Below are 53433 nucleotides of genomic sequence, written 5' to 3'. Positions count from 1 at the left end.
ATCGAGCGCGCGCGCCCAGTCCGGAAGATCTGTCATGAACCCATTGTGTTCTGCCGATGGCGCTCGGGATCATACGGCTCGAAAAACGACTCGCCGACCACGAACATGCCGCGCTGTGGCAACCAGAAGTCTCCCAGTCTCGCTTGATGATCGAGCGGTCCAGGCGGCCCGATGTCGACGCCGTCGACCATGGCACGGCTGTCGTCGACGGTCCACAGCATCCGTGGATTGGCGCGGAACCATTGGCCGTTCGACACCGTCCCGGTGAGGCCGACCTTTCCGGCGCGCAGCACTGGTCCCGCCGCCTTCGACATCGCGGACAGCACCTTCTCGCTCCGCCACCAGGCCGCAGGCATGAGACGGCCGATCCCGGTCATCGCCGCGGTGGCAACCGAGCGTCCGAGTTCGAGTTCCCACACGATCTTGTGCCGAATCTCCACGGTGAAAGCGCGCGGACCGGTCCACTGGACTGAAATGTCCTCCACCCGTGCGTCTTCGAGTTCCGAACCGAAGTAGCGCGCGCAACTCGAGCTGGGTGGGACGCTGCTGTAGATCACCCAGTTCCCGGCCGGGTCGCGATGCCACACCGAGTCGTACCCTTCCCCGACCGAGCTCGCCGGGAAGTGCCGGAACGCGAGGTAGTGCCCGCTGGCGAACGGCAGGCCCATCACCCCGTACCCCGCGAAACGCTCCTCGTTCAGACCGGCGGGAAGCGGCGTGTCGCGTTGGGCGATCGATCGTGGGCTGTCCGTCATCACGGCCTCCTCGGCTGTGCCCTGTCCGTTCATCATACTTTCGCTGTCGGGTACCCGAGGGTGGGTGAACGCCATCCCTCGGGTGCGTTGAATGGATGGACGGTAACCCCCAGAGTCGTAGGTGTTCGGAAGCCGGGAGCTCCAATTCCGGTACTCGACAACGACATCAGGCTACGCATCACTCGGTTGTGGGGCAGCTTGTAGCTCACGCCTGTAGCGATCCGGCCGCTTTCCTGCGCCGTACCAGTCTGCGCCGGAACCGCGTCCAGTTGGTCCTCTCCCAGATGCTCGGCGGCGTCCGTTCCGGGTCCATCAGTTCACTCTCGGCCAGCGGGCTGTCCTCACCCTCGACGGTGTCCGGCTCGAACGGCATCAGCGTCCGGCCGTCGCCGCGCAGCGCCTCGACGGTGGCCAACAACGAACCCTTCTCGGTGAGAAGGTCGTCGAAGGTGTCCGACGCGACGTCGAGGTGCTCGCACAACAGCTGACGCCGTATTCCGACGATGGTGTCGCGGAGTCGGTCGCCGTTCGCGGTGTCTGCCGTCACCTCGACCGCCAGGTCGCACTCCGAGTCGAAACCCATCGACCGGTTGTTGAGGTTCGACGAGCCGACCCGCAGAAGGCGGTCGTCCATCACCAGAATTTTGGCGTGCACGTAAATGGGGTTTCCGCCCGCGGTGACGGGGTAGTACACCCCGAGCTTGCCGCCGGCGTCGGCGTCCCACAACAGGTGCAGCAGTCGTCGGCGGGCCCCGTCCATGGCCAGCCGCTCGAGCCACCCGTCGGCGTTGCGGGGCAGCACCAGGATGATCTCCGGGCCGTCCGGTTCACGCAGTCGCGTGGCGATCGCCTCCGCGATGGTGCGCGACGCCAGGTACTGACTTTCGATGTACAGCGACCGTGCCGCGCCCGCGATCGCCGCCAGATAGAGAGCCTCGATCTCGCGAACCTCCCCCCGATCGGCGAGTTCGGGCAGAGTACGGGCGATGCCGACGTCGACGGAATGCATCGTCGGCTCCAGCCCGTCCGGCCAGGGTGTCGTGTGCGCGGTGTCGTCGAGCGCCGGAAGTTCCTTGCCGGTGGCGGTCTTCCATCGGGCGCGGGCCTGTTCGCTGACAGCTTTGGCGGCGTCACCGTCCACCGCGGTGGTCGCGTCGTGCCACGGCCCGTAGCGGTTGCCGTTCGGCTGGGTGCGGTAGTGGTTGTCGTCCCGGTGATCGGAGGTGTCCCAGCGGTCCACGGTCATGTCGATACCGCCGCAGAACGCGAGCGTGTCGTCGATCACGACAATCTTCTGGTGATGAGCGGACCCGACCGGGTGAGCTCCGTCGATCTCGAAATGCAACCGGCGATCCGTCACCCAGTTCACCATGAACACCGGGGTCATACCGCGCCCGATCGCCGCGAAGGCCCCGATGTTCCACTTCAGCAGATAGATCTCCAGATCGGGACGCTTCCGGGTCAGCCAGACGAGGAATCGTCCCAGCCGATTCGGGCCCTCGAGCGTCTTCTCGTCCGGCTCGAACTTGATCCGCGTGTCGAAGTCCCAGCCGATCAGGATGATGCGGTGCCGGGCCTGGAGCATTGCAGATTTGGCGTGGCGGAAGTAGTCGGCGGCGTCGACGATGCACGCCAGCCGATCGGCGTGCGTGACCTGCCAGCACGTGTCGCCCGGTGCGAGTATCGGGCTCTCGTCGCTCATGTTTCCGCTCTCCCCGTCCGGTGGGACCGCCCTACCCCCGAAGGCGGACGATTCACACTACTGCCATCCCTGCGCGGACTACCGTGGAGAGGTGCGGCATCGGTGGCGCATCGTGGCGTTACTCGCACTGGTCAGCGTGCTCTGGGCACCCACTGTCGGTGCGGTACCGGTGCGCTCCGACGAGCGTCCCGGAACGGTCATCGCATCCTCCGAACTCCCGGCGGAGCTCCGACTCCCGGGTGCAGGCGCTGCGTACCGGATGACCTATCGCACCACCGACCGGCACGGCGTCACGCCCTGTACCGGAATGCTGTTCGTGCCGGGAGGCCCACCGCCCGACGGGGGCTGGCCGGTGATCGCCTGGGCGCACGGCACGGTGGGGAACTCCGATTACGACGCTCCGTCGGTGACCGGCGTCGACACGGAGTCGCGAGACTATGTCAGCAGCTGGCTGCAGAGGGGCTACGCCGTCGCGGCGACGGACTACGTGGGGCTGGGCACTCCGGGGGTACCGCCCTACCTCGACGGCAAGGTTGCCGGACGCAGTGTCGTCGATTCGGTCCGGGCTTCGAGGGAGGTCGACGATACCCTGTCCTCGTCCTGGGTCACGGTCGGACTGTCACAGGGTGGGCAGGCCTCCGTGTTCGCCGCCCACGCTGCCACCACCTACGCGCCGGAGCTCGACTACCGCGGCGCCGTCGCGGGCGGTGTGCCCTCGAACATCGAGCTGGTGGCGCCGTGGAGTGGTCCCTGGTTTCCCCCGCAGGGGCTCGCAGGCCTGACGGTGTACATGTCCTATCTGATCGCCGGGTTCCGCGACGCGTATCCGGAACTCGACCTCGACAGTTACCTCACCGAGGTGGGTAGGCGATTGGTCGATGCGGCGCCGGAGTTGCCGTTCCGCGAGTTTGTGAGGCTGACGCGCAACGTCTCGGTGGCGCAGATGCTGTCGCGCGGGCTGGACGCGCCCGACCTGCAGTCGGCGCTGCGCGAGTATCTGGAAGTACCCGTCGCCGGTTACGACCGCCCGCTACTGATCGTTCAAGGTGTCACGGACCCGTCGGTGCCGTTCCCCCTGACGGACAAACTGGCCGCAGACATGCGCCGAGCGGGAACCCCGCTCGACTACCGCATGTACTCGGGCGGCCACTTCGCCAGCATGTACCAGTCCGCGCCGGAGCAGGCCGTGTTCGTGGCGGCGCTGTTCAGGCAGGCGACTCGAGGTACCGGGTGAGTTCGCGTGCGGCGGCTTGCCCCGCACGGTTGGCGCCGATGGTCGACGACGACGGCCCGTAACCGACCAGATGGATCCGCGGATCGGCAGCTACCTGAGTGGCCAGCCGCCCGGTCATCTCGATGCCGCCGCCCGGGCCGCGAAGTCGCAGCGGCGCCAGATGGTCGAGCGAACTGCGAAAGCCCGTGCACCACAGAATCACATCGACGTTCTGCTCACGCCCGTCGGCCCAACGGACACCGGTCGCCGTGATCTCGCTGAACATGGGCAACCGGTCCAGCACCCCGCGCTCGCGGGCGGCGCGAATAGCGGGAGTGACAGGGAGGCCGGTCACCGACACCACCGAACCCGGCGGGAGACCGCGCCGGACTCGATCCTCGACGAGGGCGACCGCGGCCCGGCCGATCTCAGGGGTGAAGGGCTCGTCCCGGAACTCGGGCGGACGCCGGGTAACCCACGTGGTGGTGGTGACCCGGGAGATCTCGTCGAGCAGTTGCACCGCCGAGATACCGCCGCCGACCACCAGCACGTGGCGTCCCGCGAACTGATCCGCCGACGAATAATCCTTGGTGTGCAGCTGCTGTCCGGCGAACAACTCCGCGCCCGGATATCGGGGGATGAACGGGCGCTCCCAGGTGCCGGTGGCATTGATCAGTCCGCGAGCGGTGAAGGTGCCCGCGTCGGTCTCGATCCGCAGCCGCTGCTCGCGGGCACACACCACGCGCGTGTGCACGGGCCGGTGCACCGGCAGTTCGAACTGTTTCTCGTACGTCGCGAAATACTGGGGGACCGCGGTCGACGCCTGCACCTGGGCCGCCGCCACGTCATCGCCGTCGACGCCGACCGCATCGGCGAAGGAGAGGCCGGGAAGATCGTGCACCCCGTTGACAGTGCTCAGGGTCAGTGACGGCCAGCGGAATTGCCAGGCGCCCCCGGGCCCGGCCGCATGGTCGAGAACCACGAACTCCGTCTCCGGCTCCACCCCCAACCTGCGCAGGAAGTAGGCGGCGGACAACCCCGCCTGACCGGCCCCGATCACCACCACGTTCACATTCCGACTCATGTTCGTCCTTACCTCCTCCTGGACAACTATCCGACCGGCTCCCGTGTTCCGGCCGTTCCGGCGTGTGGTTGGCTGGCAGCGGTCCAGTCGGGTGGGCACGTCAGCAACGCAACGGACAGCAAACACGGAGAAAGCGAGTGGACATGATCGGGACGAGTCGTGACGGCGACGTCATCACCCTCGAATTACAACGCCCCGACCGCCGGAACGCCCTGAACACCGAACTCTGCGAGCGCCTGCGCGAGGAGATGGAGACGTCCGTCACCGACGGCGGACGAGTGATCGTGCTCACCGGACAGGGCACCGCGTTCTGCGCGGGAGCCGATCTGTCGGGCGACGTGTACGCGGACGGGTTCACCGACACCCTGCTCGAGATGCTGCACACCATCGACTCGGTCCCCGTCCCGGTGATCGCCGCGATCAACGGTCCGGCCATCGGCGCAGGAAGCCAACTGGCCCTCGCTGCGGACCTGCGGGTGGTGGCCCCCGAAGCGCGTTTCGCCATTCCCGCTGCCAAGCTCGGTATCTCCGTCGACAGGTGGACCGTGCACCGGCTGGCGTCGCTGATCGGCGGCGGACCGGCCCGCACCATCCTTCTCGGAGCCGAGGAGGTCGGTGCCGACGAGGCCCTCGCCCACGGTCTCGCCAACAAGCGTGGCGACCTCGCAGTCGCACAGCGCTGGGCGCACTCCATCGCCCGGCTCGCCCCGCTGTCGTTGCAGCACCTCAAGATGGTTCTCAACGACGACGGCACCCAGAGCCCGCCGCCGCCCGAGCAGCTCGCCGCACTCCATGCCGCGTGGAAGAGCTACGACGCCCACGAAGCGCGGGTGGCACGCGCGGAGAAGCGGCCCCCGGTGTTCCGGGGCCGCTAGCCGGCCGCGTCACGTACGGCGCACTCGTGGTTACAGTTGTCGGGATGAACGCGAAACGCGCTGTGACGACAGTCCTGGCAACTGCCACACTCGGGTGGCTGATGAGGGCTGCGTGGGGTCTGCCCGCGCAAATCGGTGCGTCCCGCGCGCAGGTGCGTCCCTACGCCGCGGTGTCGCCGAGATACCGCAACCAGCAGTTCCACAACTCCGACCCCGGCAGCACGATGTTGCCGGGATCGGAAACCGGAATCCTGAAGGCGCTCGTCACCCGGGGCACCGCTGGACGACCGCGCAGGCCGATTCCGCTGGCCACACCCCTCGCACCGGTCGAGGCAGCCGACGTCGCGGTCACCTGGTACGGCCATTCGAGCGTGCTCGTCGAGGTCGACGGGTACCGGGTCCTGGCCGATCCGGTGTGGAGTCGCCGGGTGTCTCCGTCGACGTTCCTCGGTCCGTCCCGCATGCATCCCACACCGGTGCCACTCTCGGACCTGCCTGCCGTCGACGCCATCGTCATCTCCCACGATCACTACGACCACCTCGACATGGCGACGGTGCGGCAACTCGTCTCCAGCCAGAAGGCGCCGTTCGTCGTCCCGGTCGGGCTCGGCGCGCACCTGCGCCGGTGGCGGGTGCCGGAGGAGCGGATCGTGGAACTCGACTGGGACGAGTCGACCACCGTGGGTGCGCTCACGCTGACCTGCACGGAGGCGCGGCATTTCTCCGGTCGCGGGCTCGTCCGCAACACCACGCAGTGGGCGTCGTGGGTTCTCGCCGGCCCCGAACGCACCGTGTTCTTCGGTGGTGACAGCGGATACACCCCGAGGTTCGCGGACCTCGGCCGCCGCTACGGGCCGTTCGATCTCACCCTGCTGCCGGTCGGTGCCTACGACCCCCGGTGGGCCGACATTCACATGAACCCGGAAGAGGCGGTGCAGACACACACCGACCTCCAACAGGGAGACGCCACCCGCGGACTCCTGGTTCCCGTGCACTGGGCGACCTTCAATCTCGCCTTCCATGCGTGGTCCGAACCGATCGTCCGGCTCGTCGAGGCCGCGGAAGACACGGGCACGACGGTGGCCGTGCCGATGCCGGGCCAGCGCGTCGACGCGACGAAGCCGACGGCGCAGACGCCGTGGTGGACCGCCCTCGGCTGATCTGTGGAACGCGGTGCCGGGTGCTAACTTCCGGTCCATGAACACACGAACCCAGCGGCTGGACGAGCTTCCCTTCACCCGGAAGCACGGAAAGCTGCTGCTCGGCTCCGGCGTGGGGTGGGCGCTCGACGCGATGGACGTGGGGCTCATCTCGTTCGTGATGGCGGCGCTGGCCGTGCAGTGGAAACTGAGTTCGACGGAGCTGTCGTGGATCGGGTCGATCGGCTTCGTCGGCATGGCGGTGGGTGCCGCCCTCGGCGGGCTACTCGCCGACCGGATCGGACGACGCCAGGTATTCGCGGTCACGCTGCTCGTCTACGGCCTCGCGACCGGTGCTACCGCGCTCGTCGGTTCGGTCGCCCTGCTGCTCGTTCTGCGATTCGTCGTCGGCCTCGGCCTGGGCGCGGAACTTCCGGTGGCGTCGACGCTGGTCAGCGAGTACGCACCGCGCAAGGTACGGGGGCGCGTCGTGGTGGCGCTCGAGGCGTTCTGGGCACTCGGCTGGATTCTGGCCGCGCTGATCGGATACTTCGTCATCCCCCTCGGTGACAACGGATGGCGATGGGCCCTGGCCGTGGGACTCGTCCCCACCCTGTACGCGGTGGCGGTGCGGATCGGACTGCCCGAGTCGGTGCGGTTCCTCGAACGACAGGGCCGATACGAGGAAGCGGAAGCCGCGGTCCGCTCGTTCGAGGAATCGGCGGGCGTGACGGCCGCGGTCGATGGTGGCAACGCCGACAACGCCGCCGGTCCCGACAGCGCCACCCCGCAGCCACCGGCAGAGTCGATCTGGTCGCCGCGGCTGCGGTCCCGAACGGCCGCGCTGTGGACGGTGTGGTTCTGTATCAACCTCTCCTACTACGGCGCCTTCATCTGGCTGCCGAGCCTGCTCGTCAACCAGGGATTCGACCTAGTGAAGTCGTTTCAGTACACGTTGTTCATCACGCTCGCCCAACTGCCCGGCTATGCGGTCGCCGCCTGGCTGATCGAGGTGTGGGGCCGCCGCAGCACACTCGCGACGTTCCTCCTCGGCTCCGCGGTGGCGGCAGGGCTGTTCGGACTCGCGGATACGCCCGCCACCATCGTGGCCGCCGGAATGATGTTGTCGTTCTTCAACCTCGGCGCTTGGGGCGCCCTGTATGCGATCGGTCCGGAGCTGTATCCGACGTCGGTGCGGGCGGCAGGGACGGGTGCGGCGGCGGCCTTCGGCCGGATAGCGTCGATCCTTGCGCCGTTGATGGTTCCCTGGCTGCTCATCGGCGGGGGAAACGCACTGGTGTTCGCCGTGTTCGCGGCAGCATTCCTCGTGGCCGCCGGTGCGGCGTTCACGCTGCCGGAGCGTGCCGGGATGGTTCTCGAGGCGGGATGACCGCCTGTCGCCGCCCCGTTGCGTAGCCTGTGGACCATGGCGTACGACGAGACCGGTACGGACGGTGTTGCCGTCCTCGCTGCGCACGGCTTGACCGCCGACCAGGTCGCCGAGCGGGTGGCCGCAGGCAAGACCAACGACGTGCCGGACCGCGCCAGCCGGTCGATCCGCGACATCGTGCGCGCCAACGTCTTCACCCGGATCAACGCGATCCTCGGCATACTGTTCGTCATCGTTCTGGCGACGGGTTCGATCATCGACGGGATGTTCGGGCTGCTCATCATCGCGAACAGTGGCATCGGCATCATCCAGGAGATACGCGCCAAGCGGACTCTGGACGAACTTGCCATCGTCAGCCAGACCAAACCGGTGGTGCGCCGCAACGGATCGGCCGTTGCGATGGCGCCTCGGGAGGTGGTGCTCGACGACCTCATCGAGCTGGGATCGGGCGACCAGATCGTCGTCGACGGTGTCGTGGTGGAGGCGAGCGCGCTCGACATCGACGAATCGCTGCTCACCGGCGAGGCCGACCCGGTGCACAAGGCGGTGGGTGATCCGGTTCTGTCGGGGAGTTTCGTTGCCGCCGGCAGCGGCTGCTACCGGGCGACGAAGGTCGGCAGTGACGCCTATGCCGCGAAACTGGCGGAGGAGGCCAGTAAGTTCACACTCGTACATTCGGAGTTACGCAGCGGCATCGACACGATTCTGAAGTTCATCACGTACCTGATGATTCCGGCGGGGCTGCTCATCATCTACAACCAGCTGTTCTCGAGCGGTCAGGCGTTGCGACCGGCGTTGAACGGCATGGTGGCCGCGCTGGTGCCGATGGTGCCCGAGGGGCTCGTGCTGATGACGTCGATCGCGTTCGCCGTCGGCGTGGTCCGGCTCGGCCGGCGTCAGTGTCTGGTGCAGGAGTTGCCCGCCATCGAAGGGCTCGCCCGGGTCGACGTGGTGTGCGCCGACAAGACGGGCACGCTCACCGAGAACGGGATGCGCCTGTCCGAATTGCGTTGCGCCCTGGCCGAAGATGCCGGTCCGGCCGGCGCCGCACTCGCTGCCCTGGCCGCCGACGATCCACGCCCCAACGCCAGTGTCCTGGCGATCAAGGAGGCGTTCCCCGACGATCCCGGCTGGGGCGACGCCACGGCTGAGGCGCCGTTCTCCTCGGCGAAGAAATGGAGCGGACAGTCGTACGGTTCCCACGGGAACTGGGTGCTCGGCGCACCGGACGTTCTCCTGGACCCGGGCAGCGCCATGGCACGGGAGGCGGAGCGTGCGGGTGCGTCGGGACTGCGGGTGCTGCTCCTCGGCAGCGGCGACGTTCCGGTCGACCATCCGGCGGCGTCGGGGGTCGTCACGCCTCGCGCCCTCGTGATCCTCGAGCAGCGGGTGCGACCCGATGCGCGCGGCACCCTCGAGTACTTCGCGGGTCAGAACGTCACGGTCAAGGTGATTTCCGGCGACAACGCCGTGTCGGTCGGTGCCGTGGCCGGATCGCTCGGCCTTCCGGGTGGGAACCGACCCGTGGACGCCCGCACCCTGCCGTCGGAACCCGAGGCCCTCGCCGATGTTCTCGAGGAATCCACCACGTTCGGCCGGGTGCGGCCGGATCAGAAGCGGGAAATGGTGGCAGCGTTGCAATCTCGCGGCCACACGGTGGCGATGACGGGTGACGGTGTCAACGATGTTCTCGCGCTCAAGGACGCCGACATCGGCGTGTCGATGGGATCGGGAAGCCCCGCGACGCGGGCGGTGGCACAGATCGTGTTGCTGGACAACAAGTTCGCCACATTGCCGTACGTGGTCGGTGAGGGTCGCCGGGTGATCGGCAACATCGAACGCGTCTCCAACCTCTTCCTCACCAAGACCGTCTACTCGGTGTTGCTGGCGTTCCTGATCGGCCTGACGGGTGCGCTGTCGCAGATGTTCGATTTCGAACCGGTCCCATACCCCTTCCTGCCGAGGCATGTGACCATCGCGGCCTGGTTCACCATCGGTATCCCCGCATTCATCCTCTCGCTGGCTCCCAACAACGAACGTGCCCGCTCCGGCTTCGTCCCACGGGTGATGCGGCTGGCGGTGCCGTCGGGCGTCATCATCGGTGTCACCACGTTCATTTCGTACCTCCTGGTCTACGCCGGGCCCGAGCAGACCCAGACGCAGAAGGTGCAGGCGGGTACGTCGGCACTGATCACACTCATCATGATCGCGCTGTGGGTGCTCGCCGTCGTCGCACGCCCGTACGTGTGGTGGAAGCTGGTCCTGATCTTCGGGTCCGTCGCGGCGTACCTCGTCCTGTTCGCCCTCCCGTTCACGCGGACGTTCTTCGAGCTCGACCCGACCAACGTGGCTGCCACCACGTCGGCGCTCACCTGCGGTCTCGTCGGGGTGGTTCTCGTGGAGGTGGCGTGGTGGGTGACGGGCCGCCTCCACGGAGAGCATCGACGACTTTTCGCGCCACCGGCGGATCTGCCGGGCCGCCGCTGAGGGCGGTGGCTCGCGCCCTGATGACGGGACCGTTGGCGTCCCCGGCTCGATGCTGTGAGACTGGGTGCGCTGCGAGTGTTCGATCTCGCGCAGACGCTATGTGCGCAAGCACAGAGGAGGAAGAACGATGAGTTTTGCCGACACACTGAAGGGCCTGCTGGGCAAGGGGAAGGCTGCGGCCTCGCAGAACGCGGACAAGGTTCACGGCGCCATCGACAAGGCTGCCGACCTCGCGAACAGCAAGACCGGTCGCAAGTACAGCGACAAGATCGACAAGGCTGCCGACGCGGCGAAGAAGGCAGTTCCTCCGAAGGAGTGACCACCCTTCCCACGAGACCTGTCCGGGCCCCGGTTCTCGAACCGGGGCCCGGACGCGTCCGCGGTGATGAGCCGCGAGCTCGGGGCGGGCACGGCACAATCGAACTGTGAACGGCGTCCTCGTGCTTCTCGTCATCATCGCGGCCATCGCGGTGACGAGTCTCGCCAAGCGCCGCGATCTGCAGCCGCCCCTCGTTCTGGTCACGATCGGCGCGATCGCCTCCTTCATTCCCGGCCTTCCGCGCCTCGAACTCGACCCCGAGGCCATCCTCGGAGTCGTGCTGCCGCCCCTGTTGTACTCGGCGGCCCTCAAATTCTCGGTGGCCACCTTCCGTCGCCACCTCGGGCCGATTCTGCGGCTCGGCATCTTCACCGTGCTGGCCACGGCATTCGCCGTCGCGTTCTTCGCCTCGTGGTTGTCGCCCGAGCTGACGTTGGGGGCTGCACTGGTACTCGGGGCGGTGGTCGCGCCGACGGACGCGGTCAGCGCTGTCGCCGTTGGCCGCCGACTGGGGCTGCCGAATCGGGTGATCGCCATTCTCACCGGTGAGGGCCTGGTGAACGATGCCACCGCTCTGACACTGTTCGCCGTGGCCGTCTCGGCCGTGGTCGGAACGGATGTACCGGTTCACCCGGTGTTGTTCTTCGCCTACGAGGTGATCGGTGGAGTGCTCGTCGGGCTGGTCCTCGCCAAGATCGTCGAGTGGGTGCGGCGCCGCATGTACGACTCGCCACTGGAAACGGTCCTGGGGCTGATGCTTCCCTTCGCGGCGTACCTCGCCGCCGGGCAACTGCACGCCTCCGGCGTTCTCGCGGTGGTTACGGCTGGATTCCTGATGGGCCACAAGGCAACCGACGCCTCGGTCTCCACCCGCATACAGGAGCGGTCCCTCTGGGAAAGCGTGGATCTCGTGCTCGAGATGTTCGTGTTCGCCTACATGGGGTTGCAACTCAAGTTCGTCATCGTCGACGTCCGCGACAACGGATTGCCGGTGCACCACATCTTCTTCTACGGGTTCGCGGTCCTCGTCGTGGTGATGGCGGTGCGGCCGGCGTGGATACTGCTGCACCGGTTTCGCCGCCACATCGGTCTGGTGGTACGTACACCGGGCGACACCGTGGAACTCGGCTGGCGCGAAAGCCTTGTCGTGTCGTGGGCCGGCATGCGCGGAGTCGTCACGATCGCGGCAGCGGCGGGGATTCCGATGACGGTCGCGAGCGGAGCCCCTTTCCCGGGACGGGAAGTCATCCAGGCCATCGCCTTCGTCGTCGCGGTGGGAACCCTGCTCATCCAGGGCGCCACCATGCCGTTGCTGATTCGAATGCTAGATCTGGCAGACCCCCTCGAACGTCAACGGGAAGAGGAACAGGTGAAGCACGCGCGCACCATTTCACGCGAGGCGGGCGAACGGTTTCTCGACGACTGCGCCGAGCATCCGCCCTCGGGAATCGACTCCGCAGAGGTGACCGACATTCTGTCGCGGGTACGCCGGTCGATGCGGGCACGCCTGCAGGCCGAAGAAGCGGAAGAGCCCGGCGAGAAGGCGCGGGCCGGCGTGGTGTTCGACGACATCCGCCGGGCAGCGCTGCGTGCGCAGCGGCAGGCGTTGATCGATGCCCGTGACGCGGGCAGTCTCGACGACGAGGTAATGCGTACCGTATTGGAAAGCCTCGACGTGGAAGAGGCTGCAGCAGAAGAGCGGGTCCGACGGCGTCGAGAATGGGGTGCGCGATGACAGGTCGGTCGAGGCGGCGTGCGGGATGGCCCGTGATCTTCGCCCTCACCGGGGTCGTAGTGCTCGCAGCGTGCGGCGCAGACGGGGCGACCGTCCCGCCGCCCTCCGCCCCCGCAGCGACCTCCACCCCCGCGTTGCCACCGGCCCCCACCGGGGACGACCGCGGCGCGCTCACCGTGCAGACCCCCGTGGCCGGCATCGACCCGGCGATCACGAATCTGGGAGCAACGGCAACCCGCGTCGTCTATCGGTCGACGTCGGGTGTCGACGGGGCCGGTACCGAAGTGGTGGGCACCGTGTTCACACCGGCAGGACCCGCTCCCGAGGGCGGTTGGTCGGTGGTCACCGTGGGGCACGGCACCACCGGGGTCACCGACGACTGCGCGCCGTCGGCGTCACCGACGCTGTCGGGCACCACCGGACTCGTGGTGCCGCTCCTGCAGAGGGGGTATGTGGTGACCGTCAGCGATTACCAAGGTCTCGGCACCGACGGCCCGCACCCCTACCTCGAACCCGTCACCGCGGCATACAACCTCATCGACGCCGTCCGCGCGGCCCGCAACGTGGTGCCCGAGGCCTCGACGCGCTGGGCGGCCCTCGGGGTTTCCCAGGGCGGTCAGGCGTCGTGGGCGGCGGCCGAACACGCGGACGACTACGGGGACGGGCTCGAATTCGTGGGTTCGGCCAACCTGTCGCCCGCGGCTGATCTGTCGGGCATCATGGCGGAGGGAACCGCAGCCCCGTTGTCGTTGCCGCAGAAGATGTTCCTGCCGTACCTACTCGAGGGGCTCTCGGTGCTCCATCCGGACCTCGATCCGGCCGACTACATGCGCGGCGCGCTCGCCGACAATCAGGAGATCACGCTGTCGTGCGTCACGGCGAGACTCTCCGAGAAGTGGACTGTGGCAACCCAGCTCACTCCGGTGGACACCGGACCGCGCACGGAGGCCGCCGCCGAACGGATGAACGGCTGGCTCGAGGAGATCGCACTGCCACGCGAGCGCGCCGAAGGCCCGATGCTCGTCGTGGTCGGTGAGCGAGACAATCTCATTCTGCCGCAATGGACTTCGGAAGCCGTCGACAACGCGTGTGCGCAGGGCGACGTCATCGAGTTCGAATCCCGACCCGGGGAGGGTCACGCCGACGGACGCGCCGTGCCCGGTGCGGTGCAATGGATTGCCGATCGCTTCGCCGGTGAGCAGGCGCCGAACACCTGTGACGGCGGCGCACGGTGAGCGGATCGGTGATCGACCGACTGCGGGCGTTGTGCCTGGCGTTGCCCGAGGCGACCGAACGCGTCAGTCACGGAGAACCCGCATGGTTCGTCCGCCGGTCACCCCAATTCGCGACTCTCGCAGACCATCACCACGACGACCGCTTGTCGTTCTGGGCCGCCGCTCCCGCAGGCGCGCAGCAGGACTGGGTTCGGCGCGACGAGGAGCGCTTCTTCGTGCCGCCGTACGTCGGCGGGCGCGGGTGGGTAGGCGTGTACCTCGACGTGCCGCAGGATTGGCGCGACCTCGCCGACATCGTCGAGGAGGCCTACCGCACCGTGGCCCCGAAAACGCTGGTCGCTCGACTGGACGCCGGACAATGAGCCGTCGCGGGCTGCTGCAATGGTTGCGGGCGAGGCAGGAGCTGACCACACCCACCGAACGAGCGGTCCACACCACCTTGCACACGGCGTCGCTGGCGGCCGGATCGTTGCGGCAGGGACTCGACGAGACCTCGGCGCAGGAGGCGGCGCCGCATCTGCGCCTCCTGACGGGTGCCCAGGCGCTCGCGATCTTCGATGCCGCCGGACACCTCCTCGCCTGGAACGGCCCCCACGAGGCGTTGGCGGAACAACTCCACGATGCGGCGAGCCGGGCGGTCGACGGGGAGCGCCGGGTGCTCGTCGCCTACGGCGGACTGGTTCGCAGCGCCGGTGACCACGGGGTGCGGGCGCTGATCGCCCAGCCCCTGCTCATCGAGGCCACCGGCGTGGTGGGAGTGCTCGGGGTGGTCACCACGGAGGACCCGGGGCCCGGCATGCTGGGCGCCGTCACGGAGGTGGCCCGGTATGCGTGCAGTCAGATCGAACTGGCCGACCTGGATGCGTCTCGCGCGCGACTCGACCGCGCCGAGGTGCGGGCGCTGCGCGCACAGATCAGCCCGCACTTCATTTACAACGCGTTGAACACCGTGGCGTCGTTCGTGCGCACCGATCCCGACCGGGCCAGGGAACTGATCCTCGAGTTCGCCGATTTCACCCGGTATTCGTTCCGGTCGGCGGGGGAGTACACCCTGCTGGCGGACGAACTCCGCAACATCGACCGATACCTCACCCTCGAACGTGCCCGATTCGGTGACACGCTGGCCGTCACCCTGCAGGTGGCCCCGGAGGTGCTCAATGTGGTGCTGCCGTTTCTTGCGCTGCAACCGCTGGTGGAGAACGCGGTGCGGCACGGCATCTCCGGCAAACCCGAGGGCGGCACCGTCACCATCGTCGCCGCCGACGAGGGTACGGACTGCGTGATCAGCGTGGAGGACGACGGAATCGGGATGGACCCGGAACTGCTGCGGTCGGGGTCGCTCGACGCGGTCGCCGAGTCGTCCGGCATGAAGGAGGCGGCGCACGTCGGGCTCGCCAACGTCGACGACCGGCTGCGCGCCGCCTTCGGCAACGACTACGGGCTGGTCGTGGAGACCGCGCCCGGGGCGGGCACCAAGGTGAGCATGCGCGTTCCCAAGTTCCGGCAGGGGATCCGCCCGTGACCCGGTGGGGTCCGTGCGAAAATCGGTTTCGTTGTGAATGACACTGACGACATGGCCCCCCGAGCGTCCGGAAGCGACGCGCCGCTCACCGTGCTGGCCGTCGACGACGAGAAACCCGCCCTCGACGAGTTGGCATTCCTGCTGCGCGCGCAGGACGCCGTCGGGGAAATCCGCACCGCAGGGGAGGCCACGACGGCGCTGCGCATCCTCCGGGACGGGAACATCGACGCCGTGTTCCTCGACATCAACATGCCGGGACTCGACGGCCTCGAGCTGGCCGGCATCCTGTCGAACTTCGCGTCGCCCCCACCGGTCGTGTTCGTCACCGCACACGACGACCGGGCTGTGGACGCGTTCGACCTCGGTGCCGTCGACTATCTGCTCAAACCGTTGCGCGAGGAACGTCTCGCCGAGTCCGTGCGGCGGATCGTCGAAGGCCGGCGGCGCCGAAAGGAACCCGCCGCAGCCGGGGCGGTGTCCGACGAGGTGATCCCGGTCGAGCTCGGCGGCGTCACCACTCTGGTACACCGTTCGTCGGTGGAGTGGGTCGAAGCCGACGGTGACTACGCGCGACTGCACACCGCCGACCGTTCACATCTCGTGCGCATTCCGATCTCCGCGCTGGAGGCACGCTGGGCCGAGGCCGGTTTCCTCCGCGTGCACCGTTCCTACCTGGTGTCCCTGCCGCTGGTCACGGGAATTCGCACCGTCGGCAACGGCCTCGTCGTCTGTCTACGCCCGCACGGTGATCTGCCGCCCGTCGAATTGCCGGTCAGTCGACGGCACACGCGAATTCTCAAGGATCGCCTGGTCCGGGCACCGAAACAGTCATGGACCGCGCGATGAGCTCGCCCGAACGGGTTCGAGTGGTGCTGGCGCAGCGGCGTGGGGCCCGCATCGTGCGTACCCGTGTCGAGGTCCAGGAACAGACCGAGGTCGGGGATGCCATGATCCGCGGGCTCGTCCGCGCCCAGCTGTGGCTCGCTGTCCGGCTCGCCGTCTTCGCCGCGGGTGTCCTGTGTGCGGTACCGGTTGTCCTGCTGTCGTTCCCCGCGGTGTCGGAGGCGACCGTGCTGGGGATTCGCCTGCCGTGGGTGGTGCTCGGCGCCCTGGTGTATCCGGTGCTCCTGACCACCGGGTGGGTCTACATCCGGCAGGCCGAGCGCAACGAGCAGGAATTCACCGAACTCGTGGACGACTGAGCACGCCGTGACCACCGACCAGCCGATTCCCTGGCTCACGTTAGCCGGTCTGGCTGCGGCGGCCGTCGCCACCGTGGCCATCGGAATCTACGGCGTGCGGTTGGCCCGCACCACCTCCGACTTCCTGGTCGCCTCGCGTAGCGTCGGCCCGCGCTGGAACGCCGCCGCGATCTCCGGTGAATACCTCTCGGCCGCATCGTTTCTCGGAGTCGCCGGGCTCATCGCCAAGTACGGTGCCGACGCCCTGTGGTACCCGATCGGGTTCACGGCCGGATACCTGGGCCTGCTGCTGTTCGTCGCGGCGCCGCTGAGGAGGTCGGGGGCCTACACGGTGCCCGACTTCGCCGAGTTCCGGCTCGGCTCGGCTCGGGTTCGTACGCTCGCCATGATCGTCGTCGCCGTCATCTGCGCGCTGTACCTCGTCCCGCAGTTCCAGGGGGCCGGCCTCACGCTGAACATCCTCCTCGGCGTCCCCAGCTGGGTCGGAGCGGCGGTGGTCGGGGTCATCGTCATCGCCAACGTGGTGGGCGGCGGCATGCGGTCCGTCACCTTCGTGCAGGCGTTCCAGTACTGGCTCAAACTGACCGCGGTCGCGATACCCGCGCTGGTGTTGTCGGTGTACTTCTTCGCCGACTCCCACGAGTTGGGTGCACCCGCACCGCCCACCGTCGACGAGCAGACCACCGTCGACATCACCACCGACGTCGTCGTGCAGGTTTCGGCCCCCGTGACGGTCGGGGGGTCGGGAACGATCGACGGAGTGGAGAACACGGAAGACGTCACCCTGGCACCCGGTGAACACCATCTCGGCGAGGGCACGTCGATGATCCTCGAAGCGGGGTCGCCCGTACCCGTCGTCGCGGGCGCACCGGCCGACAACTCCGACTGGATTACGCCCGGATGGGGTTTCGGGGGCGGGCACCCGACATATCAGGTGTATTCGCTGATAGTTGCCACATTCCTCGGCACGCTCGGGCTTCCGCACGTCCTGGTCCGGTTCTACACCAATCCCGACGGACGGGCGGCGCGGTTGACGTCCCTCGCCGTCGTCGGACTGCTCGGGGTGTTCTACCTGTTCCCGACGCTGCTCGGCGTGTTCGCGCGGTTGTACGTGCCACAACTGCTGATCACCGGCACCTCCGACGCCGCGGTGCTCCTGCTGCCCGGCTCGGTGTTCTCCGGTTGGGGTGGTCAGCTGCTGGCCGCGCTCGTCGCCGCCGGTGCGATCGCCGCCTTCCTGTCCACGTCGTCCGGACTGCTCGTCAGCATCGCGGGGGTACTGAGCACCGATGTGCTGCGTGGACGGGTCCGCGACTTCCGGATTGCCGCGACCCTCGCCGGGGTCGTGCCACTGGCGCTGTCGTTGGCGGTGACGTCGCTCGACCTGTCCCGGACTGTCGGCCTGGTCTTCGCGGTCGCGGCGTCGACGCTGTGTCCCTTACTCGTCCTCGGCATCTGGTGGCGCGGACTCACCGCGGCCGGGGCGGGCGCCGGGATGGCAGCCGGGGGACTCGTCGCCGGTACTGCCGCCGCTGTCGTCGTGGTGGGCGGCGTCCCCGACGACATCGCCGCCGGCTGGCCCGCCGCGATGGTCGCCTACCCTGCTGTGGTCAGCGTGCCGCTGGCCTTCGCCACGATGGTGCTGGTCAGCAAGATGACGAAGCGTCAGATCCCCGCCGACCTCAGCCGGATCTTCACCCGCATGCACGCCCCCGAGCGCATAGGTGTCGGCTCCGACCGCGAGAGGGAGCTCCGCTCCCCGTGAGTGCTTGACGAGTCTCTGCACTCCTCGAGCACGCACGAGGGGTGGAGCCGCTCGTCGCGGTCGGGTAACCGTTCGGCGCACACTCCGACAGTTCGGCGTGTGACTGCCGCCACACTGTGTTGTTGTGACTCACCTCTCAGTACCGTCGATCTTCAGTTCACTTCACGCGTGCGACCAAGGAGTCAGCAGTGACCACAGCCGATATCAGCGAGGGAGCGTCGCAAAAGCGGCGCACCCCTGATGCGCAAGCCTTCCTCGACATGCAGGCGAGTCCGGAGTTCCAGGAGTTGCGGCGCCGCCTCCGTAGGTTCGTCTTCCCCATGACGGCGTTCTTCCTCGCCTGGTATGCGGCGTATGTGCTCCTGGCCACCTACGCCTCCGACCTCATGGCGACCAAGGTGCTCGGCAACATCAACCTCGGCATCATCCTCGGCCTCGGGCAGTTCGTGACCACCTTCGCGATCACCGCCCTGTACGTGCGGTTCGCGAACCGGGAACTCGATCCCCGATCCGCCGCCATCCGTGAAGAGCTGGAAGGACCCGTGAAGTGATCAACACCCTCGCGGCCGGTACCGACGTCGGTAACCCGCTCCTCAATATCGCGATCTTCGCGGCCTTCGTCGTGATCACGATGACCATCGTGATCCGTGCGAGCCGCACCACCAAGAAGGCCTCGGACTTCTACACCGGTGGCGGTCAGTTCTCCGGACCGCAGAACGGTTTCGCCATCGCCGGCGACTACCTGTCGGCGGCGTCGTTCCTCGGTATCGCGGGTGCCATCGCGGTGTACGGGTACGACGGATTCCTGTACTCGGTGGGCTTCCTCGTCGCCTGGCTGGTGGCTCTGCTCCTGGTCGCCGAACTCCTCCGCAACACCGGCCGATTCACGATGGCGGACGTGCTGAGCTTCCGGCTGAAGCAGCGCCCGGTGCGCATGGCCGCGGCGCTCTCCACGCTCGTGGTGTCGCTGTTCTACCTGCTCGCGCAGATGGCGGGCGCCGGCGGACTCGTCGCGCTACTGCTCAACATCGACGGCAAGGTAGGCCAGGCCATCGTTGTCGCCGTTGTCGGTGCGTTGATGATCGTCTATGTGCTCGTCGGTGGCATGAAGGGCACCACCTACGTGCAGATGGTCAAGGCGGTGCTGCTCGTCCTCGGTGCCGGTGTCATGTTCTTCCTCGTCCTGTTCGCGGTGCGCGGCAACTTCTCCCAGCTGCTCGCCGACGCGCAGGCCACCGCCGCCGGTTCCACGAACGAGGCAATCGCGGGCCGTGACATGCTCAGTCCCGGTGCCAAGTACGGCATCAGCTCGATGAGCAAGCTCGACTTCATCTCGCTCGGTATCGCGCTGGTTCTGGGAACCGCCGGCCTTCCGCACGTATTGATGCGGTTCTACACGGTCCCCACCGCCAAGGAAGCTCGCCGCTCGGTCACCTGGGCAATCGGACTGATCGGCGCGTTCTACCTGTTCACGCTGGTCCTTGGTTACGGCGCCGCCAAGATGGTCGGACCGGACGCCATCCTCGCCGCACCCGGCGGTGAGAACGCGGCCGCGCCGCTGCTCGCATTCGAACTGGGCGGCACCATCTTCCTCGCAGTCATCTCCGCGGTCGCGTTCGCGACCATCCTCGCAGTGGTCGCAGGCCTGGCGATCACGGCCTCGGCATCGTTCGCCCACGACATCTACGCCAGTGTCATCAAGCGCGGTAACGCCTCCGAGGAGTCGCAGGTACGGGTGTCGCGCATTACCGTCGTCGTGATCGGCGTCGTGTCGATCATCCTGGGCATACTCGCGATGGGGCAGAACATCGCGTTCCTGGTGGCGCTCGCATTCGCCGTCGCCGCTTCGGCCAACCTGCCGACGCTGCTGTACTCCCTGTTCTGGAAGAAGTTCAACACCACCGGTGCGCTGTTCAGCATCTACGGCGGCCTCGTCAGCTGCCTCGTGTTGATCGTCTTCTCCCCGGCGGTGTCCGGCAAGAAGTCGTCGATGTTCCCGTCCGCCGACTTCGACTTCTTCCCGCTGGCCAACCCCGGCATCGTGTCCATCCCGCTCGCGTTCCTGCTGGGCGCTGTCGGCACCTACATCGGTCGCAGCAATGCGGAGGATCCCGCCAAGCAGGCGGAGATGGAGGTCCGTTCACTCACCGGTGTCGGCGTGGAGAAGGCCGTCTCGCACTGATCCCGCCTGTGAGTACTTCTTAACCGCCCGCGGTTAAGAAGTACTCACAGGCGGCTAGGCTGCAGCGATGGCGAAACTTACGGTCGAGACGGACGTCCCGCTGACTCCCCAGGACACCTGGGACAAGGCATCGAATCTGCAGGAGTTCGACAAGTGGTTCGTGGTGCACGACGGCTGGCGCAGCGAGCTTCCCGAAACGCTCACCGCTGGTACGGTTCTCAGCTCCGTCGTCACGGTCAAGGGGTTGCGGAACCGGGTGAAGTGGACCATCAAGGAATATGACGCTCCGCGGCGACTGGTCCTGAAGGGTGACGGGAAGGGCGGCGTGAAGCTCGGCCTCACGCTGGAAGTGAAGGCGAAGGGTGGCGGCTCCGAGGTCGTGTTCACCATCGAGCTGGGCGGCGCGCCGCTGTTCGGACCCATCGGCTCCGGTGTCGCGAAGGCACTGAAGGGCGACATCGAGAAGTCGCTGCAGACGTTCGTGGAGCTGTACGGCTGATCGACACACCTGCCGGACCCGGAATCGGAGCGAGGAAAATCCTCCCGCAGCGCACAATATGTATGTATTGGCGGCGGAAGGGTGTCGATGGCGAACACGGGAACCCGGCAGGTGACGGTCGACGGACATCGGCTGTCGCTGACCAACCTGGACAAGGTCCTCTACCCCGAGTCGGGCACCACCAAGCGTGAGGTGATCGAGTACTACACGCGAATCGCGCCTGCGATGATTCCCCACATCCTCGATCGGGCTGCCACCCGTAAACGTTGGCCGAACGGCGTGGAGAGCGACCCGTTCTTCGAGAAGAACCTGGCCGCTTCGGCCCCTGCCTGGCTGGAACGACGGGCCCTGGAACACTCCGACCGTTCCGTGCACTATCCGATTCTCAACTCTGTGGCGGCGCTCGCCTGGGCGGGTCAGCAGGCCGCGCTAGAAATCCACGTGCCGCAGTGGCGATTCGACGGGTCGCGGCGCGGACCGGCCACCCGGATCGTGTTCGACCTCGACCCGGGACCGGGCGTCGGTCTGCCGGAATGCGCCGAGGTTGCCCGCGCCGTCCGGGACCTCGTAGCGGAGCTCGGCTGGACCGCCTTCCCGGTGACGAGCGGCAGCAAGGGCATTCACCTGTATGTGCCCCTCGACCGGAAGTTGGAGGGGTCGGGGGCGTCGACCGTCGCGAAGCAGGTGGCGACGGGCCTGGAGAAGCTGATGCCCGAACTGGTCACCGCCACGATGGCCAAAGCGGTTCGCGCCGGGAAGGTGTTCGTCGACTGGAGTCAGAACAATCCGTCGAAGACAACCATCGCGCCGTACTCGTTGCGGGGACGACCGCAGCCGTTGGTCGCGGCGCCCCGCAGCTGGGACGAACTCGACGATCCGGAGTTACGGCAGTTGAGCTTCACGGAAGTGCTCGAGCGGTGGGAAACCGACGGTGACCTACTGGCCGATCTCGACCCGCCGTGGGAGAACGAGGCGACGCTGGCAGACTATCGCCGCAAGCGCGACCCGAGCCGAACCCCGGAACCGATGCCGGACAAGGTCAACCCCGGTGCGGGCAACAGTTTCGTCATTCAAGAACATCATGCCCGGCGCCTGCACTACGACCTCCGGCTGGAGCGCGAAGGTGTTCTGGTGTCGTGGGCGGTGCCGAAGAATGTGCCCACCTCCACCGGTGAGAACCGGTTGGCCGTCCACACCGAGGATCACCCGCTCGAATACCTGACCTTCTCGGGCACCATCCCGAAGGGGGAGTACGGCGGCGGAACCATGACGATCTGGGACACCGGCACGTACGACGTCGAGAAGTGGCGCGACGACGAAGTGATCGTGCAGTTGCACGGCGAGCAGGTGGAGGGTCGTTTCGCGCTGATCCGCACCAAAGGTGATCAGTGGTTGATGCATTTGATGAAGGACCAGTCGACAGGGGAATCGACATCCGCCGAACTGCCACGGGATCTTTCACCGATGTTGGCGACGCCGGGCACCCTCGACGGGCTCGATCCAGCCGAATGGGCTTTCGAGGGTAAATGGGACGGCATCAGAGTGATCGCCGAGATCGGTGGGGGAGAACTGCGTCTGCGCAGCCGGGCAGGTAACGACAAGACCCGCGACTACCCTGGATTGGGCTGGCTTGCAGACGCTCTCGCCGACCACGACGTCGTGCTCGACGGTGAGGTGGTCGCCTTCGATCGGCACGGAATCACCAGTTTCGGCCTGCTCCAACAAGGAAACGAACCCCACTTCCTGGCGTTCGACGTGCTGTACCTGGACGGTGTGTCGTTGCTGCGAAAGAAGTACACCGACCGCCGTCGGGTGCTCGAAGCCCTCGCCGAGAAAGTTGACGACCTCGTGGTGCCGCCGCAGCTACACGGTACGGCGGAGGAGGCGCTGGAGGAGAGTGGCCGCCGCGGTTGGGAAGGTGTGGTGGCCAAACGTCGTGAGTCCGTGTACTTGCCGGGCAAGCGTGGGTCGAGCTGGATCAAGGTGAAGAACTGGCGGACCCAGGAAGCGGTGATAGGAGGTTGGCGGCGCGGGCAGGGCGGCCGTTCCCGGGGGATCGGTTCCATCCTTCTCGGAATCCCCCAGGACGGCGGACTGCGCTACGTGGGCCGGGTGGGTACCGGATTCACCCAGCGCGACCTCGACGAACTCGCATCCACCCTCGGTCCGCTCGAGACCGAAACCAGCCCCTTCGTCGACGACCTCCCGACCGCGGACCGTAAAGGTGCGGTGTGGGTGAAACCCACCCTGGTGGGGGAGGTGCGATTCATGGAATGGACCGGCGCCGGACGACTACGACACCCGAGTTGGCGTGGGTTGCGGGAAGACAAGCGTCCGGCGGATGTGGTGGACGAATCGTAGCGCTCCGATCCACTCACTCGCCGACAGTCGTTCCGCCCACGGACCCGCCCACTCCACCGGGGGCCTGCGGAACGCTCGGCGGCCGGGGCTTCGGTCCGCCACCGGCCGGGAAGGGATCGGTCGCGGGCGAGAGGACTTCGTCGTCGATCTTCCCGGGGAAGGGGAACGGGCGCTTCGGCGGCTTGACCGGATCCACCACGACCGGCGGTTCGACGACGGGCGGTTCGACGACGGGCGGTTCGACGACGGGCGGTTCGACGACCGGCGGTTTGGCGACGGGCGGTTGTGCGATCGGGGGAATGACGACCGGGGGTGCTGCGACCTGGGGTGCTGCGACCTGGGGCACCCCGACCGGCGGCGCTGCGACCTGGGGTGCCGGCGCGACGACGATCGGTGGGACGACCTCCGGTCCGGGAGCCGCGACCTCGATATCGGCCGCCGCAGTACCCGGATCCACCGCGACGGCACCGGGCACAGCAGCGATACCGGGAAGAACTCGCTGCTGCGAGTTACTCCTGTCGGACGTCGGTGAGGGTGCGCCGTCGATGTGTCCTCCGGTGAGGAGGACGACTGCCGTCCCCACGAACGAGAAGGCAATGGCGGCGGTGGTGCCGAGTGCGATGCGGGTTGCGGTGGTGGTCACGGTGTAGGTCCTCCGGTGGGTAGGGGGTGTGCCGGGCTGATGACTCAAGCGTGCGCTGAAGACGAACGCCGCGACAGCGACCCCAGGGTGACGATCAACCACCCCGTGCGCGGGTAAACCTGCACAGAATCTTCACAGGCTCTGACGGGGATCCGCACGTGCGGGCAATACAGTCGGGGCATGAGCCAGCGAAGAGTGCTCGTCGTCGACGACGAGGCGACGATCTGCGAGTCGGTCGCCGCCAGGTTGCGTGCCGAGGGCTTCGACGTCGTCACGGCCTCGGACGGTCCGGGTGCCGTGGCGGAATGCGAGGCCTCCGAACCGGACCTGCTCGTCCTGGACGTGATGCTGCCCGGATTCGACGGGCTCGAGGTGTGCAGGCGGGTGCAGGCCGCACGGCCGGTTCCCGTGTTGATGCTCACCGCCCGAGCGGACGAAACAGACATGCTCATCGGGCTCGGGGTGGGAGCCGACGACTACCTGAGCAAGCCATTCAGCATGCGGGTGCTCGTGGCCAGGGTGCACGCGCTCGTGCGCCGCGCCGAACGGGCCACCGAGGCCGCCTCCAGCGGACAGGCGGGGATGTCGGTGGGTGATCTCGAGGTGGATCTCGTCGAGCGACGGGTCCGGCGCGGTGACGACGAAATACACCTCACGAGGACGGAGTTCGACCTTCTCGCGCATTTCGCCTCTCGCCCACGGGCTGCCATCTCCCGGGAGTCGCTGCTCGCGGAGGTCTGGGGATGGGGTGACGTGGCCGGCAGCAGGACCGTCGACAGCCACGTCAAGGCCCTGCGCCGCAAACTCCGCGGCGACCTCATCCGCACGGTCCATGGTGTCGGTTACGCGCTGGACGTGCAGAAGTGAGCGCCGGTAACCGGGTCGGTGGCGGACGGATCGTCGACAGGTTGCCCCGACCGCTCGATCCTTTTCGGTCGTTCAAGGTCAAGACCGGGTTACTCGTGGTCGCAGCACTGTTTCTCGCCTCCTTGATGTTCTGGGTGACGGCGCGCTGGCCCTTCCGATACGCGCTCGCCCTGGCGATGCTGGTGTCGTTAGCAGTGACCCAGATCCTCGCGCACGGGATGACCTCGCCCCTGCGAGAGATGACGGCTGCGGCCCGCGCGATGGCGACGGGCGACTACTCCCGCCGGGTCCGGTCGACGTCGAGAGACGAAATCGGTGAACTGGCCCGCGCATTCAACTCCATGGCCGAGGATCTCGAGGCAGCCGACCGCTATCGCCGCGAACTGATCGGCAACGTCTCGCACGGGCTGCGCACACCGATTTCCGCACTGTCGGCACTGCTCGAGAACGTGGTCGACGGTGTGGAAGAACCCGATCCGGCTCGGATGCAGGTGGCACTCGATCAGACCGAGCGGCTGGGCCGGTTGGTCGCCGAACTTCTCGACCTGTCGCGCCTGGAAGAGGGTGCCGTGCAACTCGACCGCGAGCGGTTCCCGGTTCGGGACTTCCTCGAGGATGTGGTTCGTCAGGCGGTGGGACCGGCAGGACCACGGCGGGTGCAAGTGGACGTGCAGCCGTCCGGCCTCTGCGTCGATGCCGATGTCGCGCGACTCCACCAGGCGGTGACGAACCTCGTCGACAACGCTCTTCGGCACGGCTCCGCCCGCACCCAGGTCGTAGTGCGCGGCCGCCCCGCTCCGGAAGAGGGTGGTGTGATCATCGAGGTGGAGGACGACGGCCCCGGCATCAGCCCCGGCGAGCGCTCCCGGGCATTCGAGCGTTTCACACGCGGGGGTTCGACGGATGGGGGAACCGGGCTCGGACTCGCGATCGCACGCTGGGCGGTCGAATTGCACGACGGCCGCATCGAGGTCGTCGACACGGTGCGCGGCTGCTGCATCCGGGTGACCCTGCCCGCCGGTTGACACGAACACACCAGATACGGGACCCACCGGTCCCGCGATGACGCCTGCCCGAATCCGGGTGATGCAAACAGGGAGGACACATGACAATCGCACCTGCCCAACCAGTTCGGCCACGGCGGACACGATCGTGGCCGGGGGGAGTGTGGCGGCGCGACCGCACGTCGATCGCTCCGCGCGCGATCGTCCTCGCCGCCGTCGGAGCCGGCGTGGTCGCTGCTCTCACTCTCCACATCACGGTGGTCGGTCTTGGTTACCTGCTGACCGGTACCGCGATCGCACTGGCGGTCTTCGCGACGCGCAGGGTGAGACCCACAGCTGCGCAGGCAGTTGCAGTAGTCACTGCACTCGCCCTGCTCGCTGTGCTCAGTGTTCGGGGCGCCGGCTGGCTGGCCGCCGTGTGTGTAGCCCTCAGCTGGGTGGTCGGATCCTTCGCCGTGGTCGGAGGCAGAACCTGGACGGGTCTGGCCGCTGGTTCGTTCGCGCTGTGGTTCACCCCGCTGCGGGTGATTCGCTGGACACGACGCGGAGCCTCCCGCTGGAGTTCCGCCGAAAGAGTCTCGCTGCTTCGTGTTTTCGGCGTGGCCGCCGTCAGCGCGGTCCTCCTGCTGGTGTTCGGATCGCTGTTCGCCAGCGCCGATGCGAAGTTCGCCGAACTCCTCGAACAGGCGACACCCTCGGTGGAGGTGTCCAATCCGGTCGGCAGGCTCGTGCTCGGCACGCTCGTGTGCGGTGGGACGCTGGGTGCTGCCTATCTGCTGAGACGCACCCCACGGGTGGACGCGCTCGCCCCCGGTCCTGGTCGACCCGTTGCCCGCTGGGAGTGGGCCTTTCCGCTCGCGCTGCTGAACTTGCTGTTCCTCGGTTTCGTCGCCGTGCAGTTGAGAGTGCTGTTCGGTGGGGACCGGCACGTGTTGACGACAGACGATCTCACGTACGCCGAGTACGCCCGGCAGGGCTTCTGGCAGTTGCTGGCCGTGACGGGGCTGACGCTGCTGGTGATCGCTGTTGCTCTCCGCAAGGCGGCGCGGAGGGAGGCGATCGACCGCACGCTGGTGCGAGTGCTGCTCGGCCTGCTCTGTGTTCTGACGCTCGTCGTCGTCGCATCGGCGGTCGCCCGAATGTCGCTGTACGAGAGTCACTACGGGTACACGCAGCTGCGCCTGCTCGTTCTGGTGACCGAACTATGGCTGGGATTGGTGTTCGTACTGTTGCTCATTGCGGGGCTGCGGTTGTCGGGGCGGTGGTTGCCGTGTGCGGTTCTGGGTTCGGCAGTGTGCGGGGTGCTCCTCCTCGCTGTGGTGGTCGATCCGGACGCCTATATCGCGCAGAAGAACGTCGAACGCTTCGAGGAGACCGGACGCATCGATGTGAGCTACCTGAGACAGTTGTCGGTCGATGCGGTTCCGGCTCTGGATCGACTGCCGGAGCCGGAACGCTCGTGTGCCCTGTATCGGCTCCAGCACGAGGTCGATGAAGGAGCCGAGTGGTACGAGTACAACGCAGCGCGGAACAGGGCCCGCGATCTGTTGGCCGCTCACCCTGTCGGGCGCTGTGATCGGGTCGCGTCGTAGATCGCTGGAACGGCGGATCGTTGCATGCCGGAATGCGCGGGATTGATCCCACGTCGCTCGTCTTCGTTCGAGCACAGGTAGTAGTAGTCGGTGATGGCGTGGACCTGTGCGTACTGCGCCTGCGCGAGTTCGGCCTTCTGCTCTCGTAAGGCGTCGAGCGCCACGATGCCTGGTGGCGTCGCATCTGACCTGTCAGCCCGGGGCGAAGGACGCCAGCACTGTCTTGGTGATGTAGGACGCGGCGTCGCCCGGATCGAGCCGTCCGGCATCGACTTCGGTTGCGGCGCAGTGCACGACACTGTGGAGGACGGCGGCCAACCACGACGTGGGCAGGTCGGTGCGGAACACACCTTCGCTCCGACCGCGCTCGAGGAGCTCCCCGACGGGAACCAGCATCCCGTCGTGGGCGGCACGTATCTGTGCGGCGGGCAGGGTGCGTTCGGCGGCGGCCACCAGTGCACCGGCAGCGGCAGTGAGTGACCAGGAGCCGGCGACGAGCCGGTGTATGGCGTCCCGTGGATCACCGGTGAGGTCGATGGGAGCAAGGGCGTGTTCGGCGGCGGCAAGTGCCCGCGTGACGACTGCGTCGACGAGGTCGGCGCGAGTCGGAAAGTGTCCGTAGAGCGTGACCCGCCCGACGCCGGCGGCTTTCGCGATGTCGCCGATGCTGGCGTCCGGGTCGGAGCTCAGGCATGTGTGAGCTGCGTCGAGGATCGCTTCGATGTTGCGTTCCGCGTCCGCGCGGCGTCGGCCGGACTTCCTGGGTACCTCGCTGGTGCTCGTGGCTCCTCTTCCTCTTGTCGAACAGTTGTGTACAGGTTACGCTGCAAATAAGTTGAACATGCATGTTCGACTTGAGGACTTGGTCGCTGACACGCGAAGGGAAGTCGATATGAGCACCACGGTCACACGGCACGCTCACCACCCGGCCCATTCCGTCCTGCAACGCTGGCCGACCCTGGCTGCCGTCGTATTCGCGATGTTCGTCATGTTCGATGGCGGCACCGATCTCGCGCCGGTCCTCGCCGCCGCCGCTCTCGTGTATCTAGGTGCCGCACTGCTGGGGCGCAGAAGCTCCGCGTGGCCGCTGTTCTTCGGGACGGTCGTAGTGATCACCGCGGGAAAACTGGCGGAGCGTGCCACGGACGTCGGCGTCGACGTCACCTGGGTGCTGTTGGGGTTCGGCGTCATCGGAATTGGCTACGCCGTGGGCCGAGCCGTCATAGGGCACCCGTTTCGGGTGCAGCCTGCAGTACTGGCGATGGCCGCCTACGGTGCAGTGGCGGCCACGGCCGTCGTTGTCGCGCCCACGGTGGGGGCCGTCGTCGTCGGCTCCGGTTTGCTCGCTCATGCGGCGTGGGACCTCTACCACTACCGAGCGAATACGGTGGTCGACCGCTCCCTCGCGGAGTTCTGCGGTGTCCTCGACGCGCTGCTCGGGCTGGCGGTCATCGGCATCGCATGCGCGGCACTCTGAGATGTGAGTAACTGTGCGTCACAACTAGTTTCACTCACCGCTCGTTGGGGGTCAGATTTCGCGCTCCGGTCCCCGGTGACGACCGTCGCACTACACTCAGCGGATGAGAAATGCGATCGACGTTGCCCACGACTTGTCGCAGATCGCCGAGCCCTTCCTCGACGCCGGTGCGCGAAGTCGGGTAGATGAATTCCTGGACATGGGTGAAGGACGCATCGCTGTCGAGACCATCCTGCGTGCTGCAGTTGCCGGCATGTTCACCATTCCCCGCCCGCTGCTGCACGAAGTGACGTCATGCTTTCTGGTCGGCACCAGCTCCGAGCAGGGCGGGGAGGACCTTCGCTCGCTGGTCGACGCCGCACTGCGACACAACCGAGGAGTCGCAACAGATCGAGTCGTAACAGATCGAGTCACAACCGAGGCGTCATCACGCGTCCATTGCGAGCTGAGACCGGGCTGACAGTGCCCTCGGCAGGATTCGAACCTGCGACCTACCCTGTCGCAGGCTGCAATTAGAGAACCTGCAGATCAGAGCCGGTGCTACTGAGCCTTATCCTCGTCCACTCTCCGCTTACTCTCCACTTTGACTGCGGCATCGAGGATCGCCGCCACCTCCGGGCGCACCTTCCCCCGCGACATGTACTTGTCCATCGTCATCGACGGACTCGCGTGCCCGAGCTGGTCCGCCGTGATCCGCGCACCGACCTTCGACTCGTCCAGCAGCGACGCAACCGTCCGCCGGAACGTGTGCGCCGTGACCCAGTCCAACCCCAGCGCGGCCCGCACCCTCCGCCACTGCACGTTCATCGCGTCCGCATCCCGAATCGTGCCGGCCTTCGACGGGAAGATCACCTGATGCTTGTTCGGCGGCATCGCCAGCTTCCGGGCCCGCAGCATCGTCACCGCGAAGTCCGGCAGCGCCAACGTCCGGTGTGTGTTCTTCGGGTCGTCGGTGCGGCTGACCAACGCGAGCCCCTTGCCGGGCACCCGGGTCGCCTTCTCCGACAGGGTGATCGTCTTCTCCTGCAGATCCAGGCCCGGCCACGTCATGCCGATAAGCTCCGACATGCGGACCCCCGTCGCCGCGAACATCGTGATGACGTCGACCAGGTCCACGCTCGCGCAGTACTCCGCCACGGTCGGCACCCGGTACTTCGACGGAATCGGCATGCCGCCCTTCCCGACCGCGGGGCACGGGATCTTCGACTGCCGCAGATCCACCAGCAGCTTCGCCAACTGCTCCGGTTCAAGGGACCGCGGCTGCTTGGTCGACTTCGACGTCGGCGGCTTCGTGTCCCGCACCGGATTCGCCTTCACCACGCCGAGGCGGGTCGCCATCGAGAACATTCCCGACAGCACCGACCGGGTCGTCTTCGCGTTGCCGGCGCCGTTCACCTCGGCCACCGACCGGAGGAACGTCTCGAGCCGCTGCGTCGACACCTCCTGCAGGCGTAGCCCACCGAGCTGCGCCGAGATGAACCGGGCCACCTCGTCGTAACGCGTCAAGGTGCGCGGTGCCTTGCCCGTCTCCACGAGCTCCACCCGGTACGTCGACCAGAGCTCGTCGATCGTGGTCGTGCCGTCGAGATCGCCGGTCGACTCGCACGCCGACTTCATCGCCTCGATCAGGATCCGCTCCGCGGCGGCCCCTTCGCGGTCGAAGACACCCTCGGGGGAGTAGCGGCGCATCCGCCGGGTCCGCCCGTTCTGGGCGCGGTACCGGCCGTCGGCGTACCACCGCCCCTTGTCCACCTTGGTGCGTTTGATGTGCCCCCAGGTGCCGAGAGGCATGGGCGGGCGGGCCATCAGGCCACCGCCACGTGATCGTCGTTCGTCACGACTAGACTCCTCGCTGAAACTGTTCGGGTTTCGCCTTAGCCCCCGCGCTCACCACCTATGAGCGCGAGGGTTTCTCGTTGATCATGCCCTGCGTTCGAGTTCCTGATCGATGTACCGGCGTTCACTCTCAGTCAAGTCGCGGACTCGGTGCTGCAAGGTCGGCAGGTCGACCCACAACTCCTCGGCCATCTCGTCGTCTACCCGTAGCCGATTCCATACGAGGGCGTCGATGAGCGTCTCGAGGCTGATCAGCCTACGCGCCGTGATGCATTCGACGACGCGTTCCTCTTTGACGGCGAGGTGCGGGTCGTTGGGCACCGGGCCGCGCTCGATGTGCACGATCTCATGGGTCAGGGTGCACCGGCGCTCGCGCTGGTTCGACGTTCCATCAATCTCGATACCGTCGTCGGTCCACTCGCCGAGGCATCCAAACCTCAGGCAGCTCGGGAAGGTGACTTCGAGGTGCGGATAGCACCTTTGAAGATGCCTCCATGGATGCCATCGGTGAACCATGCGCCCCGTCCAAACGTGTCGGTGTCCTGTGGTAGGCCCACAATCTACTCGAACAGACGTTCGAAATACGAGTTACTGGTCGGTAACTGAACGTGACCCAGGTCGCCGCAAGGCTTCCTGAAACGCGTTCCTACGCACCAGCCTCCGGCCCCTCTGGGTCGGCGCGATCCCACGGCTCCCCTTCGATCCGCCGCCGCCGGCGCTCCTCGGTCTCACCCTCGCGGCGAGCCAGTGCGTAATCGTCCTGCTTCCCCGCGTCGTCAGGGCTCACGCCTTGATCGTCCACTGTCAAGTCTTGGACCTGGACATTCCCGGTCGGCTTCATGGGGGCTCCTGGGCTGCGCGTCTTGCGGCCTGCGCTGCCGCGCTTCGGGCTGCCCTCTTCCGTCCGCGATTCCGTGACTTGCGCATCTGCTTCTCCATCCGTCTGGTATTGGGATGTGAGCTTGATGAACTCGCGTGCCACGGTTGTCAGGGTTTCTTTCGCCGAGTCCGGCAACTCGCCGGCCCCGCCGATGGATAGCGCGCTCGGGTCATTTCCGGTGTAGACGGAAAGCCCTAGAGAGCGAGCTGATGCCATGACGATGTCCGTGACGGTGACACCCAGTCCTGCCGCCAAGCCGCGGATGGTGTCCGGGTCGGGGAAGTTCTTCGGTGTCACTGTCGCGAGTTGGTGCAGCCGCTTGGACGTCGGGACGCCCCCGCAGTCCCGCGACAATCTGTCGTAGGACCGCGTTCCTTTGCGGTCGGCAATCAGGCCGGCCAGCGTCTGCTCATCACTCACGGGAATCACCGTCGCTTGCCACTAGGCGTCTCGTCCAATTGGAAATCTTAGGCACTGCGCAACCTTACCGTTCGAACAAACGCGCAGGTGGCACCTAAGAACACGTGGCGAAAAGAATTCCCGTAGCCCCAGTCCAGCGGATTCATTCGAAGTTAGCGCTTGCCTAACTGCCTAACGTTGGGTAATACTTTGACGCGTAATGATTGACAAACTGCCTAACCAGGGGTGAGGATATGAGGGTCAAGACAGACACGCGCCGACACCGCTCCAACCGAAGGAGGTGGCCCAGTGGCATGAGAATGCAACTCGTAGCACGGGACGCACTTATCGACCGCATGGATCGCAAGGGATTCTCGAATCGTCGTCTCGCAAAGTACGCCGAGTGTGCTCCGGGCACGATCGACAACCTCGTCGGGGCCCGGACTCAATCCGTGAACAACCCCAGGACGGCCGAACTCATCTGCGAGGCGCTGGACGTCCCGCTCGACGTCTTCTTTGTGCCCGAAATTTCCAACAATGCGCGGCGAAACGTCAATCATCGGAAGGTTCCGGCGTGAAAGCCGGTCCGGCAACAAACGAAAAGGCCGCCAGCTGAGGCAACAGCTGACGGCCACGACACAGATAGGAGATCCAATGTCAGAGATTCAGACTACGGCACGCTCGCCGTTCGACGAGTTGATGCTGGCCGGGAACAGATGGTCCGCGCGCGCTCTCATGTCGCCGCTCGGCTACGGCGCCGACTGGCGAAACTTCGAGGCGGTGATTGACAGGGCCGAGAGGTCGGCCCTGAACCAGGGACACGACGTCTCTGACCTTTTCGTTGCCCTCACCGAAAAGTCGGGCGGCCGACCACGTGTCGACTACCACCTGAGCCGCTTTGCTTGCTACCTGGTCGCGATGAACGGCGACCCGCGCAAGCCAGAGGTCGCTGCCGCCCAGGCCTACTTCGCGATCAAGACACGCGAGGCCGAGACGGCAACCCCAGCCCTCACCGGCCCTGAGCTGATGGCCACCGCGCTCCTAGAGGCGGCTGCGACGTTGAAGGCGAAGGACCAGCAGATCGCGGAGCTCGAAGCACCAGCGCGAGCGTGGAACAACCTCGCCGATGCGAAGGGAAATTACAGCGTCGCCGAGGCCGCGAAGATCCTCTCGCAGGATACGAACATTCGGATTGGCCGTGATCGACTGTTCGACTTCATGCAAAGCAAGCGGTGGATCTTCCGCTCCCGGAATCCGCGTGGCGGCTGGGAGGCCCGGCAGGAGCAGGTCGACACAGGGCGACTGTACGAGCGACCAGCGCGCCCGTTCCTCAACTCCAAGTCCGGCGAGTACGAGCTGCCGGCGCCAACGCTCCGCGTCACTGTGAAGGGAATCGCGAAGCTGCACGAGCTCCTCGGCGGATCGGGACAGCTCACGCTGAGTGATGCGGCATGAGCGACCGGTCTCTCAACATTCATCAGGTGTCCGAGCTGGTTGGGCATTCGCCGCAGACGATCCGGAAGATGCGCACCCAGGGTTGGATGGCCGCGCACGGACCACACCCCCTGTACTCGAAGGGGTTCAAGGCGGGGGAGGGCATCACCTCCGCGCTGCACTGGCGTGCATCCGACGTCGCCGAGTTCATGGAATCCCTCATGGCTGATGCCGCGAGGTGGTCCGCATGATCCACTACGAATGCACCGAGTGTGGTTTCGGGATCGGCGGATCGCACCCGGAGGCCGCTGAGGATGAGTATGAGCTGCGTCAGGAGATTGACGCGCACGAAGAGGTGCATCGGCGCGACGACCAGGCAGTCGGTGTGAGCGCTCCCTCCGCCGACGGAGAAGCGCTGAGACTGTTGGCGGAGCAAGGACTGGTCATACTGCCGGCCGAGGCGAAGACCCTCACTCGCGACGACGTCCGCGCCATCGTGCGCGAGGAGGTTGCAGCGTTACTGCGTGTTGCCCTCGCCGGCGGCGAGTCGCTCATCGAGTTCGTCGAGCCCCCTGTTCATGGCGACGATGATCTCGTCGGCCGTCGCTGGCCGCGAGTTGTTCGACGCGAGCGTGAAGATCGCCTGGTAAATCGACTTCACTCCGGTCAGCGAGTCGGGGACCGCATCGATCCTTCGAGCGAGGTTGTCGAGCCGAGCGTCGGCAGCCATTCAGTTCCCCCTCCGAGTTGTGAGTCTGGCGTCACCACCCTAAGCGAGGCAGGCGGCCATGCCTGACCTTTACGAGGGTGACCTCGACGCCCTGGTCGCGAACGTGCCCCACACCAAGCGACCGCGTGCGCTCGTCGACCACCACAGTCGCCTTGCAGGCGAGTTCGTCACCGAGTTCGAGCGCGGCCTGATGTCGCACACCGAAGCAATCCACTCCGTTCATCCCCAGCATGTGAATGAAACGAGACTGCCATGACAGCAACGTTCGACGCCCGCATCGATGGCGACGATCTACACGACCACTACTTGTCGACCCCGCTCCACGACCAACTCGACCGCGACCTCCGTGCGACCTGGCTGCAGCAGCCCGGCCCTCCGTTGTCCGACACCGAGTTCGACCAGGCTGCCACCGAAGCAACCGAACTGACGAAGCTGCACCCGGCGACACCCGAACTGTTCGACGGGCTCGTCGCAGCAATCGACGAGGAACCCGAGCCAAGCTTCTGGGACAAGCTCGAGGACTGGCTCGCCCGTTGGGGGATTCGCCTCGTTGCACTCGCCTCGATCACGGTGTTCACCTACGTCGCGCTCGCCTACTTCAACGTAATCCCGGTAGTGCAGCCATGAGCGCCATGACTTTGGCCGAGTACAAGGCGCAGGTTGATGCGAAGTACGCGGGCATGCGAGAGCAGCAAATGGTGCAGCGTGAGGCCGAGCGCCCGCGCAAGGATCACTGGCTGCTCGTCGGACCCAGCGGTGAGATCGACGGCGTATGCACCAAGCGGTTCACCAAGTCGGCGGCTGCAGCGCTCGAGGAGTTCTTCCCGAAGAAGAAGCAGCGACACCAGAAGTCAGCCGAGGGCTGGCACATCGAAGAAGACGACGAGAACGGCAGCAGGTGGGCGGCGGATTGCGCTCGACGAGAGCAGGAGCGTGCAGGATGAGCGCCCCCGACGAAATACTTTCCGACCTGCTTGATGCGCTGAACGATGCTGGCCAGCTCGACGGATACAGCGTGTGGTGTGAGACCGACTGGGGCCGGTGGACCAAGGCACTCGACGAGAGCGTGGCGACCGCCCGGCTTTCCATTCGAACTCCAGGCGGGGCTTCAGAAGTCGCCTACCTCATCGCGCACCCGATTGAGTCCGATCCAGACGACGGCGCGGCTGCCGACCGTGCCCGCGACGCCGCAATCGATCAGCAGAACGGAGTGCTGTGATGAGCAACGCCAAAGCGCGGTTCGAAGCCGAAGTCACCGAGCATCAGATGACGGTGCTCCACGACGAGGGCCTGTATCGGCACATCAAGTTCGCCCGTCCGGGCAGCAACATGTGGAGGTTCGACCTCGTCACCTGGCCCGGTCACCTCGCGATTTCCGGAGACCTGCAGTCGTACACCTTCAGCCGTCTCCCTGACATGTTCGAGTTCTTCGACGGGCGCCGGATCAACCCGAGTTACTGGGCAGAGAAGGTCGTTGCCGGTCGCGAGCGGACCATGGAGTACTCGCCGGAACGCGCGCGCCAGCTCGTTGTCGAGCATTTCATGGAGTCCAGGCACCAGCGCGACGAGCCGAACCTGCCGCTCTGGCAGGCCATCCGAAGTGAGGTTCTTTCGAGGCTTGACGAAGGCGAGCACGAAGCGCACCGCGCGATCAGCGACTTCGCCTACTACCTGCCCGAGACGCCACGTAAGAAGTCTGAGGACTTCAAACCGGAGCCGATCGTCCGCCGAGCGCTGAGTCGGCGGGCCAACTTCGAGTTCTCAGATTCATGGGAGTGGGATCTCCGCGACTTCGACCACCACTTCCTCCTGATCTGCCATGCCATTCAGTGGGGCATCGCGAAGTACCGAGCGGAGGTGACCGCTCGTGCCGCATGACGATGGCCAGGCCGCGATCCTCGACGTTGCGGACCCTGACACCGACGTTGCGCGGGCCATTGCGCAACGCGCCCGACTCGCCGTGTGCAACGCCGCAACGGATGCCGACGACGCCCGCAATCTGCTGGCAATGCTCGGGCTGATCGACGTCGACACCGAGGTCGCGCAGCGTTGCGCCGTCTGCAACCACCAGATGGTGAACCGCAACGGCTCCGATCTCCGACCCCGACCACCCGGTGTGAAGACCGTTGGCGCGAAGGGGATGTGCAACACCTGCTACCAGGTCACGTTGCGACCAGACCGACCACAGGTGGGTGGTGTTGCGTGACGGATCCCTTTGCGCCGGGTGGTGCGGAGTGGTCGAAGATCATCACTCCCAGCAAGATCGCCGCGGTCGTCACCGATGACGACGGGCGTTCGTTCTCCCGGTACGAATCCGCCTACCGCTTGTGGCACCGGATGAAGGGTCTCATCGACCCGGAGCCACCGAAGGACATCTTCACTGTCGGGCACGCGTTCGAGCCTGCCCTGGCGTACCTGTGGTGTGAGGCCAACCCGGGCTGGCAGCTGTCGCCCGGTGAGGTGCGTGTGCGGCGTGATGACCTTGGCTTCCCGTGCCTGGCCACGATCGACCGCCGTGCTCGCAGCGGAAAGGCCCGCCGGATCGTCGAGTTCAAGACGGCCCGGAAGCTGGAGGAGTGGGGTGACGACTTCACGGACGAAGCCCCGTTCGACTACGTGATTCAGGTGCAGGCGCAGATGCACATCACTGGGTTCACGCAGCGCCCAGCGCATCTGATGGTGATGGGCCCGTATTTCAAGCATCACATCTACGAGATCGAGTACAACCCTGCGTTGTGCGCGGTGATCTTCGACCGGTGCCGGCAGTTCTGGGACTCCCTCGAATCGTTCACCGTCCCGGATCTCGACGACTCGAAATACACGTACGAGTGCGTGCGTGAGTTGCACCCGGACATCGACGGCACCGAGGTCGAACTCACTCCGGAGCTGTCACGCGAGTACCTGCAGATCGATGCCGAGTTCAAGGCCCTCGAGAAGCGGCACCGCGGTGTGAAAACGAAGGTCCTCGACCGCATGGGCAACGCACAGACCGCGCTCTGCAACGGCGAAAAGGTCGCCACCCGAAGCCCTCACAGCCGTGGCGGCGTCGCCCTCAAACCCAACAGCAAGACAGACCCCACGACCCTTGGAGTAGCAGCATGACCAACGAAATCGAGCAGTACAACGCCCCGACCGCACTGACGAACACCGCCATGGCTGACGTCGCCCAGGACCTGCAAGCCCACGTGGCCGCACTGGAGTCGGCCGACGTGCTCGCCAAGATGATCCACACCACCGTCCAGGCATACGACGGCGGCACCGACAGCAAGGGCAAGCGGCGAGCAGGGCAGAAGGAAGCCGCGGTCGCCATCTACCACGGCATGCAGCTTGGGTGGGGACCGCTCACGTCGCTGCAGAACATCTTCACCGTGCACGGCGTCCCCGCAATGTATGCCCGCGCCATGCGGGCGCTGCTGATCTCGAAGGGCCACGAGGTCGAGACGATCGAAAGCACCACGACCACCGCCACCGTCCGGGCCCGGCACGCAGGCCACCCGAACTGGGAAGAGGTCACCTGGACGATCGAGCTCGCAACCCAAGCCGGGTACACCTCGAACCCCAAGTACAAGACCGACCCTCGCGGGATGCTGTACGCCAAAGCACTGGCCGACGCCTGCCGCCGTGCCGCGCCAGACGTGCTCATGGGCATGCCGTACACCGCCGAGGACCTGGAGCTCGACCAGCGGCCCATCCGTGTCACGTCGGAGCGGGTCGAGGGACCGAAACGGGGCACCGCCGCCCTCGTCGAGAAGCTCGGCGTCCCCGCCGAGACCACCCCAGACCCGATCCTCGCCACCCCGGCCGACCTCAAGAAGCTCAACGACGCCCTCACCAAGGCAGAGATCACCGGCCGCGAGCAGGTCGAGGCGTTCCTCCGCACCCGCACGGGCCGACCAACCCTGGCCTCGTCGAAGGAAATGACCCGCGACGAGGTCGCCTCCACCATCCGCTTCATCGAGACCGGTGAAGAGTCCGCCGGAGACCAGCAGTGACCCGCACCCTTGCGTCCCTAGCCCTCGCCGTCGCCCTCACGGCGGCGGGGGCGGGGATGGGCGCAGTCATCGCATTCGGCTGGCTCGCAAACGGATTCGAAGAGAGGCTCGCATGACGACTGACCGTCACCCGTTCACCCTGAGCCCCAGCTCACTCCAGTGGTGCGAGCTGTGCGGATACGGTGAGAGTCACGCCAAGCACAAGCCGAAGGTAGTCACGATCTGCGGATCGATGCGGTTCTTCGAGCAGATGCTCACCGTCGCAGCGCAGGAGACCGCGAAGGGGCACATCGTCCTGGCACCGTTCTGCGTCGTCGCACCCGAGGACCAGGGCAACGAGCGCAAGGCGATGCTCGACCGCCTGCACTTCCAGAAGATCGACATGTCCGACGAGGTCATCGTCGTCACCAACCAGCACGGGTACGTCGGCGATTCCACCCGCCGCGAGATGGCCTACGCAATCGGTGCGGGGAAGTTCCTCGGACTCGACAGCACCCGCGAATTCAACATCCCCGAGGAGGGCGACCGGTGAGCAATTCCATCATCGACCAGCGGTGGACACGCACCGTCCAGGTGCGGATCGACGACCAACCGCCGATGCCCGACACCAAGTCCACGTACAGCGTGTTCCCCGCCAGCCTCGCCCTCGAGTACTCCAGCATCGACGGCAGCATCTGGAACCTCACCTCCGCCCGCGTCATCGGCCTCCGCGTCCTCAAGACAGGGGAGGCCGGCAGCACCCATTCCGTTCAGTACCTGGTTCGCAGCACCGACACAGTCGCGCAGATGCATCCCAACACGCCAGACGCGGTGCTCGGGCTCGCGTGGCGGCACGCCCCGCAGGCGGTGAGCAATGCATGAGCACCGCTTACAGCCAGCCGAGCCGTGCCGCTCGTGCCGGGCCCCGATCGTGTGGGCGAAGACTCAGCAGCCGAAGCCGATTCCGCTCGACCCGGAGCCGAGCGAGAACGGCAACGTCGCGACCTATCTCGTCGACGGTGTACTGCACGCCAACGTGATCCTGAAGGCGCAGCGAGCCGCACTCAACGCGGCCGGTCGTCCGCTGTACCTCGCCCACTTCGTCAGCTGCCCACACGCGAGCGACTGGAGGAAGCGATGATCACCGTCCTTCGCTGCCGTGGTGTCGGCGAGCCGATGGGTGAGGCGTCGATGCTCGCCAACGTCACGCGCCACCTCGACCCGGAGCGGTTCCGGGTCGTCGAGGTGCCGTGGTCGGCACAGTACGGGCCGGTGCCGGCGCCCCTCGGGTCGTCGTTCGACACGTCCCTGCGGTCCGGGCGGACGATGCTGCTCGACTACATCCGGCGCGACCCCAACCCGGTAGTCATCACCGGCTACTCGGGCGGGGGAGCGCTCGCCGGCAACGTCGCCGCCGAAATCGCGCGCGGCGAGCACCCTGAACTGGACGTGCGCGGTGTCGGGTTGATCTCGGATCCGCTCATGCCATGGCCGTACTCACCGGCCGGACCTACCACCTGGGGCATCGCAGGTGAACGCTGGATCGACGCGCGCGCCTTCCCGCTCTGGCATCTCGCAGACCCGGCCGACGTCATCACCTGCTGCCCGGCGGAATCGCCACTGCGCACGCTGGCCGACCAATCGGCCGCCTTCTCTCTCGTCGACCCGCGCGAATGGGGCTGGGACCTCATCCGCCGAGTGCGAGAGAAGCGCTGGCAGGCCACCATCCGCGACTGGCGCAACGTCCCCGAGGTCTGGCGGGCGTACAGCGCGGCGATCGACGGCGTCCGCGGCTACCTCACCGGCGAGCACGACTCGTACCACCTGCGCCACTACCCCGGCAGCACTCGCACCTACACCGAGTGGCTCGCCGACCGAATCAACGAAATCAGGGAGTGACCATGACGACCAAGCTCGACGCGCGGGACGTGATCACACTGCTGCGCAACCACTACAACGCACCGAACCGGCCAAAGGGGTGGTTGTTTGCCCCGGAGATCCAGGCACCAAACTCGGACCGGCGCGCCGACCTGATCACCGCACCTCTAACCCGATCAGGGGGCAGCGCGATCATCGGCCACGAGGTCAAAGTGTCTCGCTCAGACGTCCTCGCCGAGCTCGCGGACCCCACGAAGCACGACGACTGGGCCAAGTACTGCGACCGCTGGTATCTCGTCGTCTCCGACCCGACGCTCGTCGAGGGCCTCGACATCCCCGACCACTGGGGCATCATGGCGCCACCATCCGGTCGCCGCACCCGCTCAATGACGATCATTCGCAAAGCCCCGAAGCTGTCCCCGATCGGCAGCTCCGACGGCTGGATGAAGCTCGCGCGCTGGCAGACGTTCCGGGCGGATGAGGGCCTCGCGGAGGCGGCCCGTGACGTGGCGTGGAAAGAGCGCGAAGCCGACCAGCTGCGCGCGCAGGTGCAGAACCTTCAGGCCGCCGGCACTCGAAGTATCTCGCCGCATCTGCAGACTGGCCTCGACCTGATCAACCGGGTGAGCAGACGGACCTCTGACGAAGAACTCTGGGGCAACGTTGACCTCGACGCGATCGCCGCCGCCGTCGTCGACGTTGAGGCGACCCGCCGGGCCGCCGAAACGCAGCGCCGAGAAATCGAAGCGTTGGAGCGCTACCTCGATCCAGCCCGTGGATCACTCGCGAAGCATCTTGCGTCAGCTAAGCGACTCGGCGCGCAAGGCGAGATTCGGAGCGCATCATGACAACTGAGCAACTCGACCTGTTCGACGAGCGTGACTACGACGCCGAGGCCGCGGCGAAGGGTGCCTGGCGCGATCGGATGGTGCCTGCCGACTGGGTTGCGCCGTACGACTGCGGCTACGGGCCCGCCGGCACCGTCGTCTCGGGCTGGCGCTGCCCGGCCTGCGGCAAGGTTGAGCCGAACGGCTACATCCTGTTGATCAACCACGGCATCGATCCACACATTCCGGGGGACGAGGGGTTTCTCACCGAGTGCATCAGCATGGATCTGCGAGCGGTGCGCGCCACAGTCGAGGCGAGAGCATGAGTAACCAGATCGACCTGTTCGAGCCCGAACCCGCCGAGGTCGAGCGCCTCGCGGAGGTTGCGTTCAACGCGCACTCAGCGTCCTCGCTGCACGTGCCGCATCTCGTGCGGTGGCACGACATCACCGAGCCTCCCCGTGACCGCTGGCGCGCCGCCCTGCGCGCCGTACTCGCGGCACAGGCAACCCGACCACCAGACGGGAGGGCCCAATAGGTGGGACTTCCATGGGCTCGCACAGACACCAATCTGCCAACCCACGACAAGATCCTCGACCTCATCGGAATGGGCCCAAAAGGGAAGGGAGCGGCGTTCGTTTACGTCTCTTCCTACCTCTATGCGGCCGATAACGGCACAGACGGATTGATCAAGAAAGCCGTTCTGCCGTTCATTCACTGCAACCCGGCCGAGGCGAAATTGCTCGTCGCAGTGGGCCTCTGGGAGGCCGAGCCGCCAGGCAATTACAGGATCAGGAACTACGGCACGAAACAGGCTGTTGGGTTCGCTCAGCAGGCATTACACGAAGCCCGGTCAGCTGCCGGGAAGAAGGGGGCGGACTCGCGATGGGGCGACTGACACCAGTTTTGCCATATGGCAAAACCCATAGCAAAACGATGGCAAAACCGCGTTTGCCATTTCCATTTGACAATGGCACTACCCTACGTACGAACGAACGGACTTACGTAGATAACTACTTGCGGAAAATCTCTTCGACTTACGTAAGCAACGCGCGCGAATTTCGGGCCGGATTCATCGCTCGGGGTCACCAGATCGCCGCCGCTTCGCGCGGCCGTACCGCAGTTATCCACAGGGGTCGACCATGAACCCCTACGAATTCGCGGCCACCGTCAAGTGCCCACACTGCCGCGCCGAAATCGGTCACCGCTGCGTCACCGAAGACGGGTACGAGCGCAAGATGCCCTGCCTCGACCGCGTCCGACTCGTCGAATGGCCCGACACCCGCGCGCTGCCCGACACCACACCGTCTGACGGGCGTCCGCCGCGCGCACCACGACCCGACTACGTGTCAGGCATCGACAGGCAGGTGGGGGACCAGTGACCACCCATACGATCCGGCTGCCCTGGGACTCCCCACCACTGTCGATGAACGACCGAGGAGCCTCCGCAGGGGCGGTGTTCGCGAAGAACCGTGAAATCGCCCAGATCCGCTCAGACGTCGTCCGCCTAGCCCGTCATGCCAGGTTGCCCCTGAACGTCGGCCACGCGGTCATCCAGCTGCACTACCGACCCCGCGACAAACGGCGACGCGACACCGACAACCTCATCGCCACCCTCAAACCGATCTGCGACGCACTCGCCGCCGGCACCACCAAACACCCCGGCTACGGCCTCGTCGCTGACGACATCCCACAGCACATGGCCAAACCCGAACCGATCATTCACCAACCCAGCCGCACACCCGAGCTCTGGCTCGAGATCACATGCAGCGATGAGCCCAAGGAGCTACCCGCATGAGCGTCACCGTCTACAGCTCACCGGCGTGCATGCCCTGCAGAGCCACCAAACGCAAGCTCGACGACCTCGGAGTCGAGTACAACAGCATCGACCTCACCGACGACCCCGACGCCGCCAACGACCTCAAGAAACTCGGCCACCTCGAAACACCAGTCGTCATCGTCCGCCTGGACACCGGCGTCGAGCACTGGTCCGGACACAGGCCCGACCGCCTCACGAAACTCGCCGGCGACCTCGCCGCCATCGCCTACCTCGCAGAAGACGGAGACCTCGCATGAAGACCGCCTACCACGAAGGCAAGTACTGGCGTATCGGAGCCATCCGCCGAAACCCCATTGCCTACGCCGAACTCCACCGCCCTGACGAGAAATCCGTCGCCGTCCCGCTATCGAAGCTGCGATTGGAGGACCCACGACCATGAACGAAGACCATGTCTGCAGGGCAGGCAAACGGTGCACCGCCCGAACCCGCACAGAAGACGGCAAGGGCTGGACACCCGCCGCCACCATCAACCCAAATTCCCTCTGCGAGCCCTGCATCCACTGGGTCGAATCCGAGACCTCAGCATTGTGGGCCGACTACCTCGCACTGCACCGCATCGTCGGCGAGCGACCCAACACCCAACACGATGGAGGGAAACGGCCAGACCCAACCTCGCAGATCCCGCTCAATGTGCACGTCGACGCCCTGATGCGCGACATCGTCGACACCGTCGAACGCGCCGCCGAACAGATCGCCGACATCCTCCGAATCGACAACCCCGAACACCCCAACCCAACCGCACTTCTCGCCGCCGGACTCGCAATCGTCGAACCGAACATCACGATCCTGTCCAGGGTCGGCGAGTTCGACGCCCAGCAATGGAACGATGCCGGCGACAAGGTCGAGGCCGTGAACACAGACGGGCCCACACTCTGCCTCAAGCTCGCCGAACTGCACCACCGCGCGCAGAACCAGCTGGGCGAAACCCGAAGCAGAGACCGCATGCCCGTACCCTGCCCACGCTGCGAACACTCCACCCTGGGACGGTGGCACGGCGCCGACAACGTTGACTGCATGCACTGCGGATCGTCCTGGACTGAATCCGACTACAAGCGGATGACACTCATCCTCGCCGACGACTACCAGGAGCTTGCCGGATGAACGACCCATGGCCATGGGAGACCGACACCCCACTCGAACGCGCCCGCCGGGTCGCCCGCTCGTACCGTGAAGCACTCGAATCAGCGAACCCGACCGTGTGCGAACATCTCGACCGAAAGGTCAACGAGTACGGGCAAACCTGGATTCAACCCGTCGAAGTTCAGTGGGAACAACTGTCCGCGAGGGACATCGAGAACCTACTCGGAATACCCGCCACCACCATCAGGGCCTGGGCTTCGAAGGGGAAACTCACCAAGCTAACGGCGGACGACGGATCACCGGTCTACATGGCCGAAGAAGTGCGGGCCATCGCAGCGCAGTCACGCCGCAAAGCGACGTAAGACACCAAGCCAGGGTCGGGAGTGGACGACCGTAGGCGTTCCCGGTAACGTATCGACCTGAGCGAGCTGTGCCCAAGGGCAGGCTCGCTCTCGTCGTCTCGCCAGGAAATCCTGTTCAGCGCAGTCGGTGAGGCTCTACGTCCAGGGGCGCGCCTGGATTCCCGTTGAACACCCGCCTGCTTGCTGCCGGTGAAGTCGCACAGATCCACTCGTTGAGCGACGGCGCCATGGCGCGAGCGCGTACGCAACCGGCACCAACGCGCATCATCTCCCGCTCGTCAACGTCACCAGCCTCGTACCCGCAACCGCGAGGAACTGGAATCGAAGCACGCGCTGAACCGTTTCCCGGCGCAGCTGCGAGCGGATCTACTTCACAGGAGGTCTCGACATGGCGCGTATCGATCGATGGGCAAGCCACACGGTTCCGAAGCTGTCAGTGCGATGGACCGGCAACGAGGACCCGCGAGGTAAGCGGCGCAACCGGAAGGGCAAGCGGTGATGGACCTCGTCGGGCAGATCACGAGCATCACCGCGCAGGTGCTTCGCCGCCTGGCCGATGGGGTCGATGGCCATCCGCCCGCCGTGCAGCAACCGGTGATTCACATTCACATCTACGGTGATGGCCCGGCAGCGCAGGGCCCGCCCCGAACACGTTGGGGGAGACGGAGCTGACATGGATCGCATGGTGTTCCCCATTGAAGAGCCCGACGTTGAGATGCTCGTGCACGACTACCTATCGGACCTCGATGACTGGACGAGCCACTTGCTCGGCATCCGCTTCCTCGACGCTGTCGATGCTGTGCTTGCCCCGCTGTACAAGGACGCAGGCATCGCGATGATGGCATGTGTGGATGTGGATGTGGCTGGCGGCGCGTGACGTCCACTACTGACCGCGGTCTGGGTTGGGATCATCAGAAGCGACGTGAGCGACTGATCAAGGACCATGTCGATGGCGCACCGTGCTGGTGGTGCGCACTGCCGATGTTCCGGGACCGCGCGAGTAACTGGGACTACGACCCAACCTCTGCTGACCGTGCATCCGGATCGCTTGCCGCGGACCACACGGAGGCCCGGGCCCACGGTGGAACCCACGCCGATCGTCTCCTCCACGGCTACTGCAACAAGTCCCGAGGCGACGGCAGCCGCGACCATCTCCGCCCCGCAGTCACCGGGCTCGACCCGACGGCCACCCGCGGCGCCGACGACCCACTCGGCATCCGACTCCTGCCCTGGCCCTGACCAGCACCGATGCAACCCCACCCCACCCCCGAAAATTATCGAGGGGGTGGGGGGTCCCTGACTGGCCACCTTCAGTCAGGAGTTTTTTTACAGACCCGATTTTTGTACCGGGATCGAGGGGGGTGATCGGGTGCCAGACCTCGACAGCCTCGCCTCCGGTGGCCGCCGTCTCTACGCCGAGTTGCATGACGACGAGGACCCGTACTCGCTGACGGCGATGATCGTCGAAGCGGCCAGGATCAAAGACCGTCTCGACCAGTTCGATCGCGTCCTGTGCGGCGACATCGACTGCTGGGTGAGTCTGGTCGATGCGCGCGGCGCCGACGGCATTCTCGAGATACGCGTCGACGGTGCACTGCAGGAGTCCCGGCAGCAGGCCAACACACTCCGGCAGATGCTCGCCGAGATCCGCCGACAGAAGGGCGCTGAGCCTGCCGGTGATGGCGATGACGGCCTCGCTGATCTGTGACGACTTCCCCACGCTGACCGGCCGTCAGGAGCCGCACAACCTTTCCGTCTTCGAGGGCGACATCACGCACGGCGTGAAGGCTGTCGAGCTGGGACGCCGCGCCGGATCCATCGCGATGCCGTGGCAGGTCGAGGCGCAGCACGCGATCCTCTCGATGACCCCGGCTGGACGATGGACGCACCCGACCTGCTGCCTGATCATCCCGCGGCAGAACGGAAAATCCGAGATCCTCATCCAGCGCTGCCTGTATGGGCTGTTCAAGCTGGATGAGACGATCATCTACACGGCGCAGCGGTGGAAGACCGCCCGCGACGGGTGGAAGCGGCTGATGGCTCTCATCAAGAGCCGACCGTGGCTGCGGAAGCGGGTTGTCCGTGCGACGTGCTCGCAGGGTGAGGGGATCATCGAACTCGCGTCCGGCGCGTCGATCTCGTTCGGGACCCGCTCGAACGACACCGGTCGCGGTCTGACCGACGTCGATCTGGTCGTCTACGACGAGGCGTACAACCTGACGCCCGGTGAGATCTCCGCGATGTCCTTCGTGCAGATGGCGGCGAAGAACCCGCAGCGGATCTACGCCTCGTCTGCGGTGAACCAGGACGAGCACCCCAACGGCGAGGTGCTCGCGTCGGTCCGCAACCGCGGCCTGGCGCGCGAGGTCGGCGTGTACTTCGCCGAGTACATGGCGGCAGACGGCATGCCGCGCGACGCGGAAGAGACCTGGCGCTACGCGAACCCGTCGTACGGAGTCATCCAGACTGCCGAGAAGATCCTCGACATCATGAAGAACCTCGCGACCCCGGCGGGCCGCAAGGGGTTCGATGTCGAGGCGCTCGGCCGCGGCGATTGGCCGGCCACCGACGACAAGGCGGAGACCTGGCAGATCGTCGCCGAGGATCAGTGGCGCGGACTGCTCGACTACGCGCCGGACCTGACCGGCACGACCGGTGTCGGTGTTGCGCGTGTCGGGAGCCAGTGGGCGATCGGAGCGGCGCAACGCACCGTCGACGACCGGATCCATGTCGAGGTCGGGTATCTACCGATCGCGCCGAACCCGGAGATCGTCGCACTCCTCGGCCGCGTCGACGACACGATCGAGCCGTGCGCGATTGCCACGGACAGCCGGTCCCCGGCTGCGGTGCTCGAACCGATGATGAAGACAGCCGGTATCGAGCTGATCAAGTCGACGACGAACCAGGCCGCACTGATGTGCTCCGGGTTCGTCGACGACGCCGAGGACGGGTTGCTCTGCCACACCGGGCAACCCGCACTGCTGCACGCGCTCGAGCACGCCACCAAACGTGAGCTGCCACGCAAGGACTGGGTCATCGACCCAAACGGTGACCCCGGCGGGGCACCGTTGCTCGCGGTGGTGCTGGCCCGGTGGGCGCTGCTCACGTTCGAATCCCGCGTGGTCGGGGCCGCGGCCGCGCCCGCGTTCGAGCGGCCCACACACACCGGCGGGTACGTCGATTCGTTCGACGCGATGACCGTCGCATTCTGAAGAAGGAGGTGACCATGGCGCAAACTGCGCGACCGGCCACCGAACTGGGGTATGTCAACGGCGGCGGCACCGAATGGCAGCAGTGGGACCACACCGAAAAGGTGCCCGAACTGCAGTGGCCCGAGTCGGTAAATGTGTTCAGCCGGATGGGCCGCGAGGACGGCCGAGCCTCGTCGCTGCTGCGGGCCATCGGGCTACCGATCCGCCGCACCACGTGGCGCCTCGACCAGAACGGCGCCCGCGACGAAGTGACCGAATTCGTTGCGCGGAACCTCGGGTTGGGGATCAAAGGCTCGGACTTCGTGCCGACCACCCGCACCCGGGGCAGATTCTCTTGGCGAAGTCACCTACAGCCGGCGCTGCTGATGCTGCAGTACGGGCACTCGTACTTCGAGCAGGTCTACCAGCTCGAGAAGGACGGCAAGCTCGGACTGCGGAAGCTGGCGCCGCGTCCGCAGCGCACGATCTCGAAGATCACTGTCGCGCTCGACGGTGGGCTCGAGTCGATCACGCAAGAGGCGCCGGTCGGCAAACTCACCGCGGCGTCGGCCATTCCTGACGGATTCACGATCCCGGTCAGTCGGCTCGTCGCCTACGTGCACGAGCCGGACCCCGGCCAGTGGCAGGGCAACTCGATCCTCCGCCCGGCGTACAAACACTGGATCCTCAAGGACGAGTTCATGCGCACGCAGGCCGCTGCCGCTCGCCGCAACGGCATCGGTGTCCCGGTCGGTACCGCATCGAAGTCCGACGACCAGGCCGAGGTCGACCACATGCGTGACCTCGCATCAAACTTCAAGGGCGGCATGACCTCCGGCGTAGGCCTCGCCAACGGCCAGGACCTCAAGCTGCTCAGTGTGCAGGGTGTCCTGCTCGACATTCAGCAGGCGATCGACTACCAGGACAAGCAGATCGCGCTCGCCGGTCTCGCGCACTTCCTGAACCTCGACCGCGGTGGCTCCTTCGCGCTGGCCAGCGTGCAAGAGGACACGTTCACGCAGTCGGTGCAGACCCTCGGTGAAACCATCGCCGACGTCGGCACCGCCCATGTCGTCGAGGATCTCGTCGACCTGAACTGGGGCGAGGACGAACCCGCACCCAAGATCGTGTTCGACGAGATCGGCTCGCGTCAGGACCTCACCGCGGCCGCACTGAAGATGCTGATCGACGCCGGACTGATCCGGCTCGACCGCTCGCTCGAAGAAGACACGCGTCAGCGGTACGGCCTGCCCTCGAAGGACACGCCAGCCCCATCCGAGTCGTGGACGCCCGGCGGCGACCCGAGCGAAACCGAGGAGACGACCACGTGAACCCGTTCCTGCGTAACCCCCAGGCGTACAAGCGCACCCCGGTGCGTGCCGCGCTTCCGGAAACCCGCACCGAAGGGAGCGTCGCAACGCTCCGCCTGTACGACCCGATCGACTCCTGGGGCGAGTACTGGGGCATCTCCGCCAAGGAATTCACCACGGCCCTCGACGAGCTACCCGAATCGATCACCGAGATCGAGCTGCTCATCAACTCCCCGGGCGGCGAGGTGTGGGAGGCGCTCGCGATCCTCAACTCGCTCCGCCGCCACAAGGCGCGCGTCGTTGCGATCGTCGAGGGCATCGCCGCATCGTCGGCAAGTTTCATCGCCGCCGGCGTCGACGAACTCCGAATCATGGAGAACGCCCAGTTCTTCATTCACAAGGCCTGGGGGATGTGCGTCGGCAACGAGCACGACATGGCCAAGTGCGCCGCAGACCTGGCGCATGAGGACCGCAACATCGCCTCGATCTACGCATCGAAGGCCGGGCGCGACGCCGACCAGTGGCTCGCCGAGATGTCGGAGGAGACCTGGTTTTCCGCCGATGAAGCGGTGACGGCTGGTCTCGCCGACTCGGTCATCCCGGCCCGCGAGTCGGGCGGCGCCCAGAACGCGCTGAACCGTTTCGATCTGTCCGCGCTGTCCCGTAAGCAGCGTGCGACCACGAACTCCTCTGCCGCCGAGGCGGAGGACAACAGGAAGGAAGCCGATATGGCCACCTTGAATGAATCCCTCGCCTCGCGCCTCGGCATTGCAGCCGACGCCGATGACGAGACCGTCCTGGCCGCCCTCGACGAGGCGCTCGCCGAGCAGGCCCAGGAGCCTGCCGCCCCCGCCCCCGCCCCCGGCGGTGGCGGTGCTGGCGAGGTGACGGCCGAGCAGGTCGCGAACTACGCGAACCAGCACGGTTTCGTCTTCGTCGACCGTGCCACGCACGAGGACCAGGTCGCGGCCGCCAGCGAGGGTCGCGCCGCTCGCGCGCAGCAAATCCGCGAAGGCGACGAAGCTCTCGTCGACAAGGCCATCCGGGCCGGCAAGTTCGGCCCCGGTCGCCGTGACCACTGGCTCAACTCCCTGCAGAAGGACCGCGAGGGAGCCACCGAGGCAATCAACAGCCTCGCACCCGGGCTCGTCCCGCTCGCCGAGGTAGGCCACGGCGTCGACCCCGAATCGACCGGCGGCTCCGACTTCGCGGCCGTCGACAAGTTCAAGAACTGGATCGAGGAGAACTGACATGGCTGCAATCCCGCAGATCACCCAGGGTGGACCGAAGACCTTCACCCCCAACGAAGTTGTCCTCGGTGGGCAGCTCGTCGAGGCAATCGACAACGGACGCGTCAAGCCTGCAGCCGCGGGCAGCTTCCGGGTTGTCGGCGTCGCACTCACCGACGGGCAGAGCCCGGAGACCGCGCAGGGCGGCACCTCGTTCGATGCCATCGGCCGACCGATCATCAACGCGATGCCGATTCCCACGGTCGTGTCGGTCGCCTACGCGGGCACCGAAACCCGGGTGACGTACTCGGCCGCAGCGAAATGCGGCGAGAAGCTCGTCGCGACCGCAGCCGGAACAGTCGGCCCCGCCGGAGCAACGCCCGACGCCCGCACGATCGTCGGCATCTGCACCCAGCCCGGGGGCGTCGCCGCGGCCGGCGTCGGTCTCATCCGGATCGTCTGATCCCTCACACCAACAGGAGAAACACATGGCACCCAGGACCGTTGTGAGCGGGTCGGACGGAGCGGCAGTTGCCGTCGCCGACTTCCTCGCCAACCCCCTGCTGATCCCGACCAAGCTCAAGAAGCTGCTGACGAATCAGTTCATCGCCGAAGCGCTGTTCCGCAACGCCGGTGCGAACACTTCCGGCATCTTCGCCTACACAGAGGGCGATCCGTCGTTCCTCGTCGACGACATCGACGAGCTCGCTGAGTTCGCCGAGATCGCGGTCTCGAACGCGTCCCGCGGAACCCCGAAGGTCGTGTTCTCGACCAAGCGCGGCAAGGGTGTTCGGGTCACGCTCGACATGATTCGTAAGAATCAGCTCGACGACGTGAACAAGCAGGTCACCGCGCTGAAGAACTCCTTCATTCGCACGAACGACCGGGCAGCGAAGACGGTTCTCGGGAGCGTCCCGACCTTCCCGGTCCCGACTGCCTGGGATGTGACCAACTCGCGGCCGCGTCGCGACATCGCCGACGCGATCTTCGAGATCTCGCAGGCCGCTCCGACGGTCGGTGAGGGTGGCAGCGAGGACGAGGGATTCGAGTTCGCAGCCGACACGATCGTCATGAACCCCGCGCTCATGCCGATCCTGATGGACAACGATGACCTGCTGAAGGTGTACCGGGGCAACATCGCCGACCAGAACATCGCCTACGTCGGTGCGCTGCCGGAGACGATCCACAACCTGCAGATCATCGTGTCGAGGGCGTGGCCGGCGGATCGTGCGCTCATCCTCGAGCGCGGCACCATCGGCTTCTACGGTGACGCCCGCCCGCTCACCTTCACCGAGCTTTACCCGGAGGGCAACGGCCCGAACGGTGGCCCGCGGGAGACGTGGCGTTCCGACGCCACCCAGGAGCGCGGCATGGCGCTCGACCAGCCCAAGGCTGGTCTGTGGCTGACCGGGCTGGTGACGCCGTGACCGAGTACGTCCTGACCGCACTGCGGTTCGACCAGATCCTCGACCGTGACGCCAATGGCCGCCCGCTCAAGGTGATCAAGCACCGGCGGGGCGCTGTGATCAGCGACCTCGACGAGCAGGAAGCGCAGCGCCTGCTGAAGGCGGGTGCGATCGCCGAAGCGGTGCAGGTCGCCGACCCCGCCGACCCCGCCGACCCCGCCGACGTCGACGGTGACGGCGACGACCAGGGCGGCGCGTCACCCGAACCCGGCAGTGATGCGCCCACCACGCCGAACCAGGCGTCGGCCGATCAGCCCCGCAAGCCGCGCGTCACCGCGACCGCCGAGAAGTGGGTGGCCTACGCCAAGTCGATCGGCCTCACCGACGAGGCCGTCGACGGCAAGGACAAGGACGAGCTGATCGCCCTCGTCGAAGCCGCCGAGCAGAAGTGACGTGAGGGGACGCCATGGCTGACTTTGTCACCGTCCCAGACGTTGCGGCCGGCTGGCGCCCCCTGTCCGCCACCGAGGGGCTCTGGGCCCCGCAGCTCATCGCATCCGCGTCCAGGTGGATCCGAGATCCGAAACGGCGGCCGGACATCGCCGACGACGACCCTGATGCACAGTTCGTCGTCATCGAGGTCGTGCGTGCAGCGCTGACAGCCGCCAAGCACGCCGGGCACGTCTCCTACTCCAAAACGGTGGGAGGCGTGACCCGGTCCGGCACCCTCGCCAACCCCGGCCGCTCGCTGGTGTTCACCGAGTACCACCACCAGCTGCTCGGGATCTCCCGGTCAGCGAAGCCGTCATGGACGTTCGGAGACTGATATGGACGAACTCGGAAACCAGACCGTCCGCGTGATCGAGCGCGTCCGCGGCAAACGTGGCGTGATGACCGAGCAGCCCGGGGCCGAGTACCCGGGCTGCTCGGTGCAGCCGGTCGACTCCGTCGAGGGTGTGCCGCTCGAACGGCACACCCGGTGGGCGCTGTTCGCCCCTCCGGGCTTCCCCGAGTCCACCGAGAACGTCCTCGCGGTCGACGGCATCGGGCCCCGATTGCATGTCGACGGCGACCTGCAGACCTGGTACGACGACGACGGCATCGCCGACCACGTCTGGGGATACCTCGAAAGGTGGGTGAGCAGTGGCTGATCCGAAGCCCGGTAGCTACCGGTTCTCGTCAAAGGACGCGAAAGCGATCATGCGATCGCAGCACGTTCAGAAGGCGACCCGGCGCATGGCCGAAGTCGGGGCGAAAGCGTTCAAGGCCGAAGCCCGGCGCCACAGGAAGTCCGGGAAGCTCGCCGACCAGGTCCGCATCGAACCCAGCCGCGGCTGGGACGGGCGTCCCGGACAGCGGATCGTCGCCTCTCGCAGCGGAAATCAGCCGGCACTGTTCGGCACGAGGCGATCGAAGCCGGTTCGCGCGAGCGAAGCCGCGATCCGGGCGATGAGGCAGAAGCGGAGGTACTGATGGTCGTAGCAATCGATGACACCCTGTTCCCCGACATCGAAGAGGTGCTGATGGTGTACCTCGCGCCGCTGGGGGAGACGGACACCGAACCCCCGGTGGAGGACGACGGTATCGGAATCGAGATCCACCGTTCCGGCGGCGCCGACGACGGAATCAGCGATTACCCGCGCGTGCAGATCATCTGCCACCACCCCGATCCGCGGGGCGCTTCGAAGCTCGCGCGGCAGGTGCGGAACCTGATGGACCGCATCCCCGGTGAGGCGATCGAAGTCGAGGATGAACCCGGCCCGGTATGCATCGACTCGTGCAGGGTCGACACCCCGCCCGAGACCGAGCCGTACGAGAACCCGGACGCCCGACAACAGGTTGCGTACTACGCACTCAGCCTGCAGAAGCCCTGGCGGCACTGACAACCCCCACGAACACCCACACCCGAGGCCCACGACATTTCGCGTCGTGGGCCTTCCTCATGCCCAGGAGGCATCATGGTCAGCGACATTGGACAGCTCGAAGTCTCGCGTCACCAGCGCGAACTCATC

72 protein-coding genes (2 of these 72 cut by a window edge) are annotated in these 53433 nt (G+C 66.4%); 61 read left to right on the top strand and 11 right to left on the bottom strand.

Annotated features, from left to right (window positions below):
• The 3 genes from JQT59_RS31435 to JQT59_RS31425 form a co-directional block, all read right to left on the bottom strand.
• Positions 1-36, bottom strand: partial view of a cupin domain-containing protein gene (locus tag JQT59_RS31435; RefSeq protein ID WP_213573341.1) — the start only. The gene continues 408 nt to the left of window position 1, outside the view; 36 of the gene's 444 nt are visible here — the first part of the coding sequence; its start codon is at positions 34-36; the stop codon falls past the left edge of the window.
• A complete protein-coding gene (locus tag JQT59_RS31430) occupies positions 33-755 on the bottom strand; it encodes a hypothetical protein (RefSeq protein ID WP_213573340.1) in 723 nt (240 codons plus the stop codon). The genes JQT59_RS31435 and JQT59_RS31430 overlap by 4 nt, the downstream gene beginning before the upstream one ends.
• Positions 756-960: 205 nt before the next feature.
• A complete protein-coding gene (locus tag JQT59_RS31425) occupies positions 961-2457 on the bottom strand; it encodes a phospholipase D-like domain-containing protein (RefSeq protein ID WP_213573339.1) in 1497 nt (498 codons plus the stop codon).
• A 91-nt stretch (positions 2458-2548) separates the two neighbouring features.
• Here JQT59_RS31425 and JQT59_RS31420 point away from each other — a divergent pair, with 91 nt between their 5' ends.
• Entirely contained in the window at positions 2549-3691 is a 1143-nt protein-coding gene (locus tag JQT59_RS31420) for a lipase family protein (protein WP_249353980.1), read from the top strand.
• On the opposite strand, the gene JQT59_RS31415 is transcribed toward JQT59_RS31420, so the two are convergent.
• On the bottom strand, positions 3663-4754 hold the full coding sequence (locus tag JQT59_RS31415; RefSeq protein ID WP_213573338.1) for an NAD(P)-binding domain-containing protein: 1092 nt from the start codon (positions 4752-4754) through the stop codon (positions 3663-3665). The two genes, JQT59_RS31420 and JQT59_RS31415, sit on opposite strands and share 29 nt — an antisense overlap.
• A gap of 143 nt (positions 4755-4897) precedes the next feature.
• On the opposite strand from JQT59_RS31415, the gene JQT59_RS31410 reads away from it, so the two are divergent.
• From JQT59_RS31410 to JQT59_RS31335, 16 genes are all read left to right on the top strand, one after another.
• Positions 4898-5629 (top strand): enoyl-CoA hydratase, encoded by a 732-nt coding sequence (locus JQT59_RS31410; RefSeq protein WP_204164881.1) that lies wholly within the window; start codon positions 4898-4900, stop codon positions 5627-5629.
• Positions 5630-5673: 44 nt separating this feature from the next.
• Positions 5674-6789 (top strand): MBL fold metallo-hydrolase, encoded by a 1116-nt coding sequence (locus JQT59_RS31405; RefSeq protein WP_213573337.1) that lies wholly within the window; start codon positions 5674-5676, stop codon positions 6787-6789.
• 37 nt (positions 6790-6826) lie between these two features.
• Positions 6827-8158 (top strand): MFS transporter, encoded by a 1332-nt coding sequence (locus JQT59_RS31400; protein WP_213573336.1) that lies wholly within the window; start codon positions 6827-6829, stop codon positions 8156-8158.
• Between the two features lie 36 nt (positions 8159-8194).
• Positions 8195-10645 (top strand): HAD-IC family P-type ATPase, encoded by a 2451-nt coding sequence (locus JQT59_RS31395; protein ID WP_213573335.1) that lies wholly within the window; start codon positions 8195-8197, stop codon positions 10643-10645.
• A gap of 127 nt (positions 10646-10772) precedes the next feature.
• Positions 10773-10964 (top strand): antitoxin, encoded by a 192-nt coding sequence (locus JQT59_RS31390; RefSeq protein ID WP_213573334.1) that lies wholly within the window; start codon positions 10773-10775, stop codon positions 10962-10964.
• Positions 10965-11070: 106 nt separating this feature from the next.
• Positions 11071-12699, top strand: coding sequence for a Na+/H+ antiporter (locus JQT59_RS31385; RefSeq protein ID WP_213573333.1), 1629 nt, complete (start codon positions 11071-11073; stop codon positions 12697-12699).
• A complete protein-coding gene (locus JQT59_RS31380; RefSeq protein WP_213573332.1) occupies positions 12696-13934 on the top strand; it encodes a lipase family protein in 1239 nt (412 codons plus the stop codon). Before JQT59_RS31385 ends, JQT59_RS31380 begins: the two co-directional genes overlap by 4 nt.
• Complete coding sequence (locus JQT59_RS31375; protein ID WP_213573331.1) at positions 13931-14296, top strand: MmcQ/YjbR family DNA-binding protein; 366 nt, start codon at positions 13931-13933, stop codon at positions 14294-14296. The genes JQT59_RS31380 and JQT59_RS31375 overlap by 4 nt, the downstream gene beginning before the upstream one ends.
• Positions 14293-15456, top strand: a complete 1164-nt coding sequence (locus JQT59_RS31370; protein WP_213573330.1) for a sensor histidine kinase — start codon at positions 14293-14295, stop codon at positions 15454-15456. The genes JQT59_RS31375 and JQT59_RS31370 overlap by 4 nt, the downstream gene beginning before the upstream one ends.
• Positions 15457-15489: 33 nt before the next feature.
• On the top strand, positions 15490-16302 hold the full coding sequence (locus tag JQT59_RS31365) for a LytR/AlgR family response regulator transcription factor (RefSeq protein WP_349306992.1): 813 nt from the start codon (positions 15490-15492) through the stop codon (positions 16300-16302).
• A complete protein-coding gene (locus tag JQT59_RS31360; protein ID WP_213573328.1) occupies positions 16287-16658 on the top strand; it encodes a hypothetical protein in 372 nt (123 codons plus the stop codon). Before JQT59_RS31365 ends, JQT59_RS31360 begins: the two co-directional genes overlap by 16 nt.
• Positions 16659-16665: 7 nt before the next feature.
• Entirely contained in the window at positions 16666-18423 is a 1758-nt protein-coding gene (locus tag JQT59_RS31355; RefSeq protein WP_213573327.1) for a sodium/solute symporter, read from the top strand.
• A gap of 188 nt (positions 18424-18611) precedes the next feature.
• On the top strand, positions 18612-18974 hold the full coding sequence (locus JQT59_RS31350; protein WP_213573326.1) for a DUF485 domain-containing protein: 363 nt from the start codon (positions 18612-18614) through the stop codon (positions 18972-18974).
• Complete coding sequence (locus JQT59_RS31345; protein ID WP_213573325.1) at positions 18971-20605, top strand: monocarboxylic acid transporter; 1635 nt, start codon at positions 18971-18973, stop codon at positions 20603-20605. The genes JQT59_RS31350 and JQT59_RS31345 overlap by 4 nt, the downstream gene beginning before the upstream one ends.
• 67 nt (positions 20606-20672) lie before the next feature.
• A complete protein-coding gene (locus tag JQT59_RS31340) occupies positions 20673-21104 on the top strand; it encodes a type II toxin-antitoxin system Rv0910 family toxin (protein ID WP_159919961.1) in 432 nt (143 codons plus the stop codon).
• 87 nt (positions 21105-21191) lie between these two features.
• On the top strand, positions 21192-23465 hold the full coding sequence (locus tag JQT59_RS31335; RefSeq protein WP_213573324.1) for an ATP-dependent DNA ligase: 2274 nt from the start codon (positions 21192-21194) through the stop codon (positions 23463-23465).
• Between the two features lie 13 nt (positions 23466-23478).
• Here the strand turns inward: JQT59_RS31335 and JQT59_RS31330 are convergent, their stop codons facing one another.
• Positions 23479-24108 carry a hypothetical protein gene (locus tag JQT59_RS31330; protein ID WP_249353978.1) on the bottom strand — a complete coding sequence of 210 codons (630 nt, stop codon included), beginning with the start codon at positions 24106-24108 and terminating at the stop codon, positions 23479-23481.
• A 180-nt stretch (positions 24109-24288) separates the two neighbouring features.
• Between JQT59_RS31330 and JQT59_RS31325 the strand changes: the two genes are divergently transcribed.
• The 3 genes from JQT59_RS31325 to JQT59_RS31315 all read left to right on the top strand — a co-directional run bounded on the left by JQT59_RS31325 (position 24289) and on the right by JQT59_RS31315 (position 27571).
• Entirely contained in the window at positions 24289-24975 is a 687-nt protein-coding gene (locus JQT59_RS31325; protein WP_213573323.1) for a response regulator transcription factor, read from the top strand.
• Positions 24972-26000, top strand: a complete 1029-nt coding sequence (locus JQT59_RS31320) for a HAMP domain-containing sensor histidine kinase (RefSeq protein WP_249353976.1) — start codon at positions 24972-24974, stop codon at positions 25998-26000. Before JQT59_RS31325 ends, JQT59_RS31320 begins: the two co-directional genes overlap by 4 nt.
• 80 nt (positions 26001-26080) lie before the next feature.
• Positions 26081-27571 carry a DUF4153 domain-containing protein gene (locus tag JQT59_RS31315; RefSeq protein ID WP_213573322.1) on the top strand — a complete coding sequence of 497 codons (1491 nt, stop codon included), beginning with the start codon at positions 26081-26083 and terminating at the stop codon, positions 27569-27571.
• Here JQT59_RS31315 and JQT59_RS31310 read toward each other — a convergent pair.
• Entirely contained in the window at positions 27535-27735 is a 201-nt protein-coding gene (locus JQT59_RS31310; protein ID WP_213573321.1) for a hypothetical protein, read from the bottom strand. The genes JQT59_RS31315 and JQT59_RS31310 overlap by 37 nt on opposite strands.
• Before the next feature lie 28 nt (positions 27736-27763).
• Complete coding sequence (locus JQT59_RS38495; protein WP_502939888.1) at positions 27764-28285, bottom strand: TetR/AcrR family transcriptional regulator; 522 nt, start codon at positions 28283-28285, stop codon at positions 27764-27766.
• A gap of 178 nt (positions 28286-28463) precedes the next feature.
• Between JQT59_RS38495 and JQT59_RS31300 the strand changes: the two genes are divergently transcribed.
• Both JQT59_RS31300 and JQT59_RS31295 read left to right on the top strand, forming a co-directional pair.
• Positions 28464-29048, top strand: coding sequence for a hypothetical protein (locus JQT59_RS31300; RefSeq protein WP_213573320.1), 585 nt, complete (start codon positions 28464-28466; stop codon positions 29046-29048).
• A 103-nt stretch (positions 29049-29151) separates the two neighbouring features.
• The gene (locus JQT59_RS31295; protein WP_213573319.1) at positions 29152-29508 is read left to right on the top strand and encodes a hypothetical protein; all 357 of its coding nucleotides are present in this window, start codon (positions 29152-29154) and stop codon (positions 29506-29508) included.
• Positions 29509-29588: 80 nt separating this feature from the next.
• Here JQT59_RS31295 and JQT59_RS31290 read toward each other — a convergent pair whose 3' ends face one another.
• The 3 genes from JQT59_RS31290 to JQT59_RS31280 form a co-directional block, all read right to left on the bottom strand.
• Positions 29589-30854, bottom strand: coding sequence for a site-specific integrase (locus JQT59_RS31290; RefSeq protein WP_213573318.1), 1266 nt, complete (start codon positions 30852-30854; stop codon positions 29589-29591).
• Positions 30855-30968: 114 nt separating this feature from the next.
• Entirely contained in the window at positions 30969-31226 is a 258-nt protein-coding gene (locus JQT59_RS37360; protein WP_249353972.1) for a hypothetical protein, read from the bottom strand.
• Positions 31227-31530: 304 nt separating this feature from the next.
• Positions 31531-32184, bottom strand: coding sequence for a hypothetical protein (locus tag JQT59_RS31280; protein ID WP_213573316.1), 654 nt, complete (start codon positions 32182-32184; stop codon positions 31531-31533).
• A 293-nt stretch (positions 32185-32477) separates the two neighbouring features.
• Here JQT59_RS31280 and JQT59_RS31275 point away from each other — a divergent pair, with 293 nt between their 5' ends.
• The 3 genes from JQT59_RS31275 to JQT59_RS31265 all read left to right on the top strand — a co-directional run bounded on the left by JQT59_RS31275 (position 32478) and on the right by JQT59_RS31265 (position 33848).
• Positions 32478-32741 (top strand): hypothetical protein, encoded by a 264-nt coding sequence (locus JQT59_RS31275; protein ID WP_213573315.1) that lies wholly within the window; start codon positions 32478-32480, stop codon positions 32739-32741.
• Between the two features lie 76 nt (positions 32742-32817).
• Entirely contained in the window at positions 32818-33618 is an 801-nt protein-coding gene (locus tag JQT59_RS31270) for a phage antirepressor KilAC domain-containing protein (RefSeq protein ID WP_213573314.1), read from the top strand.
• Positions 33615-33848, top strand: a complete 234-nt coding sequence (locus JQT59_RS31265) for a helix-turn-helix transcriptional regulator (RefSeq protein ID WP_213573313.1) — start codon at positions 33615-33617, stop codon at positions 33846-33848. The genes JQT59_RS31270 and JQT59_RS31265 overlap by 4 nt, the downstream gene beginning before the upstream one ends.
• A gap of 266 nt (positions 33849-34114) precedes the next feature.
• On the opposite strand, the gene JQT59_RS31260 is transcribed toward JQT59_RS31265, so the two are convergent.
• Complete coding sequence (locus JQT59_RS31260; protein ID WP_213573312.1) at positions 34115-34327, bottom strand: hypothetical protein; 213 nt, start codon at positions 34325-34327, stop codon at positions 34115-34117.
• Between the two features lie 58 nt (positions 34328-34385).
• On the opposite strand from JQT59_RS31260, the gene JQT59_RS31255 reads away from it, so the two are divergent.
• The 36 genes from JQT59_RS31255 to JQT59_RS31080 form a co-directional block, all read left to right on the top strand.
• Positions 34386-34583: a hypothetical protein gene (locus tag JQT59_RS31255; protein ID WP_213573311.1), complete on the top strand. Its 198-nt coding sequence runs from the start codon at positions 34386-34388 to the stop codon at positions 34581-34583.
• Complete coding sequence (locus tag JQT59_RS31250; RefSeq protein WP_213573310.1) at positions 34580-34954, top strand: hypothetical protein; 375 nt, start codon at positions 34580-34582, stop codon at positions 34952-34954. The genes JQT59_RS31255 and JQT59_RS31250 overlap by 4 nt, the downstream gene beginning before the upstream one ends.
• Positions 34951-35271 carry a hypothetical protein gene (locus JQT59_RS31245; RefSeq protein WP_213573309.1) on the top strand — a complete coding sequence of 107 codons (321 nt, stop codon included), beginning with the start codon at positions 34951-34953 and terminating at the stop codon, positions 35269-35271. The genes JQT59_RS31250 and JQT59_RS31245 overlap by 4 nt, the downstream gene beginning before the upstream one ends.
• A complete protein-coding gene (locus tag JQT59_RS31240) occupies positions 35268-35546 on the top strand; it encodes a hypothetical protein (RefSeq protein ID WP_213573308.1) in 279 nt (92 codons plus the stop codon). Before JQT59_RS31245 ends, JQT59_RS31240 begins: the two co-directional genes overlap by 4 nt.
• Positions 35546-36205 (top strand): hypothetical protein, encoded by a 660-nt coding sequence (locus JQT59_RS31235; RefSeq protein ID WP_213573307.1) that lies wholly within the window; start codon positions 35546-35548, stop codon positions 36203-36205. Before JQT59_RS31240 ends, JQT59_RS31235 begins: the two co-directional genes overlap by 1 nt.
• On the top strand, positions 36195-36533 hold the full coding sequence (locus JQT59_RS31230) for a hypothetical protein (RefSeq protein ID WP_213573306.1): 339 nt from the start codon (positions 36195-36197) through the stop codon (positions 36531-36533). Before JQT59_RS31235 ends, JQT59_RS31230 begins: the two co-directional genes overlap by 11 nt.
• Positions 36530-37429 (top strand): YqaJ viral recombinase family protein, encoded by a 900-nt coding sequence (locus JQT59_RS31225; RefSeq protein WP_213573305.1) that lies wholly within the window; start codon positions 36530-36532, stop codon positions 37427-37429. The genes JQT59_RS31230 and JQT59_RS31225 overlap by 4 nt, the downstream gene beginning before the upstream one ends.
• Positions 37426-38319, top strand: coding sequence for a hypothetical protein (locus JQT59_RS31220; RefSeq protein ID WP_213573304.1), 894 nt, complete (start codon positions 37426-37428; stop codon positions 38317-38319). The genes JQT59_RS31225 and JQT59_RS31220 overlap by 4 nt, the downstream gene beginning before the upstream one ends.
• A 112-nt stretch (positions 38320-38431) precedes the next feature.
• Complete coding sequence (locus JQT59_RS31215; RefSeq protein WP_249353971.1) at positions 38432-38851, top strand: hypothetical protein; 420 nt, start codon at positions 38432-38434, stop codon at positions 38849-38851.
• Positions 38848-39180, top strand: a complete 333-nt coding sequence (locus tag JQT59_RS31210) for a hypothetical protein (protein ID WP_213573303.1) — start codon at positions 38848-38850, stop codon at positions 39178-39180. Before JQT59_RS31215 ends, JQT59_RS31210 begins: the two co-directional genes overlap by 4 nt.
• A complete protein-coding gene (locus tag JQT59_RS31205; RefSeq protein WP_213573302.1) occupies positions 39173-39439 on the top strand; it encodes a hypothetical protein in 267 nt (88 codons plus the stop codon). Before JQT59_RS31210 ends, JQT59_RS31205 begins: the two co-directional genes overlap by 8 nt.
• A complete protein-coding gene (locus tag JQT59_RS31200; RefSeq protein WP_213573301.1) occupies positions 39436-40197 on the top strand; it encodes an alpha/beta fold hydrolase in 762 nt (253 codons plus the stop codon). The genes JQT59_RS31205 and JQT59_RS31200 overlap by 4 nt, the downstream gene beginning before the upstream one ends.
• A gap of 2 nt (positions 40198-40199) precedes the next feature.
• Positions 40200-41024, top strand: coding sequence for a hypothetical protein (locus JQT59_RS31195; RefSeq protein ID WP_213573300.1), 825 nt, complete (start codon positions 40200-40202; stop codon positions 41022-41024).
• Entirely contained in the window at positions 41021-41329 is a 309-nt protein-coding gene (locus JQT59_RS31190; protein WP_213573299.1) for a hypothetical protein, read from the top strand. Before JQT59_RS31195 ends, JQT59_RS31190 begins: the two co-directional genes overlap by 4 nt.
• Complete coding sequence (locus JQT59_RS31185; RefSeq protein WP_213573298.1) at positions 41326-41541, top strand: hypothetical protein; 216 nt, start codon at positions 41326-41328, stop codon at positions 41539-41541. The genes JQT59_RS31190 and JQT59_RS31185 overlap by 4 nt, the downstream gene beginning before the upstream one ends.
• A complete protein-coding gene (locus tag JQT59_RS31180; protein WP_213573297.1) occupies positions 41542-41901 on the top strand; it encodes a hypothetical protein in 360 nt (119 codons plus the stop codon).
• A gap of 160 nt (positions 41902-42061) precedes the next feature.
• The gene (locus tag JQT59_RS31175; RefSeq protein ID WP_502939886.1) at positions 42062-42385 is read left to right on the top strand and encodes a zinc finger domain-containing protein; all 324 of its coding nucleotides are present in this window, start codon (positions 42062-42064) and stop codon (positions 42383-42385) included.
• Positions 42382-42801: a RusA family crossover junction endodeoxyribonuclease gene (locus JQT59_RS31170; RefSeq protein ID WP_213573295.1), complete on the top strand. Its 420-nt coding sequence runs from the start codon at positions 42382-42384 to the stop codon at positions 42799-42801. Before JQT59_RS31175 ends, JQT59_RS31170 begins: the two co-directional genes overlap by 4 nt.
• Positions 42798-43079 carry a glutaredoxin domain-containing protein gene (locus tag JQT59_RS31165; protein ID WP_213573294.1) on the top strand — a complete coding sequence of 94 codons (282 nt, stop codon included), beginning with the start codon at positions 42798-42800 and terminating at the stop codon, positions 43077-43079. Before JQT59_RS31170 ends, JQT59_RS31165 begins: the two co-directional genes overlap by 4 nt.
• The gene (locus tag JQT59_RS31160; RefSeq protein ID WP_213573293.1) at positions 43076-43222 is read left to right on the top strand and encodes a hypothetical protein; all 147 of its coding nucleotides are present in this window, start codon (positions 43076-43078) and stop codon (positions 43220-43222) included. The genes JQT59_RS31165 and JQT59_RS31160 overlap by 4 nt, the downstream gene beginning before the upstream one ends.
• Positions 43219-43944, top strand: a complete 726-nt coding sequence (locus JQT59_RS31155) for a hypothetical protein (protein ID WP_213573292.1) — start codon at positions 43219-43221, stop codon at positions 43942-43944. The genes JQT59_RS31160 and JQT59_RS31155 overlap by 4 nt, the downstream gene beginning before the upstream one ends.
• Positions 43941-44285: a hypothetical protein gene (locus JQT59_RS31150; protein WP_213573291.1), complete on the top strand. Its 345-nt coding sequence runs from the start codon at positions 43941-43943 to the stop codon at positions 44283-44285. The genes JQT59_RS31155 and JQT59_RS31150 overlap by 4 nt, the downstream gene beginning before the upstream one ends.
• Positions 44286-44958: 673 nt before the next feature.
• Positions 44959-45162, top strand: a complete 204-nt coding sequence (locus JQT59_RS31145; RefSeq protein WP_213573290.1) for a hypothetical protein — start codon at positions 44959-44961, stop codon at positions 45160-45162.
• Positions 45159-45524 carry a hypothetical protein gene (locus tag JQT59_RS31140; RefSeq protein ID WP_502939754.1) on the top strand — a complete coding sequence of 122 codons (366 nt, stop codon included), beginning with the start codon at positions 45159-45161 and terminating at the stop codon, positions 45522-45524. The genes JQT59_RS31145 and JQT59_RS31140 overlap by 4 nt, the downstream gene beginning before the upstream one ends.
• A gap of 130 nt (positions 45525-45654) precedes the next feature.
• Complete coding sequence (locus JQT59_RS31135) at positions 45655-45993, top strand: hypothetical protein (RefSeq protein WP_213573288.1); 339 nt, start codon at positions 45655-45657, stop codon at positions 45991-45993.
• Entirely contained in the window at positions 45965-47497 is a 1533-nt protein-coding gene (locus JQT59_RS31130; protein WP_213573287.1) for a terminase large subunit domain-containing protein, read from the top strand. The genes JQT59_RS31135 and JQT59_RS31130 overlap by 29 nt, the downstream gene beginning before the upstream one ends.
• Before the next feature lie 14 nt (positions 47498-47511).
• Entirely contained in the window at positions 47512-48807 is a 1296-nt protein-coding gene (locus tag JQT59_RS31125) for a phage portal protein family protein (protein ID WP_249353969.1), read from the top strand.
• Complete coding sequence (locus tag JQT59_RS31120) at positions 48804-50036, top strand: head maturation protease, ClpP-related (RefSeq protein ID WP_213573285.1); 1233 nt, start codon at positions 48804-48806, stop codon at positions 50034-50036. Before JQT59_RS31125 ends, JQT59_RS31120 begins: the two co-directional genes overlap by 4 nt.
• Position 50037: 1 nt before the next feature.
• Positions 50038-50478, top strand: a complete 441-nt coding sequence (locus JQT59_RS31115; RefSeq protein WP_213573284.1) for a hypothetical protein — start codon at positions 50038-50040, stop codon at positions 50476-50478.
• Positions 50479-50503: 25 nt separating this feature from the next.
• Positions 50504-51442, top strand: coding sequence for a phage major capsid protein (locus JQT59_RS31110; RefSeq protein WP_213573283.1), 939 nt, complete (start codon positions 50504-50506; stop codon positions 51440-51442).
• Positions 51439-51873 carry a lipase chaperone gene (locus JQT59_RS31105; protein ID WP_213573282.1) on the top strand — a complete coding sequence of 145 codons (435 nt, stop codon included), beginning with the start codon at positions 51439-51441 and terminating at the stop codon, positions 51871-51873. The genes JQT59_RS31110 and JQT59_RS31105 overlap by 4 nt, the downstream gene beginning before the upstream one ends.
• A 14-nt stretch (positions 51874-51887) precedes the next feature.
• Positions 51888-52247, top strand: coding sequence for a hypothetical protein (locus JQT59_RS31100; RefSeq protein WP_213573281.1), 360 nt, complete (start codon positions 51888-51890; stop codon positions 52245-52247).
• 1 nt (position 52248) lies between these two features.
• The gene (locus JQT59_RS31095; protein ID WP_213573280.1) at positions 52249-52572 is read left to right on the top strand and encodes a hypothetical protein; all 324 of its coding nucleotides are present in this window, start codon (positions 52249-52251) and stop codon (positions 52570-52572) included.
• Positions 52565-52894, top strand: a complete 330-nt coding sequence (locus JQT59_RS31090) for a hypothetical protein (protein ID WP_213573279.1) — start codon at positions 52565-52567, stop codon at positions 52892-52894. The genes JQT59_RS31095 and JQT59_RS31090 overlap by 8 nt, the downstream gene beginning before the upstream one ends.
• Positions 52894-53304, top strand: a complete 411-nt coding sequence (locus tag JQT59_RS31085) for a minor capsid protein (protein ID WP_213573278.1) — start codon at positions 52894-52896, stop codon at positions 53302-53304. Before JQT59_RS31090 ends, JQT59_RS31085 begins: the two co-directional genes overlap by 1 nt.
• A 75-nt stretch (positions 53305-53379) precedes the next feature.
• Positions 53380-53433 carry the 5' portion of an Ig domain-containing protein gene (locus JQT59_RS31080; protein WP_213573277.1) on the top strand. 879 nt of this gene lie beyond the right edge of the window, so only the first 54 of its 933 coding nucleotides appear in the window; its start codon is at positions 53380-53382; the stop codon falls past the right edge of the window.

This window comes from Rhodococcus sp. USK13 (assembly GCF_018343855.1).
Classification (GTDB): domain Bacteria; phylum Actinomycetota; class Actinomycetes; order Mycobacteriales; family Mycobacteriaceae; genus Rhodococcus_F; species Rhodococcus_F oxybenzonivorans.
Note: the sequence above shows the minus strand (reverse complement) of the source record. Positions and strands in the feature narration are given on the sequence as shown.

What these genes read in the sequence shown, in the direction of transcription:
- JQT59_RS31430 (WP_213573340.1), bottom strand. Translation starts at nt 755, where the DNA reads ATGACGGACAGCCCACGATCGATCGCCCAACGCGACACGCCGCTTCCC.
- JQT59_RS31425 (WP_213573339.1), bottom strand. Translation starts at nt 2,457, where the DNA reads ATGAGCGACGAGAGCCCGATACTCGCACCGGGCGACACGTGCTGGCAG.
- JQT59_RS31415 (WP_213573338.1), bottom strand. Translation starts at nt 4,754, where the DNA reads ATGAGTCGGAATGTGAACGTGGTGGTGATCGGGGCCGGTCAGGCGGGG.
- JQT59_RS31410 (WP_204164881.1), top strand. Translation starts at nt 4,898, where the DNA reads ATGATCGGGACGAGTCGTGACGGCGACGTCATCACCCTCGAATTACAA.
- JQT59_RS31405 (WP_213573337.1), top strand. Translation starts at nt 5,674, where the DNA reads ATGAACGCGAAACGCGCTGTGACGACAGTCCTGGCAACTGCCACACTC.
- JQT59_RS31400 (WP_213573336.1), top strand. Translation starts at nt 6,827, where the DNA reads ATGAACACACGAACCCAGCGGCTGGACGAGCTTCCCTTCACCCGGAAG.
- JQT59_RS31395 (WP_213573335.1), top strand. Translation starts at nt 8,195, where the DNA reads ATGGCGTACGACGAGACCGGTACGGACGGTGTTGCCGTCCTCGCTGCG.
- JQT59_RS31390 (WP_213573334.1), top strand. Translation starts at nt 10,773, where the DNA reads ATGAGTTTTGCCGACACACTGAAGGGCCTGCTGGGCAAGGGGAAGGCT.
- JQT59_RS31380 (WP_213573332.1), top strand. Translation starts at nt 12,696, where the DNA reads ATGACAGGTCGGTCGAGGCGGCGTGCGGGATGGCCCGTGATCTTCGCC.
- JQT59_RS31370 (WP_213573330.1), top strand. Translation starts at nt 14,293, where the DNA reads ATGAGCCGTCGCGGGCTGCTGCAATGGTTGCGGGCGAGGCAGGAGCTG.
- JQT59_RS31360 (WP_213573328.1), top strand. Translation starts at nt 16,287, where the DNA reads ATGGACCGCGCGATGAGCTCGCCCGAACGGGTTCGAGTGGTGCTGGCG.
- JQT59_RS31340 (WP_159919961.1), top strand. Translation starts at nt 20,673, where the DNA reads ATGGCGAAACTTACGGTCGAGACGGACGTCCCGCTGACTCCCCAGGAC.
- JQT59_RS31335 (WP_213573324.1), top strand. Translation starts at nt 21,192, where the DNA reads ATGGCGAACACGGGAACCCGGCAGGTGACGGTCGACGGACATCGGCTG.
- JQT59_RS31325 (WP_213573323.1), top strand. Translation starts at nt 24,289, where the DNA reads ATGAGCCAGCGAAGAGTGCTCGTCGTCGACGACGAGGCGACGATCTGC.
- JQT59_RS31315 (WP_213573322.1), top strand. Translation starts at nt 26,081, where the DNA reads ATGACAATCGCACCTGCCCAACCAGTTCGGCCACGGCGGACACGATCG.
- JQT59_RS31300 (WP_213573320.1), top strand. Translation starts at nt 28,464, where the DNA reads ATGAGCACCACGGTCACACGGCACGCTCACCACCCGGCCCATTCCGTC.
- JQT59_RS31295 (WP_213573319.1), top strand. Translation starts at nt 29,152, where the DNA reads ATGAGAAATGCGATCGACGTTGCCCACGACTTGTCGCAGATCGCCGAG.
- JQT59_RS31290 (WP_213573318.1), bottom strand. Translation starts at nt 30,854, where the DNA reads ATGGCCCGCCCGCCCATGCCTCTCGGCACCTGGGGGCACATCAAACGC.
- JQT59_RS31275 (WP_213573315.1), top strand. Translation starts at nt 32,478, where the DNA reads ATGAGAATGCAACTCGTAGCACGGGACGCACTTATCGACCGCATGGAT.
- JQT59_RS31270 (WP_213573314.1), top strand. Translation starts at nt 32,818, where the DNA reads ATGTCAGAGATTCAGACTACGGCACGCTCGCCGTTCGACGAGTTGATG.
- JQT59_RS31265 (WP_213573313.1), top strand. Translation starts at nt 33,615, where the DNA reads ATGAGCGACCGGTCTCTCAACATTCATCAGGTGTCCGAGCTGGTTGGG.
- JQT59_RS31260 (WP_213573312.1), bottom strand. Translation starts at nt 34,327, where the DNA reads ATGGCTGCCGACGCTCGGCTCGACAACCTCGCTCGAAGGATCGATGCG.
- JQT59_RS31255 (WP_213573311.1), top strand. Translation starts at nt 34,386, where the DNA reads ATGCCTGACCTTTACGAGGGTGACCTCGACGCCCTGGTCGCGAACGTG.
- JQT59_RS31250 (WP_213573310.1), top strand. Translation starts at nt 34,580, where the DNA reads ATGACAGCAACGTTCGACGCCCGCATCGATGGCGACGATCTACACGAC.
- JQT59_RS31245 (WP_213573309.1), top strand. Translation starts at nt 34,951, where the DNA reads ATGAGCGCCATGACTTTGGCCGAGTACAAGGCGCAGGTTGATGCGAAG.
- JQT59_RS31240 (WP_213573308.1), top strand. Translation starts at nt 35,268, where the DNA reads ATGAGCGCCCCCGACGAAATACTTTCCGACCTGCTTGATGCGCTGAAC.
- JQT59_RS31235 (WP_213573307.1), top strand. Translation starts at nt 35,546, where the DNA reads ATGAGCAACGCCAAAGCGCGGTTCGAAGCCGAAGTCACCGAGCATCAG.
- JQT59_RS31220 (WP_213573304.1), top strand. Translation starts at nt 37,426, where the DNA reads ATGACCAACGAAATCGAGCAGTACAACGCCCCGACCGCACTGACGAAC.
- JQT59_RS31215 (WP_249353971.1), top strand. Translation starts at nt 38,432, where the DNA reads ATGACGACTGACCGTCACCCGTTCACCCTGAGCCCCAGCTCACTCCAG.
- JQT59_RS31205 (WP_213573302.1), top strand. Translation starts at nt 39,173, where the DNA reads ATGCATGAGCACCGCTTACAGCCAGCCGAGCCGTGCCGCTCGTGCCGG.
- JQT59_RS31200 (WP_213573301.1), top strand. Translation starts at nt 39,436, where the DNA reads ATGATCACCGTCCTTCGCTGCCGTGGTGTCGGCGAGCCGATGGGTGAG.
- JQT59_RS31195 (WP_213573300.1), top strand. Translation starts at nt 40,200, where the DNA reads ATGACGACCAAGCTCGACGCGCGGGACGTGATCACACTGCTGCGCAAC.
- JQT59_RS31190 (WP_213573299.1), top strand. Translation starts at nt 41,021, where the DNA reads ATGACAACTGAGCAACTCGACCTGTTCGACGAGCGTGACTACGACGCC.
- JQT59_RS31185 (WP_213573298.1), top strand. Translation starts at nt 41,326, where the DNA reads ATGAGTAACCAGATCGACCTGTTCGAGCCCGAACCCGCCGAGGTCGAG.
- JQT59_RS31165 (WP_213573294.1), top strand. Translation starts at nt 42,798, where the DNA reads ATGAGCGTCACCGTCTACAGCTCACCGGCGTGCATGCCCTGCAGAGCC.
- JQT59_RS31160 (WP_213573293.1), top strand. Translation starts at nt 43,076, where the DNA reads ATGAAGACCGCCTACCACGAAGGCAAGTACTGGCGTATCGGAGCCATC.
- JQT59_RS31155 (WP_213573292.1), top strand. Translation starts at nt 43,219, where the DNA reads ATGAACGAAGACCATGTCTGCAGGGCAGGCAAACGGTGCACCGCCCGA.
- JQT59_RS31150 (WP_213573291.1), top strand. Translation starts at nt 43,941, where the DNA reads ATGAACGACCCATGGCCATGGGAGACCGACACCCCACTCGAACGCGCC.
- JQT59_RS31145 (WP_213573290.1), top strand. Translation starts at nt 44,959, where the DNA reads ATGGATCGCATGGTGTTCCCCATTGAAGAGCCCGACGTTGAGATGCTC.
- JQT59_RS31130 (WP_213573287.1), top strand. Translation starts at nt 45,965, where the DNA reads ATGGCGATGACGGCCTCGCTGATCTGTGACGACTTCCCCACGCTGACC.
- JQT59_RS31125 (WP_249353969.1), top strand. Translation starts at nt 47,512, where the DNA reads ATGGCGCAAACTGCGCGACCGGCCACCGAACTGGGGTATGTCAACGGC.
- JQT59_RS31115 (WP_213573284.1), top strand. Translation starts at nt 50,038, where the DNA reads ATGGCTGCAATCCCGCAGATCACCCAGGGTGGACCGAAGACCTTCACC.
- JQT59_RS31110 (WP_213573283.1), top strand. Translation starts at nt 50,504, where the DNA reads ATGGCACCCAGGACCGTTGTGAGCGGGTCGGACGGAGCGGCAGTTGCC.
- JQT59_RS31100 (WP_213573281.1), top strand. Translation starts at nt 51,888, where the DNA reads ATGGCTGACTTTGTCACCGTCCCAGACGTTGCGGCCGGCTGGCGCCCC.
- JQT59_RS31095 (WP_213573280.1), top strand. Translation starts at nt 52,249, where the DNA reads ATGGACGAACTCGGAAACCAGACCGTCCGCGTGATCGAGCGCGTCCGC.
- JQT59_RS31085 (WP_213573278.1), top strand. Translation starts at nt 52,894, where the DNA reads ATGGTCGTAGCAATCGATGACACCCTGTTCCCCGACATCGAAGAGGTG.